Source organism: Pyxidicoccus sp. M6, assembly GCF_055568925.1.
On sequence record NZ_CM145714.1, the window covers coordinates 3,237,141 to 3,294,811 of the forward strand.

Genomic DNA, 57,671 nt, shown 5'->3' on the forward strand with positions numbered 1-57,671 from the left:
CCGGACGTGCTGACGGGCATCACCGGCCTGCTGCGCACGAAGGATGGCTCGCTCTGGCTCCATGGGCACGCGGGCGGTGTGCACATCACCGCCGACGCCCTCCAGCGCGCGCTCGCGGAGCCGGGCTACCAGATGCCGTTCGAGCTCTTCGACATGAACGACGGCATGCCCGGAGGCGCGCAGCAGGTCCGCCCCATGCCCTCGCTCGTGGAGAGCAGGGACGGCAGGCTCTGGTTCGCCTCCACCAACGGGCTGGGCGTCATCGACCCGAAGAACATCCACCGCAATCCACGGCCTCCGCCCGTGGAAATCCGCTCCCTCATCGCGGGAGAGCGCGTCCATGCCCCCACCACGTCCGTCCAGCTTCCCCCTCGCACCCGGGACCTGCGCATCACCTACAGCGCGCTGACCCTGGGGATGCCGGAGCGTGTCTCCTTCCGCTACCGGCTGCAGGGGCTCGATGACACGTGGCAGGACCCCGGCTCTCGCCGCGAGGCCATCTACACGAACCTGGGCCCCGGGACGTACCGGTTCCAGGTCATCGCCGCCAACGAGGACGGCGTCTGGAACATGGAGGGAGACACCCTCTCGTTCGAGATTGCTCCGACCTTCCAGCAGTCGCGCGGGTTCGTCATCCTCTGCGGAGTCGTCGCGCTGCTCACCCTGTGGTGCCTCTACGCCCTGCGGATGTGGCAGGTCACCCGGCGGCTGCGCATGCGCCTGGAGGAGCGCCACGGCGAGCGCGAGCGCATCGCCCGCGAGCTGCACGACACGCTGCTCCAGGACATCCACGCCCTGATGCTCCATGTCCACCTGGCCACGTCGCGAATGCCCGAGGGAGCGATTCGCGACGACCTCGAGCGGACGCTGGACCGCGCGGACGACACGCTCGCGGAAGGACGGGACCGCGTCGCCGCGCTGCGCGCCACCAGCGAGCTCAGGCTCGACCTCGCGCTCCAGACGCTGGGAGTGGAGCTGAGCGAGAATGGCGGACCGGCCTTCCGCTTCTCGATGCAGGGCGAGGTGCTGGAACTGAACCCGCTGGTCGCCGACGAGCTGTATCGCATCGGCCGCGAGGCCCTTTGCAACGCCTACGCCCACGCCCACGCCCGGGAGGTGGAGGTGAGCCTCGTTTTCGAGAACACGTCGCTGCGGCTCCACATCCGCGACGATGGCCGGGGCATCGACGCCGACACCCTGGGCAGGGGAGGGCGCGAGGGCCACTGGGGGCTGCGCGGCATGCGCGAGCGCGCGGAGAACATGGGCGGCCAGTTCGACATCCGGTGCGACCCGGGCCGCGGCACCGCCATCACCGTCACCGTGAGCGCCCACCGCGCCTACCTGCGAGGCGCCGGGGGTTGGCGAGGCCTCGTCCGCCGCGTCCTCCGCCACGGCTGACCCGGCACGGCGCTTCTTCCGTGAGACGGCGACCGCCAGGAGGCGCAGGGGAGTGGGCCCCCGCGCCTCGGGTCCATCAGAAGACAGCCCAGGCCAGGCCGAACCAGACGTCGGTGGTGCCGCTCCAGCGACGGACCTTGATGGTGTAGGTCTGGCCCGGGAGCCCGTCGAACTCGGCAATCTCGTAGCTGTTGTCGAACGAGCCGCTGTAGCTCGCCATGTTGCCAGCGGAGTCATTGACGAACAGGTCGAAGTCGTGCTCGAGCGTCGAGCTCACGGGCGGGGAGCCACTGACGGTGCTGTCCCAGGTCAGGGCCACCTTGACGTGTCGCCCGCCCGTGGGCGGCACCTGCACCTGGTACAAGAAGGTGGACATGCCATTGGCGTCGAACCTGCTGGAGGACAGGGTCCCCAAGTCCCATCCGCAGCGGGCAGGGGCGTTGTTGGCCGCCACGCGGCTCTGGGCAATCTCCGCGCTCAGCGCGGCGTTGACCGCGCCGGAGCCATCGGACGTGTCCGTATGGCCCGCGACGTCCTGCCACCAGGCGTTACCCGTGACGTTGCGCCTCGCGCCCGCCAGGAGGATGGCGCGGCATCCCTCGGGCCAGCTCTTCAAGACGGAGTCGATGCCCTGGATGAGGGCCGCGCAGCCAGCCACCGCGGGGGCGGAGAAGCTGGTGCCTGAGCTGGTCAGGCCCACCGCCGTCACCGCCATCCCGTTGGCGGCCAGCTCCGGCAGCTCCCGGTCACCGTGCGGCGAAGTGGGGTTGCGGAACACCGACGAGCCGGACATGGCGCTTGCCGCGTCGTTGTGGTTCCCCACCCCCAGCGTGTTGTACCCCTTGTGGTTGACGTACTCGGCGTCCGGCGGACTGATGCCGTCGGGGTCTCCGGCGAAGAAGTTGCCCGCGGCATGGACGATGGTCGGGTAGGGCCAGCGCAGCGCCAGCCAGTCCTTGTAGATGTCGTCGAATGAGAGCACGTCCGATTGGGCCTCGCTGGTGCGGTGGAAGCTCTGGCTGATGACCGTGCAGCCCTGGCTGGCCGCCCAGTCCAGCGCCGCCAGTGAGGTGCTGTTGGCCGAGTAGAGCTGGCAATCCGGCGCGTATCCATGCGGCCCACTGCTCTGGATGTTCTTGATGATTCCGTGGGTGAGCCGGGCGTGCGAGCTGCTGCCGGGCGCGTTGATGTACTGGCCGGCGATGCTGAGGTTCGTGGTGTCGTCCGGACCATCCTCGAAGACCGCCACCCTCACACCGGCGCCCCTCTGTCCCTGGGTATGCACGGTATCCGCCTCGGCGATGTTGATGGAGTTGGTGAGGTCCAGCACCACGCTCCGGTCGTGGAGGAAGACCGCGGCCACGTCGGGGTCCTGCTCGACGCGGCGGATCTCCTCGGGCGTGAGCGCGACGAACATCACCGGCGAGTAGGGGGCAACCTCGAGCGAACGGGAGAACCGGGCGTTCCCGTTCAGGCGCTTGAGGAGGGCCTGCTGTCGCGTGACCACCTGCGCGTGCCGCTTGCGCAGCTGCTCGGGCGGCGGCGCCGCGGTCTCGGCCACGGGTGACTTCTCCGCCAGCCTCTCCGGCTCCTCGCGAAGCCAGATGGCGACCTCGATGGGCTCACCGGCTTTCGCCGTGTCGAGCCGCCGGTGGAGCTGGGGGTGGAGCTTGCCGAAGCGCCGCTCCTGGCTCGCGGCCACCTTCTTGCGAAGGGCCTTCAGGTCGGTGGCTCGTCCGTTCTGGTCGAAGGCCAGCTCCACGGGGGCTCCCGTGGCGCGGTCCTCGGCCTTCATGACCTCCACGTACGGGCCCTCGGCGGACGAGAAAGAGGAGCGGGCCGTCAGGCCGACCTCTCCTTCGACCAGCTGGGTATAGGCCTGCACCCGAAGGTTCTCGGGAATGCTTGCCCTGGAGTCCATGACGAAGAAGGGAATGGTGAGGGACTCCGAGATGAGATGCCCCTCGCGGTCGGTGAGGGTGTCCACCACCAGGGTTTGTGGCCCGGGGCGCAGCGGCTCGGAGGTCTTCAGCACCGCTTTCCTCCCGCCATCCGCCAGGCTCACCAATGCGTGCTGCCCCTGGAGCTGGAGGGAGCTTTGAGCAGACTCGGGGTCGAGCTCTTCCTCTGTCTCAAGCTGGATTTCGAAGTCACGGGTCACGAACTCGTAGGGCGACACGTTGATCGAGGTAATCATTGCAGGCGCACTCCTTCTCTGTTCCAGCCGAGACGATGGGCACGGAGAAGCTCGTGACAAGAGAGACAGGCATGCGAGAGCTGCGGTTACGTGCATCTGGGAGCGTCACGAAACCCGGGCAAGCTCACCCCAGCCAGCGCAGGGGCCGAGTGTTTTGGCTGCGCCCTCTCGGAGCTGTGCGGAGGCTGGCGAGTCGACGGACGAAGGGCCGCACCTACCGCGACTGCGGGACGGGCCATGTGTGTCGCCGGGAACAGTACAAAATAGCCTCGAGCGGCACCGGCTGAACCTCATTATCCTTGCACCGCGTCGCAAGAGTCACTGCTCACTCGAACCTCCTGCAAGCGAGCGCAATCCCAGGAGCAATATCATGTCCGAGGACAAGCAGAAGGCTGCCTCCCAGCATTTCGAAGCAGTGCCGCAAGACCGAGTGGAAACGCTCCTGAATGAATTGAAGAAGCGAGTGATGGTGGTGAATGAGGATGCGTTGAATCATCTCGTGGATCGCGGCGTGCTCGCGCGGATGGCCCGGGACGGCTGCTGCAAGCCGGACGGTGGCACCTGCTGTCCGAACAAGACCGTTATCGAACGAGGTGTCGAATCGAAGGCGCGGCCCTGAGCGCCTGTCCCGCGGCGCCACTGTGGCATGGGTACGTGGGCATGATGACCAACGAACAATTGGGCGCGACGTTCCTCGACCCGCCGATGTTGCACTACTTTCGGTGCAAGTTCGCCAACCTGCGGGCTGATGAGTTGCAAGTGCGCATCGAAGAAACCCTGAAGTTCCTGTTCATCTCGCACGAGTGCACGGGCGCCATTCCGGTGAGCAGGGACATCGATGACATCTGGCACGCCTGGATCTTGCAGACACGGGAGTACTCGAGCCTGTGCGAGCGGCTTCCCGCACGCAGCTTCATCCATCATTGCTCCAACGACTATCTGACGTACTTCGACCCCTCGGTAGGCGAGCAGAACGAACTGCATCAAGACGTGAAGATGCTCGCCCTTTATGTGGCCAATTTCGGTCCATTCGAGGCCAGCCGCACGAAGTACTGGCTATTGGCCAGTCACCTCGTGGAGCGTCGCGGATGGTCAGTCGAGCAACTGAACGGTTGGCTGCTGTTGCCGGTCGCCGCGTAGGCGTGTCCATGCCCGAGATTGGCACCGACACGTCCACTGCGACATCGGCCGAGCTGGTGCCGGTGAAGTCCATCCTTGCCTTGGTGGCCCGGTGCATCTTCAGCCGGGCCGCGGGGATGCGGCCGAGCACCTCGATGGAGTTCTGCTTCGTCAGCGGCGTCTTCTTGTCGCCGAACGCGCCCATCAGCACGCCGGTGCATTCGCGCGGAAGTAGCTGACGCCCGCAAACTTCAGACTCGTGTTGGTGATTCTGGCGTCGCCAGCCATCCTGGTTCCTCCCCCTGAGCACTTCCATGAGAGGGGTGCCCGAAAGGCGTGGCCGCTCCGCGTCACGCCGCGGGTGCTGTCACTCAGGAGGGAGGCGCTGACGGATGTGCCGGTCAGGGCTCCTGGCGGGGACGTTCCAGCACGTCGTCTCGAGGCGGCGAGCCGCTTCAGCCGGCATTCCGCGGCTGCTTCGCGCGCTGCGCCGCAATCCATGCACGCGCCTGCTCGGCGGTTTCCACGTAGATGATTTCGAAGGCGGGCCGGGCCTCGAAGAGCGGCTTCGCCATCATCCCCTTCGTGTTGACCCGCTGGATGGAGCCCGCGCCGATGTAGACGACGCCCCGGGTCCACCGGGTGCGCGTGTTCTCGACCATGTACCTGCGCGCCTCGGCGGTGATTTCGGAGTCCTTCACGTCGATGGCTCCGAAGAACGGCGTGGAGGCGGCCACCTCGCGGTAGACCTCCACCGCCCACTTCATCTCCTCGAGCGTCACCACGCCGCGGAACCGCTGCCAGAGGATGTCCGGCGGCTCGAACCATGAGCGTTGTACGCCACACAGCCACTCTCGCGACTGCTGCATGTAATGCCCCCCTCCCGAGCGATACGTCGGACACAGCATAGCGCGCGAAGCCTGGCTCGTGGTGCACCGCGACCTCGAGGACGTGCCGCGCGTGCGCGCGCTCATGGACGCAGCGGTCGTCGCGTTCGTCCTGGCCTGGACCTGACGAAACAAAGGGGAATTCGGTCCGGCCCCCTCGGACAATGTGCCCCTTCTGGCCGTGCCGACGCATACCTTGTTGATCGTCTCGAGAAGCTGCCCCCTCTCATCGAGGTAGCTCGCTTTGGCGGCTTCGTGTGAGCACCCCACAAGCCATGCTGAACAACAAGGGAATGACAGCAAGGGCTGGCGAGGACTCAATCGAAACATCATTGATTAGTCTTCACAGCCATCACGGGAAGCACGCGCCGCTCGGGGTTTCTCGAGGATGCAGGGAGGTGCGGTCGAAGAACACCTGGTGGCCCAGGTTCTTCAGGCGCTGGTAGATCTGCTCGGCGAGACTCGACTGCTCCGCCGCGTACGACAAGAAGATGCGAGGCGTTGCCTTGGGAGAAGGTTCACTCACGGGGCCGTCCTGTCACCGAAGCGTTTCCTCAGCCCCGTGAGGATCAACTCGACGATGCGGTAGGAATCGGTCGTCTCGAACAGCTCGCGGTTCTGCTCATCGTCGAGGCCGTTGTCGAGCGCCTCCCCCGGCCCCTTCCGTCCCAGCGCCCGGAGCTGTGCCGCCGCTTCTTCTGGCGTCGTGACGTGCTCGTGGCGCCGCCGGTACTCCTCGGCGAGCTGCTCGTAGCCAGTGACGTTCGCCTTCACCCAGGCCGTATCCGCCTCGGGCCGCGAGCGCCCCTCCAGCAGGTCAATGGCGTAGCGTGTCGCGCCTCCAAACGCGCCGATGAGGTAGAGCGGCATGGGCTTCTCTCCGCAGCGGGCGATGAGGATTTCCTCCAAGACGCCCGGCAGCAGCCCACCATACCCCTCAATCCTTCCCGCCAGCGCGACGCGCGCGGAGATCTCCCGGGCCATCATCTCGCGCATCTCCGTCACTCCCTTCGCGCAGGCCCACGCCCGGGCATCATTGTCGCGGGGGAAGTATCCACGCGCGTCGGGCGCCAGTTCCCCGGTCGGAAGCCCGGGAGGAGGCGGGCCCTTCTCGAGGACGGCCACCTGGCCATAGAGCTTCATCTGCTCCGGTCCGTAGCCCAGGTACACCGGCCAGGCCACGAAGTTGGTGATTGGGTGGACGCGGGACGCCGCCAGCGGTTTCGCCAGCGGCGAGTAGCTACGCACCAGTCCAAAGAGCCGGGTGGCGTAGTTGATGGTGTCATTCCGCGCCGTTCCTCGATGGCCGACGTTCCCGCCGTAGGCCAGACGGAGCCCGGCGACGAGCAGCATCGTGGTGAGGTCGTCCGCGAGCGTCGCGAGGTGCTCACTGCTGGCGCCCCAGGCGCCAATGTCGGTCGCGCCCGACAGGGAGAGCCCGATCATCTCGAGGTGCGGCGGGTGGTTCCACCGCGCCACTTCGCTGAGCGGTGTCGTGAGCGAGACTCCTCCAGGCCTCAGCACCGGCTGGAGCTCCTCCAGCTCCTCCACCGGCAGCGGAGGATCCGGGTAGACGACGCGCCGCGTGCCGGGTTCCAGTTGGAGCAGGGTCAGTGTCTCCGGCTGCACTCCGATGATGACATCGCCTTCGCTCTTCCGCCGGCTCAGGACGGCCTCGGTGTAGCGGTGTCGCAGGGCCTCCAGCATCGCGCCCAGCACCACGACCTTGGCCCGGCCCTCCGACCAGCGGAGCGTGCGGGCATTGCCCAGGTAGGGGAAGAGCCTCGGCACCTCCGACTCGATGGCGTCGACAACCAGCAGCGGCACCCGCTCGCGCTTGGCGATGAGCGCCTCGCGCCGGCACCACTCCCGGTCAGACCAGGTGTCCGTGAGCACGCACACGACCACGTCGCACTTCTTGACGGCTTTACGGAGCGCCTCGTCGAAGCGCATTCCAGGTGCAATCCGCTTGGCGTCATACCAGGCATCGACTCGGCCCCGGGCGAGGTCCTGGAGCAGCTCATGGACAGGCCCCTGACTGGGAAGGCTCTCGTCCGGGAGGTCCGCCTTCGCATGGCTGATGAACAGCTGGATGGGAGCCTTCTGCTCGGGTGCCGCGGGAAGCTGTCCGCTGGCGAGGAGCTGGAGCGCGGCGACCGCCACGTGGAAGCACAGCTCGTCGGGCTTCCGCCCGGGCTCGTCGTCGTAGCGGTCCAGGCGCACGAACGAGCGGGTCGCGAGGTCCTCGAGCTCCGGACGGCCCTGGGGGAGGCCGAGGCCCCCTCCATCCACCGCCACCGGCAACAGCCCATGGGGGGAGGCCGGCGTGTTCAGTGCCACCAGCGAGGCGACCAGGTCCGCCCACTGGTCCGCCGCCGTCCGGTCCTCGGGTAGCGCCCGCCAGGCCATCCGGTCGTCGACGAGGGCGACCACGAGGGTGTGCTCGGCCAGGTCCTCCTGGATGGATGCCGGAGGGAGGTTCCCCTTCCTCACAGGTGAGAACGCGACGGGAATGCGCAGCCCGGGAGAGCCCCCCGAGGCCATGAAGCGCCGGTAGATCTCCATCGCGAGCGCCCTGCCAGTTCCAGACTCGGGGTGGAACAGCACGAGGATGCGAAGCGGCGGACGGTACATGAGCCCCCTGGAAAGGGCGGGATGATACCGCCCGGACGGCGTCTTCGCTCCAGGCGCCTCGCTTGGGGGTTCCCACAAATCGCGGCTCGCGCATTAGCCGCCCGAAGCGAAACCTTTCCGGAGGGAATTCCCATGAAGTTTCGGAGTCTCGGCGCGGTCTTCTTCCTTCTTCTGTCCGCCTGTTCCACGGGAACCGTGGACGATGTCGCGGGCCAGGAGGCGCTCCCAGTTGAGCACCAGTCCCTCGAGGCAGGCGAGGTCACGCTCTTCCCCGACACGGCCCGTCCCGCGATTGCGATGGACAGCGATACCGGCGCGGTGGAGCTCGGGATGAAGTTCCGCGTGTCCGTCCCGGGCACGGTCCGCGGCGTGCGCTTCTTCAAGGGCGGAGCCCAGAATGCCGGCCCGCACCGCGTGAGCCTGTGGAGCCGGGCGGGTGCGAAGCTCGCGGAGGCGACCTCCACCATCGAGACGACGTCGGGGTGGCAGACGGTGCGGCTGGCTTCACCCGTCACCGTCAGCGCCGGGACGACCTATGTCGTGTCGTACTACGCCTCGGCCGGACGGTACGCAGCCACGGTGGGCGGCTTCAACTCGGAGAAGGTGGCGGGCCCCATTCGCGGGCTCGCCTCGGGTGCGGACGGGGTGAATGGCGTCTACCGCTACGGCGGCGGCTTCCCGACGCAGGGCTACCAGAACACCGACTACGCGGTGGACGTGGTCTTCCTTCCGGAGGCCCCCGCGGGGGACACCCAGGCGCCGGGTGCGCCCTCGGGACTCGTCGCGTCCGCGGCGTCCACGAGCACCCTCCAACTGAGCTGGAGCGCCTCGACGGACAACGTCGGCGTCACGGCCTACGACGTCTTCCGCGATGGCGTGCAGGTGGCCTCCACGGCGGGCCTCACCCATACGGACACCGGCCTCTCGGCGGCCACGAGCTACAGCTACTTCGTGAAGGCGCGGGATGCCGCCGGCAACGTCAGCGCCGCCTCGAATACCGTCACGGCGACGACCGGGTCCAACCCGCCGCCGGCCGGTGGCTTTCCGAATGCGAGCAATACGGGCGTGCCGGCGGGAACGCAGCTGACGCCCTACACCGGCCCGTGCACCGTCACCGTGGCCAATACCGTCATCGATTCCAAGACGGTGAACTGCGACCTCCTCATCCGCGCGGCGGGCGTCGTCATTCGCAACTCGAAAATCAATGGGAGCGTCGCCACCGAGGAGAACTCCACCGGCTACTCCTTCACGCTCACCGACTCCCACGTCGACGCGGGGGACCGCCTCGTCACGGGGGTGGGAGCGGTGAACTTCACCGCCGTCCGCGTGCACGTGCAGGGCGGCAATCGCTCCATGCACTGCTGGCACGACTGTGAGATTCGCGATTCCTACGTCCACGGCCAGATGACGGACGAGACGGGCACCGCGCACGAGTCCGGCATCCGGATGGGCAGGAACGTCATCCTCCGGCACAACACCATCATCTGCGACGCGCCGGATGTGCCGCCCGACGCGGGCTGCTCGGCGGGGCTCACCGGCTATGGCGACTTCGCCCCGGTGGAGAACAACCTGGTGGAGAACAACTTCTTCCCGGGCACGACGGGAGGCTTCTGCGCCTATGGCGGGTCGTCGCAGGGCAAGCCGTACTCGGACGCGACGAACAACATCCGCTTCATCGGCAACGTCTTCGCGCGCGGCTCGAGCGGACGCTGTGGCTACTACGGAGCCATCACCAGCTTCGACACCTCGGAGCCGGGGAACGTCTGGTCCAACAACACCTGGGAGGATGGAACGCCCCTTCCTCCTTCGAACTAGCGAGGGCCCCAGGGCAACCCGGAGGTCTCAATCGTGCCGCTCGATGGAGACCTCCACGCCCGTGGCCTCCCAGACGTTGCCCTCGGCCGACAGCTGCGTCTGGGTGCTCACGAGCACGGCACAGTCGAAGACCGTCTGGTCGCCGAAGACGTTGTTGCGCACCACCATGCCCGGAAGGCTCGCTCCGCCCGCATGTCCGAGGTTGACGATGCAGCTGCCGCGGTCGAGCCGGTTGCGCTCGATTCGCACGTCGCGCACCGGCCCGACCTGCTGGCTGACAAAGATTGCCGCGCCGGCCTCTTCACCCGGACCGTGCACGTTGCTGTCGTAGATGCCGATGTCGCGCCCCTCGAAGACGCTGATGCCGTACTGGGCGCCCACCGGGTCCAGCGCGTGAATCCAGGAGCTCTCCACCCGCGCGCCGGACTTCAGGCTCATTCCGACCACCACCCCGTGTACGTCGAGCCGGCGCGCGGTGAACCCTCCGCCCATGACTCCCCACTGGAGCGTCGAGGACTCCTCGGCGAAGACCTCGATGTCCTCCAGCAGCACGCCCGTCGCTCCCGCCACGCTGATGATGCCGTCAATCTCGCGGGGCACCGGCGCGTGGACCACGCACCGGCGAACGGTGACGTCGTTGGCGCGGATGATGAGCCGGCCGCGGATGTCCCGGTCCTCGAGCACGGCGCCCGGCGTGTCCAGCACGACGTCCCCCTCGTGCCGGACGAGGGAAGCGCCCGCGGGAGCTCCGGTGTTGTGCGGACCGGGGAGGGCCGGGTTGGCCCGGCAGGAGGTGTTGGCGGGACAGGCCTTGCACGCGCCGTCCTCGCACCGGAAGCCATCCGCGCATTCGATGGGCTCGGTGCACGAGGACTGTGCGAGCCCGAGACCCTCGAGCGTGGAGAGCTGGCCGAAGCTTCGCGTCCCTTCGCTCCAGGCGCCGCCCATCGGGGCGGGGAGGCCGTCCCGCGTCACCCGGACGAGTGAAGCGGGGCCACGGTGGCCCGGCGCCGATTCGGCCCGCATCTCCACCTGGGCGGGGAGGGCGAGCGTCCGTCCCGAGGGCTCCAGGGCATAGGTCATTCCGACCGACCAGCCCTGCACGCCCAGCTCCCGGAGGGACACCGTCTCCTCGCCTTCCAATGCGCCCGGCGGAAGCGTTACCCGGACGCGGCCATCGCGGGAGGTGACGGTGCCCCCTTCGCGCCCGATGACGCGCACGTCGGGCCGCCCGCGTGCATCGAAGAGACTCTCTCCGCACGCCCCCACGAGCAGGGCAAGAGCCGCGACGGCGAGGGGCGCACGCATCAGAGCCGGAAGCTCAACCCGGTGAGGGCTTCGAGCCCGGGCCGAAGCACCGCCCGGTCATTCAATCTGAACGTGGCGGCCTGCACCTCGGCCTCGGAGAACCAGGAGACCCGGCCCGTGAGGGGAAGCGCATGGGAGAGCACCGCCCCGGCGCGCCCGCGAAACGCCGTCCCCGCGGCGGTGCTCGCCACCGACTGCCGGACTGCATCCGCGCCCAGCCGGCCCCCTGCCATGAGCCCCCGGACGGGAAGCCGCCAGAGCCAGGCGACGTCACCTCCGACGCTCCGGAGCCCGTAGGGCATCCCGGCATCCTGGCCCCGGCCGTCCTGGTATCTCCCGCGGAGCCGCAGCGTCTGGGATGCGCCCACCGCCACGTCGCCGCCCAGCAGCAGCGCGGGCGCGAGCCCCATGCCCCGAAGTGAAGGCGTGTTGAGGCCGACCGCGGCGAGGAGCTCCACCTCGCGGCCGAAGCCAGGTCCCGGGACTTCGCCGCCCTTGTCCCCGCTCTCGGCGAAAGGCCGCTGCGTCATCGTCACCGTCGTGGCCGTCCGCTCCTCCCCATGGGTCAGCGCGAAGGCACCGGTCCGCACGTCGTCCGCCGTCGTGCGAATCAGGCGGTAGCGCCCGGCGGGCAGCGCGAGCCGCCGGGGCTTCACCGGGTCCTCGCGAATCTCCAGCACCTCGCCGAGCCCCTCGTCGCGCACGACGAGCCAGCGCCTGTCAGGCTCCGCCCCGGGGGCGAAGACGAGCCGCGCGTCCGCGCGGCGCAGCTCGGTGAGCACGAGGTCGCCCTTGCCCTTCAGCTCCAGCGCGTACGTCGGCCGCTGGGCGACTCCGGACACCTCGGCCGTGTGCGAGACCGTCTTTGCATAGGCATAGCGGTAGGCCTCCTGAAGCGTGATGCGAGCGTCCCCATCGGCATCCGCCGCGCCGCGCAGCCCGGCCGTCAGGTGGTGCGTGAAGAAGCTGCCGCGAAGCTCCGCGCTCTCGAGCGCGTTCTCCCCCGGGCCGGAGGACGCGACGATGGCGGTGCCATCGGGGGATTCGTCGCTCGTGACGTTGAGCTCGAACCCGCGGGGCAGGGGTTTCGCTCCCTTCGTGGTGACGAGTCCTCCGGACCTGCACGCATCCACGAAGGCCAGCCGCACGTTCGCGCGCGAGGCCCCGAGCAGCTTCCGCAGCTCCGCGAAGGCGAGGCTCTCGGCCCCGAGCTCGAGCCCCTGCTCCGTGGCATGTCCGGACCAGTAGAAGAGCAGCAGCGTTCGCCGCGAGGAGCCCCGGGCGGCCGAGGCGATGCGCTGCTCGAGCGCGCGCACTTCGGAGAGAAGCTGTGCGCGGGTGGGCTGATGGAGCACCCGGACGTCCTCGCCCTGAAAGCCTCCGAGCTCCCTCAGCGTGTCCGCGAAGCGGGAAGCATCCGCCTCGGCGAAGCGGAGGCGCGAGTGGCCCGGCGCGCCCACGTTGCTGCCGATGGCGAGGGCAAAGCGCCGCTCGGGCAGTTGGGCCATGGCGGAAGCAGCGCAGAGGAGGGTGGCGAGCAGCGCCAGCCGGCTCACGGCGCGCCCCGTTCCAGGAGCACCGTGGAGGTTCGAGCGCCGGGAATGTGAAGCTCCGCGGGGGCTCGCACCGGACTCCCCCGCAGGGCCTGCTCCACGACGGCCCAGCTCAGCGGCTGGTCCGAAATCACCGCCCAGATGCGCTCGGGTCCTTCGGCCGAATCGAGCACCGCGCCTCCCGGGAGCAGCTGCGCCCCGCCGACCGCGAGCGGCGCGTCTCCTTCCGCGGGCATGAGGCGGGAGACCGCGCCCGTCGAGTCGACGGAGGCAATCCAGACGAACGCCGCCGGGCCGGGGGCCACGTGGAAGCGCAGCTCCTCTCCCGGCCGCACCCGCTCTCCCTGCGCCGCCGCCCGCGGCTCGCCCTGGCCTCCAACGTAGACGGTGAGCGCCTCGCCCTTGGTCGCATAGGGCGGGGCCACCGGCGGCGTCGGGCGGAGGAAGAACAGGGCCGCCGCGGCGAGGGCCGCCGCCACCGGCAGCAGCGGCGCCCACCGCCTCACTGGCGAGGGCCGGGTGTTCGCCAGCCACCGAGGGCTTTCGTGCGCAAACGCGCGTGCGGCCTGGGCGGCGGTCCGCTCCCATATCTGGCAGTGGGCGCACACGGCCATGTGCCTGGCGATGGCGGGGTTCGGTTTGAGCAGATGCTCCTCGAGCGCGAGGTCGCTCGGGCACTGCGCCGTGCGGGGGGCTGTTGTCATTCGAAAATCTCCCGGCGCACATTCGCAAGGAAGAGCTGGATGCGCTTGCCAATCGTCTTGCGCGAAAGGCCCAGCAGCTCGGCGGCCTCCTCCTGGGAATGGCCGTCGACGAGCACGAGCCACGCGACCATGCGCTCACTCTCCGTGGCGTAGGAGAGCGCCTTGAGGGCCATCTGCCGGTCGGCCACTTCCGCGAAGCTGTCCGTGGACGCCGGTACGTCGTGGTTCAGCTCCGCCCCGCTCGCCGTCTCCCAGGCATCGTCTCGCAGCTGGGCGAAGCACACCCGCGTGGCGACCACGTAGACCCAGCGAAGCTGCTCGGGCTCCGGGGGCAGCCGGGAGCGATGTCGGACCAGCTGCATGAAGACCTTCTGACAGGCGTCCGCGGCCTCGTCCGGATTGCGCAGGATCTTCAGACACCGGCGGTAGATGGCCGGTCCCAGCCTGTGGCAGACCTCGCTGAGGGCATCGCCGTCGTGCATCAGGGAAACCGGACAAGGGGGGCAGCTACCTCGGCGATGCCGAGCGTACACCTGGCCTTCGAGCAGAGGAAGGCCAGGTGTGCGGCCGCCCGGGACTTCTCCAGTGCGCGCTCAGAAAGGACAGCTGACGTCACAGCCCTTCATGCAGGCACCGACCCCGAAGGAGCCGCTCCCCCCGGAGATGGCAAGCCTGCCGGCCCGATAGGCGGGGCGCACGAGCAGCAGATCTCCGTACGCGTCACCGTTGGAGTTGAGCGCGACGGCGGTGTCATTGGCGCCCAGCAGGTTCATGCCCGCGATGCCGAGTCCGGAGTAGGCGGTGGTGAAGCTGCCATCCCCGTTGGAGCGGACCACGTACGCCGAGCCCTTCCCCGGGCGGTACAGGAACAGGTCGTCACGGCCGTCCCCGTTGTAGTCGAACACCAGGGCCCGGTCGCGGGTGTCCAGCAGGTCATAGCCGCCAATGCCCGTGCCGCCGTAGACGCCGGTGAAGCTGCCATCCCCATTGGAGCGGACCACGTACGCCGCGCCTTCCCCCGGCCGGTAGAGGAACAGGTCGTCACGGTCATCCCCGTTGTAGTCGTAGACGAGCACCTGGTCGTCGAGGTCCAGCAGGTCGTAGCCGCCAATCCCATTCGCCCCGTAGACAGCGGTGAAGCTGCCATCCCCATTGGAGCGGACCACGTACGCGATACCCTCTCCCGGCCGGTACAGGAAGAGGTCGTCGCGGTTGTCATTGTTGTAGTCGAACACCAGGGCCCGGTCGCGGAAGTCCAACAGGTCATAACCGCCGATACCCGAGCCGCCATAGACGCCGGTGAAGCTGCCGTCACCATTGGAGCGGACCACGTACGCGATACCCGTCCCCGGCCGGTACAGGAACAGGTCATCGCGGCCGTCCCCGTTGTAGTCGTGGACGAGCACCTGGTCGCGGGCGTCCAGCAGGTCGTAGCCGCCAATGCCCTTCGCGCTGTAGACGGTGGTGAAGCTGCCATCCCCGTTGGAGCGAAACACATACGCCGAACCCTTCCCCGGCCGGTACAGGAAGAGGTCATCGCGGCCGTCATTGTTGTAGTCGAGCACCAGGGCGCGGTCGCGAGCGTCCAGCAGGTCATGGCCGTTGAAGCCCGTGCCGCCCGGACACACCGACGACAGCGCGCCCGAGCTTCCGGCCAGCGAGACCCAGCCCTCACCACTGCCAGGCGCATAGGTGAAGGTGTCCGAGCGCCCATCCCCGTTGAAGTCACCGGCGACCACGCGGGAGGTGCGCGAGCCGTAATACAACTGGGCACCGTCGATGTCGCCCGCGCTGAGGTTGCCGTTGCCGTTCCAGTTCATGTTGCAATAATTCATCACCGAGTCGAGGTCCCACGCCCCCACCGCGATGTCTCCATCGGAGCCCTGCTCCTGGTCACACCAACTCGGGGTGTCCGGGCGGTTCTGCTCGTGGGCAAAGCCAAGCGCGTGCCCGAACTCGTGCACGGCGATGGCGCGAATGCAGAACTCGCGGCTGCTCTGGCAAGACGTACTCCAGTTGTTGAAGGTGAAGTTCAACACCATGCCGTTGCGGAGGCCGTTGAGTGTGGTGCCGAGCCCCTGGGTGTGCGGTCCCTCATCGTTGATGAAGATTCGCAAGCCGGAGAACGAGGCCGGGCAGGTACCCCATCCCTGGAAGTCCACCCCGGTCGTCCGCTCCCAGGAATCCGCCACCGCGTCGAGGGTCCACTGCCGGCCCTCGGCGTTGGCCGCGGTGGGGTTCTCCCAGCAGGTGGGAATGGATCTCCCCCACAGCTTCGAGGTCGCGACGTAGAGCGGCTGAGACGTGGTGCCGCCGGACATCACGGCGCCGGACTCATCCGGGACGGCCTCGTTCCGGAACACACGCTCCTCGCCGCAGCCCGCGGCCAGCATGAGAAACCCACAGCCAGCAGCCAGCACCCTCCGCTGCTTCCTGCTGGAGGCCATGATGAACAAGTCCCTGAGCCTGCTGTGCATCATCCTTCTCCTGGATTCGAGATGAGCTGCGCTTCGTGCAGGACTGCCGCGAAGCGCGCCCAGGCTCGGCCAGGGCAGGAGGGGGCAACAATTCCCTGAAGTCAGGGTGCTCGCCACGCATCTAGGACTGGGGGTGCGTCTCGCCAACACCGGCTGACCCTGGCTCCACGGTTGTCGGCCTCTGGCGACTTCCTTCCGCAGATGTGACGCCGCCGCGTGGAGGGAAGTGTGGTACGAGAGTTTCGTTTATTGAAACTGGAGGTTTCCTTTGACGTTGTTCCGAGTGTGTCTGACTTCGCTGCTGGTCGTGGTGGTCGCCTGCGGTGATTCGAATCCAGCGGTGACTCCTGATGGCCAGACGCTGACGGACGCGGGCAACGAGCCCTCGGACGCGGGCAACGGGACACCGGACGCGGGCGACGGGACGCCGGATGCGAGCACGGAGATCCCGGACTCGGGCACTCAGACGCCGGACTCGGGCAACGAGACTCCAGACGCGAGCACGGAGACTCCGGACTCGGGCACTCAGACGCCGGACTCGGGTAACGAGACCCCGGACGCGGGCACGCAGACGCCCGACGCGAGCACGGAGACGCCGGACTCGGGCACTCAGACGCCCGACGCGAGCACGGAGACTCCGGACTCGGGCACTCAGACGCCCGACGCGAGCACGGAGACGCCGGACTCAGGCACTCAGACGCCCGACGCGAGCACGGAGACGCCGGACTCAGGCACCCAGACGCCGGACTCGGGCACTCAGACGCCGGATGCAGGCACGGGTCCTGGCGCGAGCGTCATCGACAACTGGGGCTTCGAAGAATGGCCCGGTGCGCTTCCCGCGATGTGGTTCGGAAGCACGTCGAACATCACCGCCGACGCGGTGCAGAAGGTGACGTCGAATGCCTTCGAGGGCCTGAACGCGGTCCGGCTGACCAATTCCTCGACCACGCACAAGCGCTTCAGCACCCTGGCGAAGTCGATGCCCGCCGGCCGTTACTCCTGCACCTACCAGGTGCGGGGCACCGGTGACGTTCGAAACGCCTTCTTCGCCGCCGACTACTCCACCTACTCGGCCTACACCTCCGTCGACACCACGGAATGGAAGCAGTTGGCGTACAGCTTCAACCTCGCCAACGACGTCTTCGACACCTTCGAGCTCATCTTCAGCGTCCGGAATACCAGCGGCGAAAACCTGCTCATCGACGACGTGCGCTGCGTGAGGGCCGAGGAGCCGTGTGACCAGGTCAGCTGCGAGGCCTGGGAGCGTTGCGTGAATACCACCGCGACCTGCGAGCCGCTCTCCGGTCGCTGCAACGACGCCGCTGACTGCAGCGAGTGGCAGGCCTGCGATGAGACCCACACGTGCGTGGTCGCCGAGAATCGCTGCGTCCGTCACGCGGATTGCGCGGGGACCCCGGCGACGCCGTTCTGCGACTCCGCCACGCATCTCTGCATCGCGGGCGACCCCTGCGCTGGCGTCACCTGCAGCAACTCGGCGACGACCTGCAACCCCACGACCGGTGTCTGCGAGCTGGCCGAAGGCGCCTGCTTCACGACCTACGACTGCGTCGGAGACCTGCCCGCCTGCGATCCGACGACCCGGCGCTGCGTCGCCGCCAGCCACCCCTCGAACATCATCCGCAACGGTGGATTCGAGAACTGGAACATCTATTCCATCCCCTATCACGGGGACCATCTCATCCCTGACTACTGGTACGGCCTCGACAACGGCGTCAGCGACCCAGGCACTGAAATCAAGCCCACGCGCCTCGTGCTCTACACGAAGGCGGTGCACGGCGGCTCGACGGCGCTGCAGTTCGTCGTCCCCATCCAGATCGCCGAGCGCTTCTCGTCCGAGAAGTTCAACGTCCCGAGCGGCAACTACTCCTGCTCGTACCGCGTGCGCGGCCACGGCAGCATCCGCCATCGCAGCTACTCGAGCGGCGGCTGGAGCACGCAGACCGACTTCCTCACCGTCGACAGCGACGAGTGGCAGACGGTGTTCTTCCGCTTCACCGGGAACGTGCGCGACTGGCGCCTGTTCTTCTATCCGAGCCGCAGCGAGGCGGACCGCGACCACCTCCAGGTCGACGACGTCGTCTGCACGAAGGACTAGCAGGTCGGCGTGAGAGGCACCCGCTCCGGTGCCTCTCGCGCCTACCCGGGGCAGCGCGTCGCACGATGTCTCAGCGACTCGCTGCCAGTCCCGCGCCCTGCGAAGCGGTCACCCGCAGGGCGTCCTCGAGCTCCTCGAGCGCCTCACCGGCGAAGACCGCCAGCCGCTGCATGTGGGGCAGCGTCTTGCGGCAGCCGGTGAACCCGATGTTGAACTGCCCCGCGTAGCTCGTGCTGGTGATGTTCAGCGCCTGCCCGTGCAGCAGCACCGACACGGGGTAGAGCTGCTCCAGGCGCGCGCCGCAGAGGTACATCGGCCGGTCCGGCCCCGGCACGTTGGAGATGGTGAGGTTGAACACCGGCCGCATGTGGCCTCCCAGCCCCGAGAACACCTGCAGGACGTACGGCGTCATCAACATCGACGTGTAGTCCGCGATGCCGCTCCTGGGCAGCTCCTGGAGCCGCTCCTTGGCGAGCCGCGTGGACTCCGCGATGGCCTTGAGCCGCGCCACCGGCTCCTCGAGGTGGGTGTTGAGGTTGGCGAAGATGAAGCTGATGGCATTGGCCGTCGCCTCATCACCCTTGGGACGCACCGAGACGGGCACCCCGGCGGTCAGCGGCCGCTCGGGAAGCGCACCGAGCTCTCCCAGGTACCGGCGAAGCGCGGCGGCGCTGAGCCCCAGGAAGACGTCGTTCACGGTGACGCCGGCCGCCCTGGCCACGGCCTTCACGCGGGGCAGCGTGTAGTGCTGCGTCGCGAACCGGCGCTGCGCCGACACCGGGCGATTGATGATGGACCTCGGCGTCGCGAACGGCAGCACGACGTTCGGAGACCCTCGGACGGCGTCGCGCGCCATGCTGGCGAAGGACCTCGCCACCCCTGGCACCGCCGTGGCCCGCTCCTTCACGTCGGCCCACAGCTTCGTCATGGATGCGGCGTCCTGGTGCGTCGTGAGCGGACCGGAGCGGCGCGTCCCCACGGACCAGGGCGCCACGACCTCACGCGCGTCCGGGTCCGCGGACATCGCCTTGACCAGCAGGCGGATGCCGCCGACCCCGTCGACCAGCGAGTGGTGGACCTTGGTGTAGATGGCGAACCGGTTGCCCTCCAGCCCCTCGATGACATGCACCTCCCAGAGCGGCTGCGAGAGGTCCATGGCATGCGAGTGCAGGCGTGAAATCAACACCCCGAGCTCGCGCTCTCCTCCAGGCTTCGCGAGCGCGGAATGGCGGAAGTGGTAGTCGAGGTCGATGTCTTCCGTCTCCACCCAGGTGGGAAAGACAGACTTCAACCTCGGCGAGGCCAGCTTGAGGTTGTAGGGGGAGGTGAATTCGCGGCAGCTCCGCAGCCGCTCGATGAGGCCCTGAAGCCACCCATCCGGCGCTCCCTCGGGAAGCGAGTAGATGCAGAGGCTCGCCACGTGCATCGGAGTCTGCGGACCATCGACATACAGCCACACCGCGTCCATCGGGCTGAGAGTCTTCATCGTTGCCCTCCCCAGATGGCCCCGTCCGCCTGGGCGGGGCCCGACGATGAGTCTTTGGATTCGAGCATACCGAGCCCATGGGGCTCAGTCGCGGAACAGGGTTCCGCCGTCGAAGGTGAACCTGCCCTCCTCGAGCTGTTCCAGGTACCACTCGAAGAAGTCCTGCAGCGACTCCCGGATGGGCGGGAGGGGCCCGTCGTGGCTCTCCCACTTGAACACCTGCCCGCGAGTCCCCTCGGGGCCGGGCGCCAGGTCCACACAGTACAGGTTGCCTCCGCTGTCCCTGGCGAAGGGAACCCAGCCGGGGTGCCACCAGGTCCATTGCAGGGACTTGTCCGACTCGGGCAGCTCGTGAGGCGTGGCCATCTCGAAGGCGCCTTCCCTCCGGAGCTTCGCCAGCCCCTCCCATTGCGACAGGATGAGGTCCACGGTCATGCCGGAGTATTCGAAGACGCTCGCGTCCCCGGGCGGATGCTTTCCGCCACCTCCGAAGCGCAGCAGGAAGGCACGGAGGTCCCGAGGCAGCCCCGCCCCGAGGGCCTGCTCCAGGGCGGCGAGCTCCTCGGGTGTCGCGCGCTGGGCATTCCTCAGGGCCTCTGCATACGGCGTGCAGTGCTCCGCGAACACCGCCTCGATGCGCGTCCACACCGCCGTCATCCGCGCGGCCGCCGTCTCCTCCAGCGAGGGACTTCCAGCCGCGAGCAGGCGCTTCACCACCTCGTGCTGGCCATGCGCCTCCGCGGTATCGATGGCGTGATACCCGCTCGACCTCGGCGTCTTGACGTCGGCTCCGGCCGCGAGCAGCAGCTCGATGATGGCGAGGTCCGGAAAGCTGGCCGCGCGGTGGAGCGGGGGCCAGCCCGCCGCGTTGGGAGTGTTCGGATTCGCCCCCGCGCGGAGGAGCTTCTCCACCATGGCCGCGGAGGGGTCGCCCGGGAGCTCGTTCTTGTCCAGCGCCAGCGTCAGCACGGTGTTGCCCAGGTCGTCGTCGCACCGATGGTTGACGTCGGCACCGCCGGCAATCAGCCGCTCCGCCATTTCGATGTTCCCGGACAGGACGGCATACATCAGCGGCGACATCTCGAGCCCGTCGATTGCATCCACCGCCGCGCCCGCGTCGAGCAGCATCCGCACGAGCCCGAGCTCCTCCTCGGAGGCCGCCAGCACCAGCACAGGAGCGTCATCACTGCTGCGGGAGTCGGGGTCGGCACCGGCGGCCAGCAGCTTCGCCACCGTTTCGGCGTCTGCGTTTTCGACGGCCGCGACCAGGTCCGCGTTCAGCGTCGATGCATTGCTACCTGACATGCGAGGTGCTCCCGGGAGTTCGTGCCCCGGAGCATACGGGTGACGGACGTAACCCGACTACAAGAGAGACAGCCGCGCCGGCTCACTCCTCGGTGACAGGCACGGCCTGAACCTCGGAGAAGTCCACCTCCGAGACGCATGCATCCGCATACCGGCTGCCCGGGTAGACGGCGAGCACCTCGAGCTTCACGGACTCGAGAACGCTCTGCGTTTCGAGCCGGATGTCCTGCGGGGACGCGGTGTCCTCGAGGTCCACGTCCTGGCGGGTCCCATCGGAGAAGTGCAGGCGCACCCGCTTGAGGCGCGCGTTCCTGCGCCAGACTTCGGGGCTCTTGTTGTAGCCGGACACGAGCGAGAGCTCCCGGACCGTGACGGGCGTGTCGAATTCGAACCGCAGCCACTCCCCGCGGCCCATCCCCGCCGCGCCCTCGCACCAGGCGGTGGAGTCCTCTCCATCGCGCACGTTGTCCGGGCCATAGGTGGAATCGGTGGCCTTGCTGTTCTTCAAGCGGGATGACGCGGTGACACTGCTCACGAGGCAGTCATCACTCCTCGAGTAGTGGGAGCAGGGGAGCGACGCGCATGGGGGCTCGGTCCAGTGGCTCGACGGAGCGGCCCCGGGTCGATGTGCAACGAACGGATGTTGATACTACCCCCGTCAGAGGGACGGCTGTTCGCGCTGCAGCAGGTCCTGCACCTGGCGCTGGAGGGCCTGCAACCGGTGGAGCTTTTCCCTCAGCTCCCCGCGCATCTCGCGCTCGTCGGTGTGGAGGACCTCGTCGTGCAGCTCCTCGATGCTTTCGGCCAGGCAGGCGTGGAGGAGGTTGATCTGCTGTTGGGAGAGCTCCAGGACCATGCGACACCTCTCTGTCAGCGGAACAGCGGTGGCACTTCCCCCCTCACACCCGAGGGAGCGGGTGCGAGCGCGCGCGCGTCAGGCCCGTACGGGCCGCTGCTGCTGCTCCTGCTGCCTGGCGCGCAGGCGGTCGCGGAACACCCGAAAGGTTATCACGCGCACGCCTACCGCCCAGGGGGCCCCCTGCCCGACATGTCCTGGCGAAGTGTTCAATGTCATACAGCAGCGGTTCGAACCGTCGCCGGGGGAGCGTGCGTCCGTCCGTCGCGCACCTCCATCGGCCGGGTCTGTCCCGCGCTGGAGCCTTCTGCTGAAACTCCGACACACCGCGCCGCCCGTGGGCCGCGCGGTGCGTCTTGACGCTCGCGGTGCGGGACGCCCCGGCCTCGAGGCGCCCCTCCGCAATCACTGACTACCGGAGCGCGATGAGGGAGGCCACGAGCAGCGACACGACGCTCATGACCTTGATGAGGATGGCAACGCCGGGACCGGAGGTGTCCTTGAACGGGTCACCCACCATGTCGCCGACGACGGCGGCCTTGTGGACGTGCGAGCCCTTCGCGTGGCCCGGCAGCTTGCCCTTCTCGATGTACTTCTTGGCGTTGTCCCACGCGCCGCCGGCGTTGGCCATGTAGAGGGCCATCGTGGCGCCGACGACGAGCGCGCCGGCCAGCAGGCCCGCCAGCGCCTTGGGCCCCAGCAGGTAGCCCACCAGCGGAGGGGCGACGACGGCGATGAGGCCCGGGAAGACCATCTCGCGCAGGGCGCTCTTGGTGGAGATGTCGACGATCTTCTTCGGGTCCGGGTCGGCCTTGAGCTCCATCAGCCCCGGAATCTCGCGGAACTGGCGGCCAATCTCCTCGACGATGGCGCCCGCCGCGCGGCCCACGGCGAGCATCGTCGAGGCGCCCACCAGGAACGGGAGGATGGAGCCCAGCAGCAGGCCCACGATGACGTTCGGGTCGGTCAGCAGCAGGCTCATCTCCGGCAGACCGGCGGCGACGCGCGTGTGGTTGACCTCGAGGTTGAACGCCGAGAAGAGCGCGATGACGGTGAGCGTCGCCGAGCCGATGGCGAAGCCCTTGCCGATGGCCGCCGTGGTGTTGCCCACCGCGTCCAGCTCGTCGGTGATGGCGCGCACCTCGGGGCCGAGGCCCGACATCTCCGAGATGCCACCCGCGTTGTCCGAGATGGGGCCGTAGGCGTCCACCGTCATCACGACGGCCGTACCGCCCAGCATGCCCACCGCCGACAGCGCGATGCCGTACAGGCCGAGCGCCCGGTCCGCGATGTAGGCCACCAGGGCGATGGTGGCCATCGAGATGCCCACGCTCTCCATGCCGACGGCGAGGCCGCGGATGAGGTTGGTGCCCGCGCCCGTGACGGAGGCCTCCGCGATGCGCTGCACCGGCCTGGCCGAGGTGTAGTAGTCCGTGACGAGGCCGATGATGGCACCGCCGAACGCGCCCGCGGCCAGCGCCACGGTGATGGACTGGGAGAGGCCGAACACCTGCATCATCACGTACGACAGCCCCACCAGGATGACGGGGGGCATGATGAGGGCGCTGCGCAGGACCTGCGCGGGGTTCATGTGCTTGAGGGCGCGCGCGATGAAGATGCTCAGCACGCTGACCACCAGGCCCACCGCGGACAGCACGAGCGGGAGCACCACGCCCGCCACCTTCGCGGTCCCCGACGCGGAGGGGTCCACCACGAGGCGGGAGAGCTCCGTCGCATTGGCGGTCAGCGCCATCGCCATCGCGGCGACGAGCGCGGCCACCATGGACTCGTAGATGTCGGCGCCCATGCCGGCCACGTCGCCCACGTTGTCGCCCACGTTGTCGGCGATGACGCCGGGGTTGCGCGGGTCGTCCTCGGGGATGTTCTCGATGACCTTGCCGGCGATGTCGGAGCCGACGTCCGCGGCCTTGGTGTAGATGCCGCCGCCCACGCGCGCGAAGAGCGCGATGGAGCTCGCGCCCACGGCGAACGAGTGGAGGATGGGGGAGAGCTGCTCATGCCCCCGGAACAGGTAGTAGACGCCGCCCATGCCGATGAGGCCCAGGCCGGCGACGGCGAGGCCCATCACGGCGCCGCCATCCAGGGCGACCAGGAGCGCGTTCGGCTTCGAGCCGGTGCGCGCGGCCTGCGCGGTGCGCACGTTCGCGAAGGTCGCGGCCTTCATGCCGATGTAGCCCGCGAGCAGCGACAGGAACGCGCCCACCACGAAGCTCGCGCTCGCAATCCAGCCCAGCGCCAGTCCGATGATGACCGCGACGCCCGCGCAGTAGCCCGCGAGCACCTTGTACTCGCGCACGAGGAACGCCATCGCGCCTTCGCGGATGTAGCCCGCGATGCGGTTCATCGTCGCGTCACCGTCCGGGAGCGACTTGACGCGGAAGTAGAAGAACGCAGCGAAGAGCAACCCCACGGCGCCGACGACGCCCGGTGCGATTGCCCAGAAACTCGACTCGAGACTCGACAACTCCATCCATTCCTCCAGAGCAGTCCGGGGGCCTGACCTCCCACTCCGGGTCGCTCGCGTGCCGCACGAAATGCGCGCAGGGCCTATACGGGATTTCCGCACGGCCTGGGAGCCACTCGGAGGGTGTGGGCAGAATCTGCCCGCCTTCCGGGCCTCCATCGCCGCAGAGAATCCATTTCTTCCGTGGATTTCTCGCCTTCGTGTGCTCGCCTGAGAGGAGCGGGCAGGCACGGCAAGCCGCCAGTCGAGCCGCAGAGGCGTGGAAATCCAGAATAAGGCGCACCCTCGTCGGTGGTTCTCCAACCGTTCCACGCAGGAAGAGCGTTGGGGCAGCAATCATCGTGGAGCGCCGAGCGGAGTGCCCACCGGCCTTGGTGAAGTGGCTCAGCCCGGACCGGGCTGCGAGTCCCACCAGCGTGGCGTCCCAGTCCCGCCACCACCTTCAATCGCCGCGCGCAATCGCCCCAGGGTGTCAGACGCGTCGTGCGTCAAAATCGCCACATTGAGTCATGAGCAACTCAGTTGCATCTGCACCACATAATCAATAAAAGCCCGTCAGACTCCATGCTGACGGCGAGACAACTCACGAAGGCGTATGGCCAGCGCAAGGCGCTCGACGGGCTCGACCTGGAGGTCGGGAGCGGCGAGGTGCTGTGCCTGCTGGGGCCCAACGGCGCGGGCAAGACGACCACGCTCCACCTGTTCCTCGGACTGCTGAAGCCCTCGTCAGGGACTGCACGGGTGAAGGGCGTGGACGTGGCGACGGACCCCATCGCCGCGCGAAGGCACATCGCCTACGTGCCCGAGCAGGTGCAGCTCTACCCGCACCTCAGTGGCCTGGAGAACCTGGGCTACTTCCTGGGACTGGCGCAGTCGAGCCCTCCTCCTCCCGAGCGGCTCCATGCGCTGCTGCGCGAGGCGGGCCTGCCCGCCGAGGCCGCCACCCGTCCCGTCGGCGGCTACTCCAAGGGCATGCGGCAGAAGGTCGTTCTCGCGCTGGCGCTGGCCCGCGAGGCGGAGGCGCTGCTGCTGGACGAGCCGACCTCGGGCCTGGACCCCGTCTCCATCCGCGAGCTGGGCCACCTCATCGAGCGCCTGAGCACCCGGGGCGCCGCGGTGCTGATGGTGACGCATGACCTGGCCATCGTGCGCGCCGTGGCCCATCGCGTGGGCGTCATGAAGGCGGGCCGGCTGGTGGAGCTCGCCCCGGCGGCCGCCCTCACCGAGGAAGGACTGGAGCGCCTGTACTGGAAGCACTTCGAGGACACCGGCCCGGCCCCCACCCAAACCGCACGCGCAACCCCATGAAGACCCCCTTGTCCCTGACGGCGGCGCTGCTGCTGTGCTGGCCCGGACCGTCTACCGCACAGACGACGCCAGACGCCCCCGCCGCCTCCACCGACGCTCCCGCTCCCACGGAGACTCCAGCCGACGACCTGGGAGAGACCATCTCCGTGGAAGGCCGCGGCAGGGGCGCGCTCATCAGCTCCGAGGTGCTCACTTCGGTGAACGTCATCGGCCGCAAGCAGCTCGCGGAGGAGAACGTCAACGAGCCGCTGGAGGTGCTGCGCCGCACTCCGGCCGTCTACATGGACGGCTTCAACCAGGGCATCGTCAGCTCCGACGTCGGCGTGCGCGGCTTCAGCACCCAAGGTGACGTGGCGCCCGTCAAGCTGCTCATCGACGGCATCCCCAGCAACCTCCACGTCGGCGTGCCCGACCTGAAGGCTGTCTCTCCGCTCGAAATCGAGCGCATGGAGGTGGTGAAGGGGACCAACGACCCGCGCTACGGCCTCTACAACGTGGCCGGCAACGTCAACGTCGTCACCCGACGCGGTGGCAACGAGCGGCAGCTCCGGCTGCTCGCCGGCAGCTTCGGCACCCTGGAGCCCCAGGCCGTGGTGGGCATCGAGAAGGGGGCCCTCGCCCAGAACTACTCGGCCGCCTACCGGCGCTCCACGGGCTACCGGGGCAACTCCGAGCAGGGCCGCTTCGCCGGCTCGGGAAGGTGGTTCCTCACGCTCGACAAGGGCGCGCGCGTGGGCGTCATCGTCCGCGGCGCGTACATGGACGCGGACGCGCCCGGCTACCTCACCACCGACGAGCTGCGCGCCTCGCCCCGCTCGGTGGTGGACTACGCCCGCGCGGACGGGGGCACGCAGCGCAACCTGCACGCCAGCGTCCACCTGGACCGGGACTTCGGCCCGGACCTGACGTGGTCCCTCAAGGCCTATGGCCAGGGCTTCCTGCGCAAGCGCTGGGTGCGCCTCAGCGCCGAGTCCGTTCAGCAGGAGCGCGTCGAGGACGAGAAGCAGTATGGCGCCCTCTCCGTGCTCACCCTGCGCACGGACGCGCTCGGCCTGGAGGGCTTCGCGCTGGAGTGGGGCCTGGACTACCAGCTCCAGGACAACCGCCACCTGCGCTACACGGCGGAGGAGCGGCGGCGCTCCGGCGACCCGGTGCGCAACCAGGACTTCGACTTCCAGACGCTCGGCACGTACCTCCAGGCCCGCGCCTGGCTCGTGGACCGGCTGCGCGTGGTGGCGGCGCTGCGCGTGGACCGGCTCCTCGGTGGCTTCACCGACCGGCGCACCGGGGACACGTACGGCATCAGCGACAGGGACCTCATCCTCCAGCCCAAGCTGAGCCTCGCGTACACGCTCTTCGAGGGCCACACCGTGTACGGCAACTACGGCCGCACCTTCCAGACGGGTGTGGGCTCCGGCGCGTACCAGACGCAGGGCGAGCCGCTGTCCGTCTCGCTCAATGACGGTTGGGAGGCCGGCTATACGCTCAGCCCCCGCGACTGGCTCACCGCGCGCGTGGCCGTGTGGCAGCAGTACGCCAGCAACGAGGTGCGGCTGAGGTTCGACGACTCGGGAGACTCCGAGAACGTGGGCCGCACCCGTCGCGAGGGCTTCGACGTGGAGCTGACGCTCCAGCCGCTCACGCAGGTGACGCTGTGGGGCTCCTTCAGCCGCCACGTGGCGTGGCAGACGGAGCCCGGCGCCGCCTTCGCCGCGCGCCGGGGCCGGCAGCTGGACCACGTGCCGGACTTCAGCGCGAAGACGGGCGTGGACGTCGCGCCGCTCACCGCGCTGCGCCTGTCCCTCTGGCTCTACGCGCAGGGCGACTACCACCTCACGAAGGAGAACAACCAGGGCCAGTACGGGGCGTACACCCTGCTCAACCTGGACGCCGCCTACGAGGTGAAACGGTGGGCCCGCGTTGGCGTGCAGCTGCGGAACCTGCTGGGCGCCACCTACGACACCTCCGTCTGGTACCGCGACTTCAGCGGACCCGCCGTCCTGCACACGCCCGGCGACGGGCGGGCCGGCTACGTCACCACCACGATGACCTTCTGACCCTCGCCATGGCCATGAATGCGCTCTGGATGATTGCGCGGCACGAGGTGCTGCGGGCCCTGCGCCACCGGACGGCGCGGGTGGGCATGGTGGCGCTGGGCGCGCTGGTGCTCGTGGGCTGCCTGCTGGGCGCGTACCGGCAGGCACAGCAGACGCGCGAGCGGGAGGCCCACCAGCAGCTCGTGCGCGCGCAGTGGGAAGGGCAGCCCGCGCGCCACCCGCACCGCGTGGCGCACTACGGCACCTTCGCGTTCCGCCCCGCCGGGCCGCTGGCCTTCTTCGACCCGGGCGTGGGCGACTTCGTCGGCACGTCGGTGTACCTGGAGGCGCACCGGCGCAACGGCCTCACCTTCAGCGAGGCGGCGCAGTCCGGGGAGCTGCTGCGCCTGGGCACCGCCAGCACCGCCTTCGTCCTCCAGTTGCTCCTGCCGCTGCTCGTCTTCTGCCTCGGCGCGGGCTCCGTGGCGGGTGAGCGGGAGAGCGGCACCTGGCGCCTGCTGTTGGCGCAGGGCGTGAGCCCCCGCGCGCTGCTGGCCGGCAAGGTGCTCGGGGTGTGGCTCCTGGTGGCGCTCCTCCTGCTGCCCTCGCTGCTGCTGGTGGCGGTGGGTGCCCTGCTGACGGGAATCCTGTCAGCGGGCGCGGACGCCCTGGCCCGCGCGCTGCTGCTCATGGCGGGCTACGCCGTATATGGGCTCATCTGCGCCATGCTCGCCGTGTGGGTGTCCTCCTGGCACCAGCAGACGCGCGGCGCGCTGATGACGCTGCTGGTGCTGTGGATGGGCCTGTGGCTGGTGGTGCCGCGCGCCGCCACGCAGCTGGCCGCCCGGCTCCACCCGGCACCCTCCGGCGCGCGCTTCGACGCGCAGCTGGAGGAGTCCCTGCGCTCCGCCGCGGACGGCCACAGCCCGAGCAGCCCCGCCTTCGCCGAGATGAAGCAGCAGTACCTGCGCCAATACGGCGTGGAGCGCGTGGAGGACCTGCCCATCAACTTCGGCGGCGTGGCCATGCACGAGAGCGAGGCCGCCACCCGCGCCGTCTTCGAGGAGCACTACCGCCGCCTCTTCGACTCCTGGCGCGAGCAGGACCGCGAGGCCCTCGTCCTGTCCCTCTTCAACCCCATGCTCGCGCTGCGCAACGCCTCCATGGCCCTCGCCGGCACCGACTCCCACCACGTCATCGACTTCGAGCAGCAGGCGGAGGACCACCGCTACGCCTTCATCCAGCGCCTCAACGCGCTGCACACGCATGAAATCCGCGCGGTGAATGACCGCGCGCAGCGGCTGGACGCCAGCAGGTGGAGAGACTTCCCGCCCTTCGTGTACCAGCGGCCCGCGCTCGCCCAGGTGGTGGCTCCGGTGGCGCTGGCCGGCACCGCGCTGGTGGGCTGGGCGGTGGCGCTGCTGGCCGCGCTGAGCCTGCGCCCCGGAGGGCTGTCATGAGCGCCCGGGGAATGCTGCTGCGCTACGAGGCGCGGAGGCTGTGGACGTCTCGCGCATCCGTGGCGGCCCTCGCTGGCGTGCTGCTCCTGGGGCTGGGCGCCATCGCCCTGGGCGTGGAGCGCACGGGGCAGGGCGCGCGCGGGGTGACGCTGCGCGAGCAGCGACTGGCGGAGCAACAGGCCCACCTGCGCGCGAGCCATGCGCCGGACGCCGAGCTGGGCCTCATCCTCTATTCCCTGGTGCTGCCCACCGTACGCGAGCCGTCCCCGTGGGCCGCGGTGTCCACGGGCCTCTGGGACGTCTACCCCGGCAGTCACTCCCTGCGGCTGTTGGGGCTGGTGCCGCAGCTGCACGCGCTGGAGCCGGACAACCCGGTGCGCCAGCTCACCGGGAGCTTCGACCTGGCCTTCGTGCTGGCCTTCCTGCTGCCGCTGCTCGTCATCGGCCTGGGGCACGACGCGCTCTCCGGGGACGAGGATTTGGGCACGGCCTTCCTGGTGCGCGCGCAGCCCGCGCCGGTGTCGCGCCTCGTCCTGTTGCGGCTGGGCCTGCGCGCCGCCGCCGTCGCCGTGCTGTCGCTGGTGCTGTTGGGCGCGGCGGTGGCGTGGACGGGCAGCCCGCTGGACGCGCGAGTGGTGTACGCGGCGTTCATCAGCCTGGGCTCGGTGGCGCTGTGGTTCCTCGTGGTGCTGCTGGTGGCGTCGCTGCGGCGCTCCTCCGCCTTCACCGCCCTGACGCTGGTGGGCGTGTGGCTGGGCAGCGCGGTGCTCGTACCAGCGCTGCTCAACCTCGGCCTGTCGCTGGGCTTCCCGGTGCCGGGAGGCATCGAGCTCACCCTCACCCAACGCCAGGAGATGAACGCGGGCTGGGACAAGCCCAAGCGCGCCACGATGGAGCCCTTCTTCGCGCGGCGTCCCGAGTGGGCCTCGACGAGCGTGCCCGAGGAGCGCTTCTCGTGGCCCTGGTACTACGCCATGCACGAGGTGGGCGACGCCTCCGTGGAGGCCCCGCTGCGCGCCTACCGCGAGCAACTCCAGCTCCGCGACACGTGGGCCGAGCGCCTGGCGCTGGTGCTGCCGCCCGTGAATGTGCAGCTGCTCTTCAACCGGCTGGCGGCCACGGACCTGGGCGCGCAGCTCGCGTACCGCGACAGCGTCATCGCCTACCACGAGCAGCTCAAGCGCCACTTCTATCCGCCCGTCTTCCAGGGCGCGCGGCTGGCCTCGCTCGACTTCGACGCCATCCCCCGCCACCACTTCCTCCCCCCGGAGCCCCGCCTGTTCCCGGGCCTCTGGGGGCTGGGCCTCGCCGTGCTCGCCCTGGCAGCGCTGGTGCCAGGCGCCTGCCGCCGCATGGACCGGGCCGTCTCGTGAGCTTCCCACCCCACACCCGCATGGGAGTACCGCTTGGAACCCTCACCCACCCGGGCCCATGAAGCCCTGACCACCCCCAGCTCCACGCTCGCGCCCACTTCCGGACGTGAGCAGCTGCTGCGCGATGGATACACCGTGCTGCCCGGTGTGCTGAGCACGGACGAGGTGCGGCGCTTCCGCGCGCTGGCGCAGCGCATCCTCGAGACCCAACAAGGCAGCGCGGAGTACCGCGAGAAGCACCGGGCCATCGGCAGCCTCGTGGACATCCTCCGCGAGCCCGGCTTCGTGGACCTCGTCTGTCACCCCGGCATGCGCTCGGGGCTCGCGTCGCTGGGCTACCCGGAGCTGCGCTACCAGCACGGCATCGTCTTCAACAAGCTGCCCCGCACGCCGCGCACCTTCTGGCACCAGGACGGAACGATGTGGGACCACCCGGCAGCCTACGAGGCCGAGCCGCTGGACCTCATCCTCATCTACTACCTCGTGGACACCACCCCCGCGAATGGCTGCCTGCGCGTCATCCCCGGCAGCCACCGGCGGCGCCACGCGCTGCACTCGCACCTGAAGGGCACGTACACGCCGGACCTGCGGGCGATGAAGGACCCCACGGCCCCCGCCTTCCAGCTCTACCCGGACGAGCAGCCGGTGCAGGTGCGCGCCGGCAGCCTCGTCGTCACCGACGCGCGACTGCTGCACGCCGCCCACGCCAACGACAGCGACGAGGACCGCACCGCGCTCAGCCTCTGGTACCTGCCCTCGTACGAGGCCCTGCCGGAGCCCCTGCGCGCCCGCTACACGCTGCGCGCGGGCGTGGATGACCGGCTTCCCTACCTGCCGCCGGGCTGGCCCGAGGAGGCCGCCGCGCGGCTGCGCTCCCTCCTTCCCCCCGCGTATGCCGGAACCGAGACGCCGCTGCCCATGAACAACCTGCCCGACGCGCGCCTGCGCTGAGCGAGAGACTCATGCTGCCCACACCCCACGATGACATGGCAGTCCAGGTGCACCGCGTCTATCAGCGACTGGCCACGGCCTCGTCGCTGGAGCCCTGCGACGAGGTGAACACGCTGTTCAGCGAGCTGGTGCGAATCTCCCTGTCGCCGCTGCACAAGGCCGAGGCCGCGCGGATGCTGGCGGACCCCGTCCTCGACGCCATCCGGGAGAACCTGTGGCGCGTCTGCGCGCGCGGCGAGTTCGAGCTGGAGCGCCAGTGGTCCACCCGCATCGTCGAGGCCGGGGACGCCTGGACCGAGCTGAAGCGATTCCCCTACTACGGCAACTACGAGAAGCTGGCACGACTGGAGGCGGCGGCCCTGCACGGCGCCGCGGCGCGCCCGCTGGAGCGCGTCCTCTTCGTGGGCAGCGGCCCGCTGCCGCTCACCTCCATCCTCCTGGCGCGGCAGCACGGCCTGCGCGTGGACAACGTGGAGATGGACGAGCGCGCCTTCCACGCCTCGCGCCACCTGGCGGAGCGGCTGGGCATGGCGCACCAGCTCGGCTTCCGCCACGCGGATGTCATGTCGTGCTCGGAGCTGGGGGACTACGACTGCGTCTTCCTGGCGGCGCTGGTGGGGATGAACCCGCGCGAGAAGGCCGCGCTGCTCCGGCACCTGGGCGCGTGCATGCGGCCCGGCGCGCTGCTGCTGGCGCGCAGCTCAGCGCGGCTGCGCGTGCTGCTCTACCCCGAGGTGGACATCGGCCGGCTGGCGCCCTTCGTGCCGCGCATGGAAATCCACCCCCACGACGAAGTCGTCAACTCGGTCCTCATCGCCGAGGTGCCCGCCGCGTCCACCCAGGCCGCGGCCTGAGCCTCCCCAAGAGACACATCATGGCGAACCTCCTGGTCATCGAAAGCTGGGTGCGCTCTGTCGGGCTCATCCTTCCGAAGAAGCTGCGCGCGCTGGGGCACCGGTACACCTTCGTCAGCCGCAAGCCGGAGCACTACACGGGCTGGGCCCGGGGCGCGGGCCTGCTGGGCTCGGGCGCGGAGCCGGAGCCCCACCCCCTCATCGCGCTGGCGGACGACGTCGTCACCGCGGAGACGAACGACGTCGAGCAGCTCCTCGCGGTGCTGAAGCCCCTGCACGAGCAGCGCCGCTTCGACGGCGTGCTCACCTGCTGTGACTACTACCTGGAGACGACGGCCCTCGTGGCCGAGGCGCTGAGCCTGCCGGGGCCGCCGCCGTCGGCCATGCGGGTGGCACGCTCCAAGCATCTGATGCGCGAGGCGTGCCGCCGCGCGGGCCTGCCGGGGCCTCGCTTCCTGGCCACGCCGGACCTGGAGGCCGCGCTCACCTTCGCGAAGGAGGTCGGCTACCCGGTGGTGCTCAAGGCGGTGGACCTGTGCGCCAGCGAGGACGTGCGCGCGGCACACGACGCCGACGAGCTGCGCGCGGCCTTCGCCCACATCCTCGGCCCGCCGGTGAACATCCGCGGCCAGTCGCGGCCCGGCGTGGTGCTCGTCGAGGAGTTCCTCCGCGGCGAGGAGTTCAGCGTGGAGACGTGCACCTGGCGCGGCGACACCACCGTCATCGGCGTGACGGACAAGAGCCTGGTGGGTTATCCGCACTTCATCGAGTCCGGGATGATGCACCCGGCGGACCTGCGTCCGGAGACGGCCCGCGCGCTCTCGGATTGCGTGCGCCAGGCGCTCACCGCGGTGGGCTACACGCACGGGCTGACGCACACGGAGGTCAAGCTCACGGAGGCGGGGCCGCGCATCGTCGAAATCAACGCGCGCATGGGTGGCAGCTACGTCTTCGAGCTGGTGGAGCTCGTCACGGGCGTGGACTTCTTCACGACCGTCATCGATCTGGCGCTGGACCGGCGCCCCGCGGTGCAGCCGCGCGCCACGGGCATCACCAGCGCGGCGGTGCACTTCCTGCTGCCGCCGCGTGGCGGCCGCGTCGTATCCATCCAGGGCGCGGAGGCGCTTCGCCAGGACGCGGACATCCACCGGCTGGTGGTGGACGACGTGGTGGGCAGGACGCTCCGCCAGCCCCAGGACAACAACGACTTCATGGGCCACGTCATCGCCGTCGACCGGAGCGGGCCCGGCGCGCGGCGCAAGGCCGAGTGGGCCGTGTCGCGGCTGGACATCCAGGTGGAGTGAGCCATGGCCGAGGCGACGAGTCCTCCGGTCCGCCCCGTGGGGGCGCTGGCGCAGCTGCGCGCGGCGAGCCCTCCGGTGCGGATGCTGCTGGCGTGCGACCTGGGCTTCAACCTGGGCTTCTACATGCTGGTGCCCTTCCTCGCGGGGCACCTCACCTCGCTGGCCGTCTCCGGCTGGCTGGTGGGGCTCATCCTCGGGCTGCGCAACCTGAGCCAGCAGGGCCTCTACCTCGTGGGGGGAACGCTCGCGGACCGGGGCGAGTACCGCTCGCTCATCGTCCTCGGCTGCCTGGTGCGCTGCGGGGCGTTCGCGCTGTTCGGGCTGTCGACGTCGGTGCCGGCGCTCGCGGTGGCGTCGGTACTGACGGGCGGCGCGGCGGCGCTCTTCACGCCCGCGATGAAGGCGTACCTGTCCGGCCTCCAGCGCGAGGAGCGGCCGGCGGCCTTCGCGCTGTCGGCGATGCTGTCCCAGGCGGGGGCGCTGCTGGGGCCGCTGCTGGGCATGGGGGTGTTGGGCTCGGACTTCCGCCGGCTGGCCTTCACGGCGGCGGGGCTCTTCTTCCTGTGGGCGGTGCTGCTGCGGCGATATCTGCCGGAGAAGCGCGGCACCGAGGCGGGGGCTTCAGCCCCGGTGTGGCGGGGCTGGCGCGAGGTGCTCGCGCACCGGGACTTCGTCCTCTTCGCGGCGGCCATGGCGGGGTACGCCGTGCTCTTCAACCAGCTCTACCTCGCGCTGCCGCTGGCGCTGGACTCGGCGCGGCAGGGGGCTCGGGGCGTGGGGTGGGTGTTCATCCTGTCGGGCGGGTTGATGGTGCTCTTCCAGGTGCGCGTCACGGCGTTCTGCCGGGGCCGGTGGACGCCCGCGTCCGCGATTGTCCGGGGCCTCGCGCTGATGGGCGCGGCCTTCCTGCCCATGGCGGTGCTGACGGCGCTGGGCCCGGGGGCGCCACGGGGAGTGACGGTGGCGGCGCTGCTCACCACCGCGATTCTCACGCTGGGGATGATGGTGGCCTTTCCTTTTTCCATGGACATGGTGTCGCGGCTGGCGGGGGAGCAGCGGCTGGGCACGTACTACGGCGTCTACTACCTGGCGGCGGGCCTGGGCGCGGCGCTCGGCAACCTGGTGACGGGCCATCTGCTGGAGCGCGGTGGCGCGGCGGCGTGGCTGCTGCTCGTCGGGGTGGGGCTCGCGTCGTCGGCGATGGTCGCGGCGCTCGGCGCCCGGGGGCGGCTGGTGGCGCGGGGAGTACAGGGAACATGAGGCGCATGTCACCACGCGTCGCGCCGCGGCTCCTGCTGCTGGCCTGTGCGCTGGGCTCGGCCGTCGCCAGCGCCCAGGGCCCCATGGAGCTGGGCCGGCTGTCCGGTCCCATCGTCATGGACGGCCGCCTGGACGAGCGGGCGTGGGAGTCCGTTCCGTCCCTGCCCATCGCCGTCTACGAGCCCGTCTACGGCAAGGCCCCCGCGGAGCAGACGGAGATTCGCATCGCCTACGACGACGGTGCGCTGTATGTGGCCGCGCGCCTGTCGGACTCGCTGCCGGACGACGTGCGCGGCAACTCGCTGTATCGCGACCAGTACAACGGCGATGACACCGTGGGCCTCATCGTGGACGCCTTCAACGACGAGGACACCGCGCTCTGGTTCTACACCACGCCCACCGGCATCCGCGTGGACGGCACCGTGGTGGCGGACATGGCCAGCGGCGAAGCGGACTGGAGCTGGAACGGCCACTGGGAGGCGGCGTCCCAGCGCACGGCGGACGGGTGGACGTCGGAGATGCGCATTCCCTTCTCCACGCTCGGCTTCCAGGACGAGGGCGGGCAGGTGGTGATGGGGCTCTCGGTGTATCGCTGGCTCGCGCGGCACAATGAGCGGCACATCTGGCCGGACGTGCCACCGCGCTGGCCGCGCGCCTACGCCAAGCCCTCGAGGCTCCAGGACGTGGTGCTGCGGGGCGTGGACGGCCGCCGCGCCGTCTACGTGACTCCCTACGCGCTGGGCGGCTACACGCAGCGCCAGCGTCCGGGAGACACGCGCACCCTGGGCCTCCAGCAGCGCGGCCTCCGGGCCGACGTCGGCGTGGACGCGAAGTTCGGCGTGTCCAGCAACACCACGCTCGACATCACCGTGAACACGGACTTCGCCCAGGCCGAGGCGGACGACGAGCAGATCAACCTCACGCGCTTCCCCCTCTTCTTCCCGGAGAAGCGCCCGTTCTTCCTCGAGCGCGCGAGCGTCTTCGCCTTCGGGCTGTCGGGCGACGGGCGCCTGTTCAACAGCCGCAGCATCGGGCTGGTGGAGGGGCAGCCGGTGCCGCTGCTGGGCGGCGCGCGGCTGGTGGGCCGCACGGGCGCGTGGGACTTCGGCCTGCTGGACATGCAGGCGATGTCCACCGGAGCACGTCCTACGGAGAACCTGGGCGTCGTGCGTGTGCGCCGCCAGCTCGGAGACCCGCGCTCCAGCGTGGGACTGATGCTCACCACCCGCGTCGACGGCGAGGGCCGCTCCTCACTGGCCTACGGCGCGGACTCCGTGCTGCGAGTGGTGGGAGACGAGTACCTCGGCGTGAAGTGGGCGCAGAGCACGCGCTGGGGCCCGGCGCCGGTGATGGACGTGGCCCCCGAGGTGACGCCGCCGTCGGGGCGGGGAGGCCGGCTGCTGGTGGACTGGCAGCGCCGCCGCGCCGCGGGGCTGAGCTACCGGCTGGGGCTCAACTGGGTGGCGGACGGCTACGTGGCGCCGCTGGGCTTCGAGCCGCGCCGGGACGTGCGCTGGGCGGACGGAGCGCTGCAATACGAGTGGCTGCTGTCCGAGGCCTCACCGCTTCGCCGCATCCGCCTGGGCACCACGGGCGAGGTGTGGCAGCGCAACTCGGACCGGGTGGTGGAGACCGCGCTGGCCGAGCCCTTCCTGCGCATGGAGACGCAGGGGGGCTCGGAGCTGGCGCTGTCGGGCTCCCTGCGCACGGAGGACGTGGCGAGTGAGTTCCTCCTGGGCGGAGACGCGGCGATTCCCGCCGGGCGCTACACCTTCCAGCGCGTCCGGGCGGAGTACGGAATGGCGAGCCGCCACCGGCTGCGCACGGATGTCGCCGTCGAGGTGGGCGGGCTGTACGACGGGCGGAGCGTGGGCGTGACGCTGGGGCCCACGTGGAACGCCTCGCGCCACCTCAACGTCGGGGCCGAGTACCAGCTCGACGCCTTCCGCGCGCCTGAGCGGGAACAGACGCTGGACTCACACATCTTCCGGCTGCGGCTACAGCTCGCGCTGGATCCGCACCTGTCGCTGAGCACGCTGGCGCAGTACAGCAGCGTGGTGAAGCGGGCCAGCTTCAACGCGCGCGTGCGCTACCACGTCCGCGAGGGCCAGGACTTCTGGCTCGTCTACGACGAGCGGCTCACCCGCGGCCTGTCCGACCCCGCCGAGCGCGTGGCGCCGCAGAACAACAACCGCGCGCTGCTCCTCAAATACACGCACACGCTGGTGTGGTGAGTGAGCGGGGCGGAGCTGCCCGCCCTCCCACGCGCAATCGTGGGAGAAGCGGGGGAGGGCTGCTGACGGGGGCGGCCGTGGCGCTATTCACCATCACCCTGGGCGAGGCCGCGGATGAACATGATGCCGCCCCAGATGATGGCGCCGTACCAGATGAAGCCTGTCTTGACGATGAAGGTGAAGATGACGCCGGCCGCGCAGATGGCCAGGCCCGTGAGTGCTCGCGAGTTCATGGAGAGTCCCCCTCAACCCGGCAGCCAGGTGGCTACCGGTCCATGGCGTGTGGGGCGCCACGGACGCGGTGAATCCTTGCACGCCATCATGAACCGCGTCCACCCGGCCCGGGACCTCGTGTTCCAGCGACAGGGATTGGATGACCCACGCCGCGTACGGCAAGTCTTTCACCGCCGTCCCGGGTTGTTCCCTATCATCCGTCATCCACTCGAAGGGGACACCTGGAGGTACGCCGGATGGGACAGGAAGCGGACGTCATCATCGTGGGCGGTGGGTTGGCGGGGCTCGTCGCCGCGACGGAGCTCGCGGACGCGGGCAAGCGCGTCACGGTGTTGGACCAGGAAGGAGAGCAGAGCCTGGGTGGACAGGCCTTCTGGTCCTTCGGCGGGCTGTTCCTGGTGGACTCGCCCGAGCAGCGGCGCATGGGCGTCAAGGACTCGCATGCGCTCGCGCTGGAGGACTGGCTGGGCACGGCGGGCTTCGACCGCGAGGAGGACCATTGGCCGCGGAAGTGGGCGGAGGCCTTCGTCGGGTTCGCCGCGGGCGAGATGCGGCCCTGGCTCTACCAGTTGGGGATGCGCTGGTTCCCCGTGGTGGGCTGGGCCGAGCGGGGTGGCTACGGGGCGGTGGGCCACGGCAACTCGGTGCCTCGCTTCCACGTGACATGGGGCACGGGGCCGGGAGTGCTCGCGCCCTTCGTGCGGCGGGCGCAGGCGGCGCGGGAGAAGGGGACGCTCACGTTCCTGTTCCGGCACCGGGTGGATGAGCTGCTCGTCCAGGCGGGCGCGGTGGTGGGAGTGCGGGGGATGCGGCTGGTGCCCACGGACGTGCCGCGCGGCGTGAGCAGCCCGCGGGAGACGGCGGGGGAGTTCGAGCTGCGGGCCTCGGCGGTCGTCGTCACGTCGGGAGGCATTGGCGGCAATCATGAGCTGGTGCGCAAGAGCTGGCCCTCGCGATTGGGCCCGGCGCCGAAGTTCATGGTCCAGGGCGTTCCCGCGCACGTGGACGGGCGGATGATTCCCATCACCGAAGCGGCGGGCGCACGGGTCATCAACCGGGACCGGATGTGGCATTACACGGAGGGGCTGCGGAACTGGAATCCCATCTGGCCCCAGCACGGCATCCGCATCCTGCCCGGGCCCAGCTCGCTGTGGCTGGATGCGACGGGCAAGCGGCTGCCACCTCCACTGTTCCCGGGCTTCGACACACTGGGGACGCTCGAGCACATCTTGAAGACGGGGCACGAGCACTCGTGGTTCGTGCTGAATCAGCGAATCATCAAGAAGGAGTTCGCGCTCTCGGGCTCCGAGCAGAACCCGGACCTGACGAACAAGGACTGGCGAGGGGTGCTCAACCGCGCGGTGGGCCAGAAGGCGATGGGGCCGGTGGAGGCCTTCAAGTCACACGGCGTGGATTTCGTCGTGGCGGAGAACCTGCGGGCGCTGGTGGCTGGGATGAACACGAAGACGGAGACGCCACTGCTGAACTACTCGACGGTGGAGCGGGAGGTGCTGGCTCGAGACAGGCAGTTGGACAATCCCTTTGGCAAGGACCTCCAGATTGCGGCCATCCGCCAGGCGCGCTCGTACCGGGGGGACCAGCTGGTGCGCACGGCGAAGCCCCACCGCATTCTCGACCCGGAAGCGGGGCCGCTCATCGGCGTGAAGCTGAACATCCTGACGCGCAAGACGTTGGGCGGGTTCGAGACGGACTTGTCGGGCCGGGTGTTCGGGACGAATGGGCAGGTCATTCCCGGCCTCTACGCGGCCGGCGAGGTGGCGGGGTTCGGCGGCGGCGGAGTGCATGGCTACCGGGCGCTGGAGGGCACCTTCCTGGGAGGGTGCATCTTCTCCGGCCGCGCGGCGGGCAGGGCGCTGGCGGGGACGGTGTAGCCACAGGCGCTACGACTCCGCCCGCCTTGTGACGGTTCAGGTCACAAGGCCCGACCGGCCTCACGTCATTCCAAGACATTCCACGTTGGCACGGCGCCTGCCTGTCGGCGCGCGTCCAACGAAAGGGAGTCTCCCGTGAAAATGTTTGCCGGAATGCTTGTCGTGCTGGGGATGATGCTGACTGCCTGTGGGCCCATGTCCAATGAGGACCCTGTTCTCGAAGAGCAGGCCACGCTTTCCGAGGGCTCGGTCAATCCAGACGGAAGCAGCAGTGTGACCCGCGATGATACGACGCAGCCCCGTGACGCCACCGCCGTCATCCAGCTCCCCACGTGCGGCTGTGGCCAGGATGGCTGCTGCTCCGAGGTGTGTTATCGGGACCCGGACTGCGGTGTCTGCGTCGTGGGCAGGTCGTGCACCTCGGACAGCCAGTGTGGCGGCTACCTGACCGGCCGGTGCAACGCCGTTACCAAGAAGTGCTCCTGCCTCATCCTCCCGTAGTGCCCGAGGGGAAGGGGAGATTTCTCGCCCCTTCCCCTTCGATGTCAGCGCGGTCAGAACTCGAAGAGGTTCGACGCGAACGTTCCGCGCGGGAATGCGCCGGCCCGGCCTTGGAATGTCGTGGCTCCATCCTCGAAACTCGCCCGATGGCGAGCTCACATCGAAGCCTGGAAGTGACGGTGGTGCTGGCGCTCATGTGCGCCACGGCCGGGGCCGCTGGCTCCAGCACACCCCTCGTGCTGACGGTGTCCACACCGGCCGAGCGCTACGCTATCGGCGCGCCGGTTCCGCTCACCGCCAGGGTGACCAACGCGACCGGCACTCCCTGCGGGCTGGCGTCGCACCCGGATGCCGCGCTGCGTGTCGCCAGTGTGTCTGTCGACGGCAAGCCCCTTACGCCACGGTTCAGCCATGCGCTCTACGAGCATGGGCTGCCCTCGGCGGTCCGCGCGTCGCTCCGCGCCACCCAGCCCGGCGGCAGCGTCGAGGTGACCCGCCTGGTGAGCACCATGGAGGCGGGCACCCAACGCCTCCTCCTCATCGACGTCGAGCCCCTGGCCGATGGCGACGCGCTCGTCTCGATGTGGCCCATCGAAGGTCCAGGCACCTATCAGGTCTCGATGCGGTACGAGGTGCCGGCGGTGGACGCGAAGCCCGCCGTCTGCGCCGGCTCCAGCAACGTCGCGTCTGTCTCCTTCACCATCGGCGCCGCCCCGTCCGCCACGGAAGCGCCGGCCGGTGGCGGAATGCCATGGCTGGCCATCCCGGGCGTGGCGGTCCTGCTCGTCGGCGCGGTGCTCACGGGCTGGCTCCTGTCCCGGCGGCGCCGCTCCGGCCGGGCCTACGAGGCGCGACTGGTGGGCAGCCTCGCCGTCATCGTGCTCCTCGCGGTGGGGCTCATCACCGGGGTGCCTACGCCGGCACGCGCGGACCTGCGCATCCCGGTCGAGCCGGAGGGCTTCGCCGGCCAGGTGCAGGCTTGTCTGCGCGTCATCCGCGACGCCAACCACACGCCGGAGACCCGGCGCATCATCGACATGGTCGACTCAGATGACTCGCCGCCCATCACGCTGGTGTACACCGACGGCGGGTCGAACACCTTCGCCACTCCAGACAGCCCGGCTGGCCCCGGCTCGTCCTCCATCACCTGGAACCCGCACTCGCGCGCGTCATACGAGCCCGGCGTCCCACGCGACCCCTGCACGTCGCTGTTCCATGAATTGGCGCATGCGGCGCACATCGCGGACGGCTCGGCTGTGCCGGCTTCCACCCTGTGCGGCGACACCTGCATTCCTCGTGAGGAGGTCATCATCACCCAACTCGAGAATGCCTACCGGGCAGCCAATGGCCTTCCTCCGCGCACCGAGTACCACGGCCACCCGCTTCCGGCAGACCTCTCCGAATGTGATGAGCCGTCCGAGCCGAGGCCCGGCCCCGAGCGCATCTGCGGGGACGCCCGGGCCGAGCACTACTCGGAGAATGGCTGCGCCGAGTCCACCGGGGACCCGCACCTGACCACGTTCGACGGCGTCCGGTTCAGCCCGCAGGCAGTGGGGGAGCTGGTCCTCGTGGAGCCGGCGGGCGGCCGGACTGACTTCAGGGTCCAGGTGCGGCAGAGCCCGCTCGGCCCTTCCCGCCGCGTCTCGGTGAATACCGCTGTCGCCGTCAGGGTGGGGGCGGACCGGGTGACCCTCTCGCTCACGTCCGGCGGCGTCACCGTGCGCCACGACGGCGCGGTGGTGGCGGCGAAGCGCGGAGTCTTCACGCTGCCTGGCGGCGGCACCCTCGAGCGGAGCCCGTCGTCGCGGCGCTGGGCACCCGATGGCGTCTCGGTGAAATGGCCGGACGGGTCGGCGGTGCGGGTCGACCCCATCGGCGCGGCGGGCCTCAAGATTCAGGTCCGGCTCGGCGCGGAACGGCGGGGCGCCGTGCGCGGTCTGCTCGGGAACTTCGATGGCGTCGCGGACGGAGACCTCGTCACGCGGGACGGGGTGCGCATCACCGACCCGAAGGACCGCACGCAGCTCTACACGCAGCTGGTGGAGAGCTGGCGCGTGTCGGATGCGGAGTCCCTGTTCGACCGTGCGCCGGGAGAGAGCACGGCGACGTTCACCGACCTCTCCTTCCCCGACGCCGTGCTCACCGTCGCGGACCTCGACGCGGGCGCACGGGAGCGCGCCACCGCGGCCTGCGGCATCGCCGGTGTGGTGGACTCCGTGCTCCTGGAGGACTGCGTGCTCGACGTGGCGGCCAGCGGGCTCGCGGTCTTCGCCTCCGCCGCCGGGGATTCCCAGCAGGACCTCATCGCGAGGCGCGCACCGGAGCGTGACGGCGGGAGCTCCGGCCCCGTCCTGACCTTCGCCGATGGCACCACGACGGTGCCGCTCGACGGCGACCGGGCCACGGTCGAACTCACGGCCCCGGGCGCCGTCGGTCAGGTGACTTTCGAAGCCGCCGCCGGGCAGGTCGTCTACGTCGTCCTCGATGACGGCACGTTGCCTGATGGCTGCGGCACCGTGCGGCTGCTTGGCCCGGATGGCGCGTCGCTGCGAACGGGCTGCCTGTCCCGAGGCGCGGGCGCGCTGGAGCGCACGGTGCTCGAGAAGGCCGGCCGGTACTCGGTGGTCATCGACCCGCGCGGGGGCGCCACCGGAAGGTTGTCGCTCCGCGTGGTCACCGCGGTGGACGACGAGCAGGTGGGCACGCTCGGGGGCCCGCCGGTGAGCGTCACGGTGCGCGAGCCCGGAGCCGAAGGCCGCGTGGTGTTCGACGCGACAGCCGGGCAGAAGGTGTTCGTGCAGGTGGACCCGGTCGCCGGAGCAGCGCCCATTCCCAACCAATGCGGGGTGCTGGTGCTGCGGGGGCCCGGCGGCGCGACGCTCCGGTCCGGATGTCTGGATGATGGCGCGGGGGATATCGACGCGCTCGAACTCGCCGACGCGGGCCGGTACACGGTTCAACTGAATCCGTCGGCGGAGGGGACGGGGACGGCGCGGGTGCGCCTCATCGCGGCGGCGGACCAGCGCGGGAGCCTGAGCCTCGGCGGCCCGGCCGTGATGGCTCGCATCGAGCAGCCCGGTGCCGTGGCGCGGCTGGCGTTCTCCGGGAGCGTGGGACAGCGCATCTCCGTGCTGCTCACGAAGGCCACGCTGCCGGACATGTGCGGAGAGGTCCGGGTGCTCGACCCGAAGGGCCGGGAGGCCGCCAGTGGATGTCTGCGCGGCGGTGAGGGCAAGGTCGCCGTCACCGTGCGCACAGCCGGGACATACGAGGTGCGGGTGGACCCGCGGGCGCGCGAGACAGGGACGGTGGAGGTGCTGGCTCGGGAGGAATGAGAGTCCCCCGCTTCCTTGCCCGGAGTTCAAAGCCGGAGCGGTGAAGCGGGAGTTGGAAAAGGTCAATCCGTCGCGGAGCTGTTGCAGTGACGCAAGCGCGTACATCAGCTCGAGATGGCGGTGGTGACCCGCGAATTCCTGCCTCCCGGTCCCAACAGCTACCGCGCCAGCTCGTACACGTGGGACTTGAGGTTGAACTCGTACCTGCGGTCCTCCTCGGACGAGCTCGCCTCTCCATTCGAGCCCGTCCCGCGCACACGCACGAGCAGGTCGGGCAGGTCATCGTGCTCGTCCTCCGGAGGAACTCTCACGAGCGCCGCTTCAGGGCACTCCGGCGCCGTCCCACCGTCCTCGCTCGGCTTGTCACAGCGGCCGTCGGGCCCCGCCGGCACGAGGCCCTCGATGAAACCCACCCTGGCCATGACCATGACCGGCTTCTTCTCCGACCAGGGGAGCTCGTCGGACAGGAGCACCACGCTTTGCGACGGCGTGTCCGCCGAGCCACCTGTGAACAGCCCCACGAGGAAGCCCTTCACGGACGTGTTGAGGACCACTGCCTTCGAATTCCCCACGACGCCGTTGGAGCCCAGCTCGGTGATGACCCGCTGATGCTTCTCCATCCGCCAGCCTTCCGCAGAGCGTGAGAACACCGCGCCACCGAGGAGCGCCGTGGACGACGGACTCACGGGCTCGGAGCGGGTCTCCGTCAGGAGCAGCACCTTCTCCTCCCTTCCCTCCGTGTAGGTCACGGAGTGCAGCGGGCGCACGAGGAGGTGCCCGGGCGCGAAGTGCTTCAGCGCTTCCAGCTGCGTCTTCTCCTCGGGCGTCGGTACCCAGGGGGAACCTCCCTCCCTCGGGTCGAACGAACCGTAGAGGAGCCGCATGGCCCGTGAGTCCTTGAACTCCCCCTGGAAGACGCGGGGAGGGAGGGGCGCATGGAGCTGCAGCTCGCCCAGACCCTCCGAGCTCTGCTGGAGGAGCAGGTCCGCGCCCGGGCTGATGGCGAGCACGCTCCCTCCGGAGAAGCCCTCGTCCCAGAGCCGCTCCCTGGCGGTGTTCAGCACGCGAGTCACTCCGTTCCTGTCCCTCAGGACCGCGAGATGACCGGACCCCGTGAAGACCGCCTCCCGGAAGGTGGGGCCGCTGATGGTGGTGCGCAGGGTCAGCTCGGCCTTCTCCGCATCGAAGCGCACCACCGAGAAGTTCGGCGTGTCCCCGTCATACGCCAGCAGGACGGTGCTGCCATCCGGAGAGAGGGCCGAGGCCGTGATGACCTGGCCGATGCTCCGCTGCGCGAGCCGCTTGCCGGTCTTCACGTCCCAGACGGAGAGGGTGTTGCCGCTCTCGGTGAAGAGCAGGGGAAGGTCGGGATGCAGACCCACCAGCCTGTCCACTCCCTTGAACATGCGCGGCTCCGTCAGCTCCTGTGTGGCGAGCACCTGTCCGGCATCCGCCCCGTCCCCTTGTACCGAGGCCGTGCCACGGAGCACCCGGACCTGCACATCGGAGTAGCCGAGCTGTAGGGCCATCATCGAGCCATCGCGATTCAGCTCGATGCGCTCCACGGACCGGACGTCATGGATGGAGTCGAGCTGTGCTCCCGTCCACGCATCCAGCACCAGGAGCGACTTCATCCCACGAGGCATCATGGCGATGACCCTCCCATCCTGGGAGAAGGCCACCATGGCCCGGTACCAGTCCTCCAGGGAGGTGCGCTGGCGGAAGGTCTTCTCGGAGAGGACCCGCCCGTCCTCCCGTGAGACGCGCCGGACATCCCAGTCCGTCACCACCGTGAGCGTCTCTCCATCCTCGTCGAAGCGGGCCGCCCTCCAGGCCGGGTCGAAGGACACGAAGCGCTCGCCCTCGATGGGGCCGTCATACGGCTCGAGCCTGGGCGGCGCGCCAGCGGGCTCGGGCAGTGGCGGCCACTTCCCTTCGGCTTCCATGGCCTCCAGCTCCCACTTGAACGCGGAGTCGTAACCTTCGAGCACGCGGAGCAGGAACCTGCCAATCGTATCGGCCGTGCCGTCCTCGTAGCGCCGCAGCCAGAAGCCCACGTCGAGGTAGTCGAAGTCCTTCTGCGCCATCCCCGCCTTCTCATGGAGCGCCAGCTTCAGCGCCACGGCCCGGTAGAAGTGGCGGCGGTCCGTCGCGGGCTCCCCGTAGTCGTAGACGGAGTTGAAGTTCCGGAAGGAAACCTCCTCCTCCTCGCTCACACTTTCGCTCTCGGCCTCGCCCTCGCCCTCGTTCTCGGACGCCTCGTCGACCTCCTCGCGAATCCATGGGTAGCGCTCCGTGCCCTGCGCGAGCGCGCGGTCATATGCGCGGATGGCTTCCCGGTGACGGGCAACCGCCCGGTACAGCCGCGCCTGGGCTCGGACGAAGGGGCGGAAGAGCGGGTACACCTCTCGCGCCGCCTGGCCCAGGAGCGGCACATCGGGCGGGACGTAGGCCGCCGCGAGGAGCAGGCCGAGCGACTCGTTATCGTAGGCATGCGCCTCCTCGTCATAGACGGCGGAGCCGACGGCCTCACGCACCTCTTCGAGTGGCCCATACCGCGTGATGGACCACAGCGAGGAGCTCTCCCGGCCGCGCGTGAGCATCCGCAGTTCCGGCGTGCGCAGGGCGAGCACGCGCAGCGGCTCGGGGTCGGGGTAGGGGCCCGCGGGCGCAGCCTCGGCGGCGCGCGCGAAGAGGAAGCGCGCGATGCGGGGCATCAGCGCCTCGTGCAGCTTCGCGATCTCCCGGCGCCGCTCCAGCGCCCAGTGCGCTTGATTCATCCGCTCCCGCGCCTGGGGGGCTCGCGGGTTGCCGTACTCGTGGCCCTCCGGGTACTTCGTGAGGAATGCCACCAGCGCGGGCCCGTCATCCTCGGGGTCCGGGGTGGCCAGGGCGCCCTGCTCGAGCGCGGCCCAGTCCGCATCCAATTGCTCGAGGTACTTCTTCCGCTCGCGCCCACAACCCGTGGCACAAAGGCAGAGCAGCAATGCCATGGCGAGCGCGTTGCGAAAAGCCGACACGGGGGCGGTCCCCCTGTTTCTTCTCAAGTCGTCCTTGATGTCTCCGAGGACCTTGCGAGTGATGCCGGCCACCAGATGGAACTGCCTCAGAATCCCCATGTCCTTCGAACTCCCCCTCTACCGGCCCGGCGCTGGTCCGGGTTGCAGCCAACGTCCTGGATACCATGCTGGGGACGCGCGGGGGCAGGAGGCCCTCCGTGGAGAAGGCGACGCACAGTCCTTCGGGGATTCACTGCCAGGGATGTTTCCATCACATCTGGGCTGTCCACGGGTGTGGGAGCCTCTCAATCGCTGACGCGGAGGAAGTACCTCGCCGCCAACGCAAGCAGCCCGTGAGCACCCGCAGCGCCGCTGGAGCGGCCCGGCCCACCGGGAAGAAACGAGGCAGCGTTCGTTGGAGGGATGTCGGTCCCAACCACCTCCGTCCAAGGAAGCGCCATGCTCCGGAAGTCCTCCGCCCTGTGGGGTGTCACCCTTCTTCCCCTGTTGCTGTCCGGCTGCGGCCCGCAGGAGACCCCCACCTCCGAGGCCACCGGGGCCGCGCCCTCCGCGGACCGGACCGCGCGCTCTGCGTCCCCGCTCACCGATGAGGAGCTGGAGCTGCGCCGCGAGCGCATCCGCGAGTACTTCCAGAAGCGCCTGGCCCGGCTGGACATCGTGGCCACCACGAAGACGGACTCGGGGCAGCTCATCGACTGGGTGCCCGCCCCGCGCGACGTGCCCGAGATGCCGCCGCGCCCCGACGAGAAGATGCCAGAGGGGACGAGGCCGCTGCCCGAGACGTCGGGGCCCGAGGACAAGGACGCGCCCGTGCAGACGGAGCTCCAGCTCCAGCCGTGGGCCCAGGGCCCTGATGGCACCGTGCCCGTCGTCCGCTTCGACGTGGAGAACTATCTGCGCCTGGAGACCGAGCCCCCCGAGAACCCGGAGGACGTCTTCAAGCGCATCCCCCAACCCTCTCCGGCCTCGAATGACCGCTACTACGGCAACTGGAACAGGAGTGGCGGCCCCTTCTTCGGCAGCGCGGCCATCATCAACATCTGGGACACCTCCGGCCCCGTGGACAACGAGACCTCCATCGCGCAGGTCGCCGTCATGCGGGGCAGTCCCCTCCAGGCCATCGAGGTGGGGAAGATCGAGCTCGAGTCCCTCAATGGCGACAAGCATCCCCACCTCTTCACCTACTTCCGGACCGACGGTGCCGAGGACGGTGACTGGGAGGGGGGCTACAACCAGTTGAGCGATGGCTGGCAGCAGGTCAGCAAGAAAATCGTGCCCGGCGCCAAGCTCATCGGCATGAGCTCCCAGGGGGGCACCCAGCGCATCATGGACGTCGAGGTGCGCCTCCACCAGGGCAACTGGTGGGTGTGGGTCCTGGGCGAGTGGATTGGCTACTACCCGCGCTGCAAGGACAACGACCCGTCCCCCACCTGCAAGGAAGAGGGCTTCCTCTTCTCGACGGCGGGCATCCGGAACAACGCGGACAGGCTCACCTGGTTCGGCGAGGTCTACGACTCCTCCGCGCCCGAGGCCACGGCGACGCAGATGGGAAGCGGCCACTTCGCATCCGAGGGCTGGAGCCACGCCGCCTACTTCCGCAACCTCACCTACTTCTGGGGCCCGACCACCTACTGGTGGTGGGACGCCAGCACCAAGCCGGTCGCCACCGATGCCAAATGCTACTCCGTGAGCGAGCCCACCTTCAGCAGCACCTCGAGCACGAAGAATCGCTTCTTCTTCGGCGGACCGGGCAAGGCGTCCTCGGGCTGCCGCTGAGGAGAAGCGCGCGCCCGGGGCTCAGGCGCCTGCCGGTGACACCTGCTCCCGCGTCACGTCCAGTGCGGGTTCGAGCGGCAGCTCGACGGTGAAGAGGGCCCCGGCTCCGGGCTGACTCTCGACGTGTATCTCTCCCCCGAGCGCGTGGACGATGGCGCGTGAGAGGTAGAGGCCCAGTCCCAATCCGCCGTATTGCCGGGCGGAGACCGCCCGCTCGAAGCGTCCGAAGATGCGCTCGAGGTCCTTGGCGGCGATTCCGATGCCGTGGTCCCGGATGCTCCAGCGTGCCCTGCCTCCGGATGAGGCGACGTGGAGCTCCACCGGCTTGCCCACGCCGTACTTCAGCGCGTTGGTGAGGAGGTTGGTGAAGACCTGCTCCAGATACGCCCGGTCCCAGTGGCCGATGGTGGGCCCCTCGGTGGAGACGAGGAGCTGGCACCGGGCGAGGCTTGCCTGCTCGGAGAAGCGCTCGACCAGGTCCCAGGTCAGCTCCCCCATGTCCACCTCTTCCAGCCGCGGGTCGAGCCGGCCGGAGCCGAGGCGGGTGACGTCGAGCAGGTCATCGACGAGCCGGGACAGGCGCGCCACCTGTCCGAGCGCCTTGTCCACCTTCGGGAGCAGGTGGGTGCAGGTTGCTCCATCGTGAGGCGAGGCCAGCGCGCGCCGGAGCGTCTGCAGGTGCAGGCGCAGGGGCGTGAGCGGGGTATGCAGCTCGTGGGAGGCCACGCTGAGGAAGTCTTCGCGCAGGCGCACCGCGTCCTGCGACTGGCGGTAGAGCCGGGCGTTGTCCATGGCGACCGAGGCGCGTCGGGCGAGCTCCCCGGCGAGCGCCAGCTCGAGCGGTCCGTAGTGGAAGCCTGGCGTGCTCGAGACCAGCAACAGGGCCGCCAGCGCCTGTCCCCGCACGGTGATGGGGAGGGCGATGGCGGTCCTGGTTCCGAGTCGTTGCAACAACCTCGAGTACTCCCCATCGGAGTTGACGGGGTGGAGCAGCGCCTGGGTGGCTTCGTCCTCGAGGAGTGGCTTGCCGGTGCGCAGCACTCGCGCGGTGGGCCGGAGCGGATTCCGAGGACGCCCGGCCAGCTCGCGGAGCAGTTCCCGCCGGGCCGGGTCCTGGTGCACCTCGGCCGCGGAGTGGAGCACGCCCTCGTCGTCCACCGTGTCGATGATGCACCACTGGCCGAGCTGGGGAATGGCCAGCCGCGCCACGCGCTCCAGGGTGCGCTTCTCGTCGAGCAGCTCCGCCAGTTGCGTGCCGACGTCGATGAGGAGCGCCTGGGCCTCCTCGGCGCGCTGGCGCGCGGTGATGTCCACGAACGTCGCGACGGCGCCGATTCGCCGGCCCCTCTGGTGCATGGGGTAGGACCAGCACTCCACCGCCAGGCGTGTGCCGTCCCTGCGCCAGAGACAATCCCGCTCGATGTGGTTCTCGGTGCCGGCTCTCAGCGCTTCGAGGATGGGGCACTCGCTCGGGGGATAGGCCGTGCCATCCGCGCGGGCGTAGTGCCACGTCGCGTGCGCATCGACCCCCAACAGCTCCCTCGCGTCCGAATAGCCGAGCATCCGCGCGGCGGAGCGATTGACGAAGGTGCTGCGTCCGTCGAGGTCCATCCCGAAGATGCCCTCGGCGACGGAGTCGAGCAACAGCCGGACCTGGGCCTCGCTCTCCTCGAGCTGGGTGTGGGTCGCGCGGAGGCGCTCGCCCATCTCGTCGAAGGCGCGCCCCACCACGGCGAGCTCGTCGCTTCCGGAGAGCCCGCTGCGCGCTTCCCAGTCGCGCGCGGCGAAGCGACGGGCGGTGGCGACCAACTGGTCCACCCGGCGGGTGAGGACGAAGTGGAAGAAGAGCCAGAGCAACACCGCGAGCCCCGCGAGCGCACCACTGCGCCGCAGCACGCTCATCCACACGAGGTTGCGTGTCTGCGCCTTGAGGGCGGTGAGGTCCCGCTCGACGGCGAGCAACCAGACCGTCGGAGGGGCGAGGTGCTCGGGGCTCGCGGGGCCCATCACCGGGAACCAGGCCACGATGCTCTGCCCTCCCGGCGTCACCCGGACGCTCGGGACGAGGTCCTCGCGGGCCCGGTGCGCCCGCTGTTCCTCTTCCCGGTTGAACAGCCCGGGGGAGAGCTCCCGGGCCTGCTTGCCTATCTCCACGCGCCGTGTCGAGGCGAGCACCGTGCCGGTGTCATCGATGAGCAACGCCCGCTTCACATGCGTATCCGCGCCGAGACCGGCGACCTCCTCCCGGACCCGCTCGTGCTCGCGCAGCCGCAGGAGGAGCTCCAACTGGTCCTGCTTCTCGCCCAGCAGCCGCGTGAGTCCCTGGGTGGAGCTCTCCTCCACGCGGAGGGAGGCCAGGCGCGAGTTCTGCTGGAAGTCCAACAGGCCCAGCGTGACGGCGAAGAGCAGCAGCACCAGCGGGATGGTGAGGCGCAGCGGGAGTAGAGGGGGCAGCCTGTGTGGGTTCGCAGCCCGCTCCCCGGTGCCGCCGCGCTGGGGACGCTCCATCACTGGCGCTCCTGGAGCGCCTCGAGAGGGCGCGCGTCCAGCATCTGCTCGGTCCGCACGGGTTCGCGCAGCAGCCCCTCCTCCAGCATGAAGCGTTGGAGCTGCCGCCCCGACTCGATGAGGGGGGAGGAGGGCCCCCGTAACAGGGAGAGGTTCTCCTCCACGGAGAGCAGCCGCAGCCCGTTCAACATGGAGGCGAGCTCGGAGGGGCTCGTGTCGAGGCGGGGGCTCATCCGCGCCACCGCGTCGTCCGGGCGCTCCTTCATATAGCGCAGGGCGCGCCGCCACCCCTGGAGCAGCTGCTCCACCTGCTCGGGCTTCTTCTCGAGGACGTCCTCGCGCACCACCAGCATGTCCACGATTTCTCCAGGGAGCTGGCGGCTGTCGAAGAGCTCGTGGGCGCCCGCGGCGCGCAGCTTGGCCACGAAGGGCTGATAGGTGACCACGGCATCCACCTGTCCCGACTCATAGGCGCGCAGTTGCTGATCGACAGGTATCCGGAGGATTTGGATGTCCGAGGGCCGGAGCCCCGCCAGCTCCAGGGCCCGGCCGAGCACGTAGATGCTCACCACCAGGTCTTCCACCGCCACGCGCCTGCCCCGGAGGTCCTCGAGTCGCTTCACCCCCGGACGCGCGACGATGGCATCCGCGCCTTCCGAATAGTCGGTGATGAGCACCACCCGGGGCTCGAAGCCTTGTTGCTGGAGTTGGAGAGCGATGTCGAACGTGACGAACGCCGCGTCGAGCATCCCATTGCGGAACTCGCGGTTCGTCCCGCCCTGGGTGGTGGAGTACTCCACCAGGCGAATCGAGCCATCGTCGATGTAACCGAGGTCCCGCGCGAGGAAGATGGGCTCGCTTCCCGGCCAGAGGAGCGTGGCAACGCTCAAGGGCTCCTTCTCTTCGCGGAGGCAGGCCGGCACGGCGAGCAGCAGGAGCAGACTGAATACCCGGGCGAGGTTTTGCACGGACTCCCCTCCTGAGAGCCTCGTCAAATGCTGGGGACGCCGTGGGGTGACAGCAAGCCGGCCGGACGAAACCGAGCGCTCGGAGCCTTACCCCGGTTGACCGGGCCTCAATCCCTCTCATGCGCCAGCCGGGGGCCTGTCATTGGCTCGGAGCGGGCGAGGGTGAAGGGCGAGACCGGAAACGCACGGCTCCCCGGGGGAGCTCGACCGTGAAGGTGGCACCTTGCGCCGGATGGCTTTCGACGCGGATGGAGCCGCCGTGGGCCTCGACGATTCTCCGGCAGATGTACAGCCCCAGCCCGAGACCGCCGTAGTGGCGCACCGAAACCGCTCGCTCGAAGCGCTCGAAGATTCGAGCCTGCCGGGACGCGTCGATGCCGATGCCCCGGTCCGTCACGGCGATGCGCGCCGTCCCATCGACCTGGGTGATGTCGATTTCGATGGGCTTCCCACCGCCGAACTTCAGGGCATTCGAGAGCAGGTTCGTCAGCACCTGGTCGATGCGCGAGCGGTCCCATCGGCCCATGACCGAGGGCGCGCCTCGAATCGTCACGGTGGAAGGGAGCTGCGTGGGCTCCGAGGCGAACCGCTGGACCACCTCATGCGCGAGGGAGGTGAGGTCCACCTCGGAGAGCTCCAGGGCGAAACTCCCGGACTCGATTCGCGACACGTCCAGCAGCTCGCCAATGAGCCGGTTGAGCCGCTGTCCCTGCCGCCAGGCATTGTCCACCGTCCTGTCCAGCAGCTCGGGCTTGAGAGGCCGCCCCTTCCGCGTCGCACGGACCACGCTCTGCAATGAGAGCGAGAGCGACGTCATGGGCGTGTTGAGCTCGTGGGAGGCGACCGAGAGGAACTCCTCGCGCAGGCGCAGGGCCTCGAGGGTGTGGCGGTGCAGGCGCGTGTTGTCGATGGCGATTGCCGCGCGCTGGGCCAGCTCCCGCGCGAGCTCCAGGTCCTCACGCCCATACTGGCGACCGGGCTTCGCCGAGGCGAGCGTGAGCACCCCGAGGTTCTGTCCTCGCGCCACGAGCGGAACGACCATCGCCGTGCGTGCGCCCAGCGTCTGGATGAGCGCGCGCAGGGGCTCACCCAGCCCCGAAGTGCTCAGCGACGCAGCCGAGACCTCCCGGAGGAGGGATGGCGCCACCGTGTGCAGGATGCCCAGGGAGGGTGGGGCGGAGTCCCAGCCAGGGGGACTTCGCTGCTGGACGTCGGAATGTGCCGCCGCCACCCGCTGGAACTCTCCGCTCGCCTCGAGCACGTCGAGCAGACACCAGTCCGCGAATGAGCGCACGCAGAGCCGGCTGAACCGCGCGAGGATTTCTCCGGAGTCGAGCGACTCGGACAGGAGCCGTCCTGCCTCGGCGAGGAACGCCGCGCGGCGTTCGGCGTCCTCCGCTGCCGTGCGTGCCGTCTGCTCCTTGGCCAGCAGCAGCGCATTCTCCAACGAGATGGCCGCCTGGGTGGCGAGCAGCTCCAGGGTTGCCAGCCGCTCCGGGGTGAAGGCGTCGGAGACGAGGTTGTTCTCCAGGTACAGGATGGCGACGATTTCCGCCTGCCGGAGGACGGGAAGGCACAACACCGACCTCGGCCTCTCGCGGGCAAGATACGGGTCCGACGCATACCGCGCCCGCACGGCGTCATCCAGGATGACGCGCTCCCGTGTCCGCCGCACGTACTGGATGAGCGATATCGGGACGCGCGAGGAAGAGGACGCCGGCACCGACGGCAGCAGCTCCGTCGTCACGCCCTGCTCGTCGAAGGAGGCCTCCGCTTCGAGGGTCAGCTCGCCGCCCCTGGGAATGAGGAGCGCGCCCTTCCGCGCGCCGCACTGCTCGAGCACGACCTGGAGCAGCGTTCGCACGAGCTTGTCGAGGACGAGCTCCCCGGAGATGGTCTGTGACGCCTTGACCACCGAGAGGAGGTCGAGCTGCTCGGCCGGGGCGGCGAACGTGGCACCGGCGGCGAGCGTCTTCGACTCGCGGACCTGGGGATGGTGCTGGTCGAGCTGCCGCACCTTTCCATCGGCGCCCCACCGCGAGTAGCAGGCCCGGGCCTCGCGGAGGTACGCATCGCCGACGAGCGGCAGGCCGCGCCCCCGGTAGAACTTCGACGCGAGCTCGTACGCGAGGGCCGCGTTCTGCACGAAGCCGTTGTCATGCGCGGAGCGGATGGCCTCGTCGTAGAGCCGCTCGGCGTTGAGCTCCCGTCCTTCGATGCGCGCGACCTCGGCGGATACCAGGGCCAACCGGTTCTGGTAGTTCTCGGGGCAGTGCCGCGCCCAGAGCGCGAGCTTCCGCACTTCCTCCGCGAGGCGCCGTGCGAGCTCGCGCTGCCGCTCTCCGGAGACCCGCGAATGGAGCGCGGCCAGGGTGAGCGCCAGGTAGAAGTGGTGGGTGGCCTCGATGGTCGTGGCCATCACGGCCCCGAGCATCGGCGCCACCCGCTCGGCGCACGCCAGCGCTTCGTCGTATTGCCCGAAGACGAAGGCGGAGACCTGCTTCGCGATATGGAGGGCGGCGAGCCCGGTGCCGAAGTTCGCCCGGGCCAGCATCGCCTGGCATTCGGCTTCGCTGAACTGCTCATCGTCGAAGCTCGCCAGCTCCCGCGTCCGTCCCTTCAGGTTTGCCACCAACTGCTGCTGCACGGCGATGGTCACCCGCATGACGTCGTTGTGGGATTCGCGCGCGAACGCCGTGTATCTGCGCGATTCCTGGAGGACGTCGTCCAGCGTGTCGCCCCGCTCGACCGCCAGCCAGATGGACCAGAAGCCATGGTACGCGGCGAACACGAACTCCCCGACGTCCAGAAAGGCGGGCAGCACCTTCTCCAGGATGGGCGTGACGGTGGACATCGGCTTGCGCCAGCAGTGGATGAAGTGCGCATGCAGGTAGAGGAGGATTCCCCGCTGCCGGATGTCGCCGAACTTCTCGTTCAACCGGATGGACATCTCGGAGAACTCGAAGGCGGAGGGAATGTCACCGAAGACCGAGACGAGCAGCGTGCCGTAGGCGCTGTACGTGAAGCAGGAGTCCTCGGTGTTTCCGTGCCGCAGGGAGAGGTTCAACGCCCGCATGACAATCAGGGGGAAGACCCTGGGCCGGCCGATATACGCGCAGGGCATGGCCGTGACGAGCAGCCGGAGGATGGCGCGCACGTTGGCATCGGTCGCGACCGGAGCGTCCACGAGGTCGGCGATGCGGCGTCCCCGCAGGTTGAGCGCGACCTCCCGCTGCTCCGCTTCCAGCGCCTCCCCGAGCGCGGAGTCATCGTCCGGGAAGCTCATTCCGAAGGACCGGAGTCCCTCGAGCATCAACGTCACCCCGTCCCCCGGTCTGCCGATGACCTGATACATGCGCATCCGGAGGGTCCAGACCTTGACGCGGTCGAGTTGGGTGCGCGCCTTCTCGAGCATCAGGGTGAACAGCCTGTCGGCCCGCTCGAAGTGGCCGACCAGGACCTCACTCTCCGCGAGCTCCAGATGGAGCGCGAGCGTCTCTTCGTAGCGCGTGCTCCATGCCTCCGGCGGCAACAGCCGCGTCGCCTGGGTGAGGTAGCCAACGGCCGACGCGTAGGCGGTGCACGCCTTCGCCCTCCGGCCGGCCTGGAAGTCCAGTTGGCAGAGCAATGCCCGCTCACGCTCGTCGACGATGAGCGCGGCCCCGCGGTTGAGCTGGGTGACCAGGTCGAACAGCCGCTCGTCAGCCGGGGTCTCCCCGAAGCGGGACCTCAGGAACCGGCCAATCCGCAGATGGACGGCGGCCCGCGACTCCTCAGGGATGAGCGCATAGGCCGCCTCCTGCACGCGGTCGTGGACGAACGTGTAACGGCGCCCGACGCAGACGAGGAGGCCCGCGCGGACGGCTTCCCACAGGGTCTCCCGGGTCTCCTCCTCGTCGCGGCCGAGCAGCGTGGCCGGCAGCTCGAGCTCCACGCTGCTGCCCGCGCCGGCGGCGAGCTTCAAGGCCTCCTGGGTGGCGGTGGGGAGCCGCTGGAGCTTGCCCGCCAGGAGCTCGGCGACATTGTCCGTGAAGCCCTTGGCGCGAATCTTCTCGATGTCCCAATGCCACGCCCTGGCGGACGCATCGAACGCGATGAGGTGCTCGTCATGGAGCGCGGTGAGGAACTGGATGGCGAAGAACGGATTGCCCGCCGTCTTCTCCTCCACGAGCCTCGCGAGCGGCCCCGCTTCTTCGGGAGTGCAGTGCAGCGCATCGCCAATGAAGGTGGCGAGGTGCACCTCCTGGAGCGGACGGAGCACGATGCTCGAGACCCGCGCGCCTGCCTTCCGCAGGCCCTCCAGCATCAGCTTCAAGGGATGGCTGGCGGACACCTCATTGTCTCGATAGGCCCCGACGACGAAGAGGTACCGCGTCTCGGGATGGGACAGCAGGTCCTGGAGCAGCGCGAGGCTTCCGGAGTCGGCCCATTGGAGGTCGTCGAGGAAGAGGGTGAGGGGGTGGGACTCCTGTGCGAAGGCGCCAATGAAGCGCCGGAACACGGTGCAGAAGCGGTTGTGCGCCTCGGTTGGTGGCAGCTCGGGAACCGGCGGCTGCCGACCCAGGATGTGCTCCACCGGTGGAAGCACATCGACAATGAGCCGGGCATGCGTTCCGAGTGCGGCCTGAAGCCGCTGCTTCCATTCGGCGATGCGCTCCTCGCTCCCGGCGAGGACGTCCAGCACGAGCTCCCGCACGGCCTGGACCACCATCGAATACGGAATGTCGCGCTGATAGGGGTCGACCTTCCCAGCCGCGAAGAGTCCCCGGGCGACCACGATGGGTTTGTGGAGCTCGTGGACCAGTGACGACTTTCCAATGCCCGCGTACCCGGAGACCTGCATCAGCTCCGGCGTCCCCGTGGCGACGACCCGCTCGAAGGCGGCCAGCAGAGCGGCCTGCTCCTCGTCGCGCCCATACAGCTTCCGCGGGAGCTGGAAGCGGTCGGACCCGTCGCGTTCGCCTGGAGGAAACGGCGCGATGCGCCCGTTCGCGCGCCACTGCGCGAGGCAGGTCTCGAGGTCGCGCCGCAGCCCGGTGGCGCTCTGGAAGCGCTCCTCGGTCTGCTTCGCGAGCAGCTTCATCACGATGGCCGAGAGGGCCTCGGGCACCGAGGCGAGCACGTCCGCCGGGGACTGAGGCGTTCGGGCGACGTGGCAGTGCACCCATTCGAGCGGGTCCGTCGCCTCGAAAGGCAGCCTCCCGGTCAGCATCTCGTAGAACGTGACACCCAGCGAGTACAGGTCGCTGCGCTCATCGAGGACCCGGTTCATGCGCCCGGTCTGCTCGGGAGACATGTAGGGGAGCGAGCCTTCGATCCACCTCGCGCTTCCCATGGGCCCCTGCTCACACGGCAGGCGCGAGGCGATGCCGAAGTCGACGAGCTTCACCTCTCCCGTGCCGGGGTGGACCAGGATGTTCCGCGGCTTCACATCCTTGTGGATGACATCGCGCTGGTGGAGCTCCGCGAGCGCCTCGGTGATGCGCAGCGCGAGCGGAAGGAACCGCCCCGTCTCCATGGGGGTGCCGAGCAGGGTGTCGAGCGACACGCCGCCGAAATCCTCCATGACCAGTGCTGGCAGGCCGCGAAACGTGTCGAGCGCGAGGAGCGACACCGCGGACGGGAGGTGGAGCGTGCTGACGAGCTGGTACTCGTGTCTCAGGCGCTCGAGGTCCTGCGGGCGGTGTCCAGGCGCGAGCACTTTGAGCACAACGGGACGCCGATCGCCGTCCCGGAGCCCTCGGTAGAGGACCGTTCGGCTGCTCTCGTGGAGCGTCTCGGTGACCGTGTACATGGGCGCGTCATGAGCTAGACACGCGCGGGGTGCCCGTCATGCCCGTTACCCTGGCCGGCCGTGCCGAGGACGGCCTCCGGCTCCATCGTCACGCTCCTGTCGTGAGGGTGCCGGCTTGGGGTAGGGACCGCGAGCCATGGGGACAGGCCCTCGGGCCGCCCTCCCGCCCGTCGAATCCGGGCGAGCGGGCGGCTATCCTCCTCGCGCCCTCCATTCCGCGAGGTTCACACATGTCCCGGTCCCTGCGAGGGCCTCCTTTCCGGCTGCTCCAGTCGCTGCGCTTCCTGAAAGACACCGCGGGGTTCGTCCGCGAGTGCGTCGCGCGGTATGGCGACCCCTTCGTGGCCCAGTTGCCCTCGGGCACTGTCGCCGTCACGGGAGACCCGGAGGGCCTGCGCGAAATCTTCTCCGCCGACCCGGACACCTTCGAGCCGCTGGCGCGGGTGCCGCTCGAGCCCGTCGTGGGCCTGAACTCGATGCTGCTGCTGAGCGGGGAGCGCCACAAGCGGGAGCGGAAGCTGCT

39 protein-coding genes (2 of these 39 cut by a window edge) are annotated in these 57,671 nt (G+C 69.4%); 20 read left to right on the forward strand and 19 right to left on the reverse strand.

All coding sequences use genetic code 11. The features are described 5' to 3' along the window. On the forward strand, positions 1–1,398 hold the final stretch of the coding sequence (locus tag ACVTJA_RS13620; RefSeq protein WP_465836787.1) for a sensor histidine kinase. Its footprint begins 1,665 nt before the window's first position; only the last 1,398 of its 3,063 coding nucleotides appear in the window; its start codon lies beyond the left edge, outside the window; the stop codon is at positions 1,396–1,398. Positions 1,399–1,474: 76 nt separating this feature from the next. Here the strand turns inward: ACVTJA_RS13620 and ACVTJA_RS13625 are convergent, their stop codons facing one another. Next, a complete protein-coding gene (locus ACVTJA_RS13625; RefSeq protein ID WP_465836788.1) occupies positions 1,475–3,595 on the reverse strand; it encodes a S8 family peptidase in 2,121 nt (706 codons plus the stop codon). Between the two features lie 370 nt (positions 3,596–3,965). Here ACVTJA_RS13625 and ACVTJA_RS13630 point away from each other — a divergent pair, with 370 nt between their 5' ends. Genes ACVTJA_RS13630 through ACVTJA_RS13640 form a run of 3 tightly spaced genes read left to right on the forward strand, consistent with a single transcriptional unit; the run spans position 3,966 to position 4,953 of the window. Beyond that, positions 3,966–4,214 (forward strand): hypothetical protein, encoded by a 249-nt coding sequence (locus tag ACVTJA_RS13630; RefSeq protein WP_465836789.1) that lies wholly within the window; start codon positions 3,966–3,968, stop codon positions 4,212–4,214. 41 nt (positions 4,215–4,255) lie between these two features. Beyond that, a complete protein-coding gene (locus ACVTJA_RS13635; protein WP_465836790.1) occupies positions 4,256–4,735 on the forward strand; it encodes a glycine-rich domain-containing protein in 480 nt (159 codons plus the stop codon). An 8-nt stretch (positions 4,736–4,743) separates the two neighbouring features. Beyond that, positions 4,744–4,953: a hypothetical protein gene (locus ACVTJA_RS13640; protein ID WP_465836791.1), complete on the forward strand. Its 210-nt coding sequence runs from the start codon at positions 4,744–4,746 to the stop codon at positions 4,951–4,953. A 216-nt stretch (positions 4,954–5,169) separates the two neighbouring features. Here the strand turns inward: ACVTJA_RS13640 and ACVTJA_RS13645 are convergent, their stop codons facing one another. The 3 genes from ACVTJA_RS13645 to ACVTJA_RS13655 form a co-directional block, all read right to left on the reverse strand. Continuing rightward, complete coding sequence (locus tag ACVTJA_RS13645) at positions 5,170–5,583, reverse strand: hypothetical protein (RefSeq protein ID WP_465836792.1); 414 nt, start codon at positions 5,581–5,583, stop codon at positions 5,170–5,172. Positions 5,584–5,953: 370 nt separating this feature from the next. Then, positions 5,954–6,127: a toll/interleukin-1 receptor domain-containing protein gene (locus ACVTJA_RS13650; RefSeq protein ID WP_465836793.1), complete on the reverse strand. Its 174-nt coding sequence runs from the start codon at positions 6,125–6,127 to the stop codon at positions 5,954–5,956. Then, a complete protein-coding gene (locus tag ACVTJA_RS13655) occupies positions 6,124–8,235 on the reverse strand; it encodes a TIR domain-containing protein (protein ID WP_465836794.1) in 2,112 nt (703 codons plus the stop codon). The genes ACVTJA_RS13650 and ACVTJA_RS13655 overlap by 4 nt, the downstream gene beginning before the upstream one ends. A 132-nt stretch (positions 8,236–8,367) precedes the next feature. Here ACVTJA_RS13655 and ACVTJA_RS13660 point away from each other — a divergent pair, with 132 nt between their 5' ends. After that, on the forward strand, positions 8,368–10,050 hold the full coding sequence (locus ACVTJA_RS13660) for a DUF4082 domain-containing protein (protein WP_465836795.1): 1,683 nt from the start codon (positions 8,368–8,370) through the stop codon (positions 10,048–10,050). 27 nt (positions 10,051–10,077) lie between these two features. On the opposite strand, the gene ACVTJA_RS13665 is transcribed toward ACVTJA_RS13660, so the two are convergent. The 5 genes from ACVTJA_RS13665 to ACVTJA_RS13685 all read right to left on the reverse strand — a co-directional run bounded on the left by ACVTJA_RS13665 (position 10,078) and on the right by ACVTJA_RS13685 (position 16,062). Beyond that, on the reverse strand, positions 10,078–11,358 hold the full coding sequence (locus ACVTJA_RS13665) for a right-handed parallel beta-helix repeat-containing protein (RefSeq protein WP_465836796.1): 1,281 nt from the start codon (positions 11,356–11,358) through the stop codon (positions 10,078–10,080). Continuing rightward, a complete protein-coding gene (locus ACVTJA_RS13670) occupies positions 11,358–12,914 on the reverse strand; it encodes a caspase family protein (protein WP_465836797.1) in 1,557 nt (518 codons plus the stop codon). The genes ACVTJA_RS13665 and ACVTJA_RS13670 overlap by 1 nt, the downstream gene beginning before the upstream one ends. Further along, positions 12,911–13,615 carry a hypothetical protein gene (locus ACVTJA_RS13675; protein WP_465836798.1) on the reverse strand — a complete coding sequence of 235 codons (705 nt, stop codon included), beginning with the start codon at positions 13,613–13,615 and terminating at the stop codon, positions 12,911–12,913. Before ACVTJA_RS13675 ends, ACVTJA_RS13670 begins: the two co-directional genes overlap by 4 nt. After that, the gene (locus tag ACVTJA_RS13680; protein WP_465836799.1) at positions 13,612–14,097 is read right to left on the reverse strand and encodes an RNA polymerase sigma factor; all 486 of its coding nucleotides are present in this window, start codon (positions 14,095–14,097) and stop codon (positions 13,612–13,614) included. Before ACVTJA_RS13680 ends, ACVTJA_RS13675 begins: the two co-directional genes overlap by 4 nt. A 111-nt stretch (positions 14,098–14,208) precedes the next feature. Beyond that, complete coding sequence (locus ACVTJA_RS13685; protein ID WP_465836800.1) at positions 14,209–16,062, reverse strand: M12 family metallopeptidase; 1,854 nt, start codon at positions 16,060–16,062, stop codon at positions 14,209–14,211. Positions 16,063–16,360: 298 nt separating this feature from the next. Here ACVTJA_RS13685 and ACVTJA_RS13690 point away from each other — a divergent pair, with 298 nt between their 5' ends. Beyond that, complete coding sequence (locus ACVTJA_RS13690) at positions 16,361–18,208, forward strand: carbohydrate binding domain-containing protein (RefSeq protein ID WP_465836801.1); 1,848 nt, start codon at positions 16,361–16,363, stop codon at positions 18,206–18,208. A gap of 70 nt (positions 18,209–18,278) precedes the next feature. On the opposite strand, the gene ACVTJA_RS13695 is transcribed toward ACVTJA_RS13690, so the two are convergent. The 5 genes from ACVTJA_RS13695 to ACVTJA_RS13715 all read right to left on the reverse strand — a co-directional run bounded on the left by ACVTJA_RS13695 (position 18,279) and on the right by ACVTJA_RS13715 (position 24,346). After that, positions 18,279–19,694 carry a WS/DGAT/MGAT family O-acyltransferase gene (locus tag ACVTJA_RS13695; RefSeq protein WP_465836802.1) on the reverse strand — a complete coding sequence of 472 codons (1,416 nt, stop codon included), beginning with the start codon at positions 19,692–19,694 and terminating at the stop codon, positions 18,279–18,281. 84 nt (positions 19,695–19,778) lie between these two features. Then, the gene (locus ACVTJA_RS13700; RefSeq protein ID WP_465836803.1) at positions 19,779–20,999 is read right to left on the reverse strand and encodes an ankyrin repeat domain-containing protein; all 1,221 of its coding nucleotides are present in this window, start codon (positions 20,997–20,999) and stop codon (positions 19,779–19,781) included. An 82-nt stretch (positions 21,000–21,081) separates the two neighbouring features. Beyond that, positions 21,082–21,534 carry an NADase-type glycan-binding domain-containing protein gene (locus ACVTJA_RS13705; RefSeq protein ID WP_465836804.1) on the reverse strand — a complete coding sequence of 151 codons (453 nt, stop codon included), beginning with the start codon at positions 21,532–21,534 and terminating at the stop codon, positions 21,082–21,084. Between the two features lie 123 nt (positions 21,535–21,657). Beyond that, a complete protein-coding gene (locus tag ACVTJA_RS13710) occupies positions 21,658–21,855 on the reverse strand; it encodes a hypothetical protein (RefSeq protein WP_465836805.1) in 198 nt (65 codons plus the stop codon). 412 nt (positions 21,856–22,267) lie between these two features. Next, positions 22,268–24,346 (reverse strand): sodium-translocating pyrophosphatase, encoded by a 2,079-nt coding sequence (locus ACVTJA_RS13715; RefSeq protein ID WP_465836806.1) that lies wholly within the window; start codon positions 24,344–24,346, stop codon positions 22,268–22,270. A 558-nt stretch (positions 24,347–24,904) separates the two neighbouring features. On the opposite strand from ACVTJA_RS13715, the gene ACVTJA_RS13720 reads away from it, so the two are divergent. The 9 genes from ACVTJA_RS13720 to ACVTJA_RS13760 are packed head-to-tail and all read left to right on the forward strand — an operon-like array spanning position 24,905 to position 37,120. Further along, the gene (locus ACVTJA_RS13720; RefSeq protein ID WP_465836807.1) at positions 24,905–25,648 is read left to right on the forward strand and encodes an ABC transporter ATP-binding protein; all 744 of its coding nucleotides are present in this window, start codon (positions 24,905–24,907) and stop codon (positions 25,646–25,648) included. Continuing rightward, positions 25,645–27,705 carry a TonB-dependent receptor gene (locus tag ACVTJA_RS13725; RefSeq protein ID WP_465836808.1) on the forward strand — a complete coding sequence of 687 codons (2,061 nt, stop codon included), beginning with the start codon at positions 25,645–25,647 and terminating at the stop codon, positions 27,703–27,705. Before ACVTJA_RS13720 ends, ACVTJA_RS13725 begins: the two co-directional genes overlap by 4 nt. Before the next feature lie 8 nt (positions 27,706–27,713). Further along, entirely contained in the window at positions 27,714–29,144 is a 1,431-nt protein-coding gene (locus ACVTJA_RS13730; protein ID WP_465836809.1) for a DUF3526 domain-containing protein, read from the forward strand. Then, complete coding sequence (locus ACVTJA_RS13735; RefSeq protein ID WP_465836810.1) at positions 29,141–30,517, forward strand: DUF3526 domain-containing protein; 1,377 nt, start codon at positions 29,141–29,143, stop codon at positions 30,515–30,517. Before ACVTJA_RS13730 ends, ACVTJA_RS13735 begins: the two co-directional genes overlap by 4 nt. A gap of 33 nt (positions 30,518–30,550) precedes the next feature. Further along, positions 30,551–31,468, forward strand: coding sequence for a phytanoyl-CoA dioxygenase family protein (locus ACVTJA_RS13740; protein ID WP_465836811.1), 918 nt, complete (start codon positions 30,551–30,553; stop codon positions 31,466–31,468). A gap of 35 nt (positions 31,469–31,503) precedes the next feature. Continuing rightward, positions 31,504–32,322 (forward strand): nicotianamine synthase family protein, encoded by an 819-nt coding sequence (locus tag ACVTJA_RS13745; protein ID WP_465836812.1) that lies wholly within the window; start codon positions 31,504–31,506, stop codon positions 32,320–32,322. Positions 32,323–32,342: 20 nt separating this feature from the next. Beyond that, positions 32,343–33,626 carry an ATP-grasp domain-containing protein gene (locus ACVTJA_RS13750; RefSeq protein WP_465836813.1) on the forward strand — a complete coding sequence of 428 codons (1,284 nt, stop codon included), beginning with the start codon at positions 32,343–32,345 and terminating at the stop codon, positions 33,624–33,626. A gap of 3 nt (positions 33,627–33,629) precedes the next feature. After that, the gene (locus ACVTJA_RS13755) at positions 33,630–34,886 is read left to right on the forward strand and encodes an MFS transporter (protein ID WP_465836814.1); all 1,257 of its coding nucleotides are present in this window, start codon (positions 33,630–33,632) and stop codon (positions 34,884–34,886) included. 5 nt (positions 34,887–34,891) lie between these two features. Continuing rightward, positions 34,892–37,120, forward strand: a complete 2,229-nt coding sequence (locus ACVTJA_RS13760) for a carbohydrate binding family 9 domain-containing protein (protein WP_465836815.1) — start codon at positions 34,892–34,894, stop codon at positions 37,118–37,120. 83 nt (positions 37,121–37,203) lie between these two features. Here the strand turns inward: ACVTJA_RS13760 and ACVTJA_RS13765 are convergent, their stop codons facing one another. After that, positions 37,204–37,353, reverse strand: coding sequence for a hypothetical protein (locus ACVTJA_RS13765; protein ID WP_465836816.1), 150 nt, complete (start codon positions 37,351–37,353; stop codon positions 37,204–37,206). 237 nt (positions 37,354–37,590) lie between these two features. On the opposite strand from ACVTJA_RS13765, the gene ACVTJA_RS13770 reads away from it, so the two are divergent. The 3 genes from ACVTJA_RS13770 to ACVTJA_RS13780 all read left to right on the forward strand — a co-directional run bounded on the left by ACVTJA_RS13770 (position 37,591) and on the right by ACVTJA_RS13780 (position 43,082). Then, entirely contained in the window at positions 37,591–39,246 is a 1,656-nt protein-coding gene (locus tag ACVTJA_RS13770) for an FAD-binding dehydrogenase (protein WP_465836817.1), read from the forward strand. A gap of 273 nt (positions 39,247–39,519) precedes the next feature. Beyond that, complete coding sequence (locus tag ACVTJA_RS13775) at positions 39,520–39,747, forward strand: hypothetical protein (RefSeq protein WP_465836818.1); 228 nt, start codon at positions 39,520–39,522, stop codon at positions 39,745–39,747. A 146-nt stretch (positions 39,748–39,893) separates the two neighbouring features. After that, the gene (locus ACVTJA_RS13780; protein ID WP_465836819.1) at positions 39,894–43,082 is read left to right on the forward strand and encodes a VWD domain-containing protein; all 3,189 of its coding nucleotides are present in this window, start codon (positions 39,894–39,896) and stop codon (positions 43,080–43,082) included. A 158-nt stretch (positions 43,083–43,240) separates the two neighbouring features. Here the strand turns inward: ACVTJA_RS13780 and ACVTJA_RS13785 are convergent, their stop codons facing one another. Then, complete coding sequence (locus ACVTJA_RS13785; RefSeq protein ID WP_465836820.1) at positions 43,241–46,201, reverse strand: WD40 repeat domain-containing protein; 2,961 nt, start codon at positions 46,199–46,201, stop codon at positions 43,241–43,243. A 339-nt stretch (positions 46,202–46,540) separates the two neighbouring features. Here ACVTJA_RS13785 and ACVTJA_RS13790 point away from each other — a divergent pair, with 339 nt between their 5' ends. After that, positions 46,541–47,878 (forward strand): neprosin family prolyl endopeptidase, encoded by a 1,338-nt coding sequence (locus ACVTJA_RS13790; RefSeq protein ID WP_465836821.1) that lies wholly within the window; start codon positions 46,541–46,543, stop codon positions 47,876–47,878. Between the two features lie 21 nt (positions 47,879–47,899). Here ACVTJA_RS13790 and ACVTJA_RS13795 read toward each other — a convergent pair whose 3' ends face one another. From ACVTJA_RS13795 to ACVTJA_RS13805, 3 genes are all read right to left on the reverse strand, one after another. Next, positions 47,900–50,386 carry an ATP-binding protein gene (locus tag ACVTJA_RS13795; RefSeq protein ID WP_465836822.1) on the reverse strand — a complete coding sequence of 829 codons (2,487 nt, stop codon included), beginning with the start codon at positions 50,384–50,386 and terminating at the stop codon, positions 47,900–47,902. Further along, positions 50,386–51,354 carry an ABC transporter substrate-binding protein gene (locus ACVTJA_RS13800; protein ID WP_465836823.1) on the reverse strand — a complete coding sequence of 323 codons (969 nt, stop codon included), beginning with the start codon at positions 51,352–51,354 and terminating at the stop codon, positions 50,386–50,388. Before ACVTJA_RS13800 ends, ACVTJA_RS13795 begins: the two co-directional genes overlap by 1 nt. Before the next feature lie 139 nt (positions 51,355–51,493). Then, positions 51,494–57,148, reverse strand: coding sequence for an AAA family ATPase (locus tag ACVTJA_RS13805; RefSeq protein WP_465836824.1), 5,655 nt, complete (start codon positions 57,146–57,148; stop codon positions 51,494–51,496). A 230-nt stretch (positions 57,149–57,378) separates the two neighbouring features. Here ACVTJA_RS13805 and ACVTJA_RS13810 point away from each other — a divergent pair, with 230 nt between their 5' ends. After that, a protein-coding gene (locus ACVTJA_RS13810) for a cytochrome P450 (protein WP_465836825.1) crosses the window boundary here: on the forward strand, positions 57,379–57,671 show its 5' portion. 1,045 nt of this gene lie beyond the right edge of the window; only the first 293 of its 1,338 coding nucleotides appear in the window; its start codon is at positions 57,379–57,381; its stop codon lies off the right edge, out of view.

Bases quoted from the DNA above. Each gene is read 5' to 3' on its own strand.
- ACVTJA_RS13635 (WP_465836790.1), top strand. From the start codon at position 4,256: ATGATGACCAACGAACAATTGGGCGCGACGTTCCTCGACCCGCCGATG.
- ACVTJA_RS13695 (WP_465836802.1), bottom strand. From the start codon at position 19,694: ATGAAGACTCTCAGCCCGATGGACGCGGTGTGGCTGTATGTCGATGGT.
- ACVTJA_RS13765 (WP_465836816.1), bottom strand. From the start codon at position 37,353: ATGAACTCGCGAGCACTCACGGGCCTGGCCATCTGCGCGGCCGGCGTC.
- ACVTJA_RS13715 (WP_465836806.1), bottom strand. From the start codon at position 24,346: ATGGAGTTGTCGAGTCTCGAGTCGAGTTTCTGGGCAATCGCACCGGGC.
- ACVTJA_RS13785 (WP_465836820.1), bottom strand. From the start codon at position 46,201: ATGGGGATTCTGAGGCAGTTCCATCTGGTGGCCGGCATCACTCGCAAG.
- ACVTJA_RS13700 (WP_465836803.1), bottom strand. From the start codon at position 20,999: ATGTCAGGTAGCAATGCATCGACGCTGAACGCGGACCTGGTCGCGGCC.
- ACVTJA_RS13760 (WP_465836815.1), top strand. From the start codon at position 34,892: ATGTCACCACGCGTCGCGCCGCGGCTCCTGCTGCTGGCCTGTGCGCTG.
- ACVTJA_RS13755 (WP_465836814.1), top strand. From the start codon at position 33,630: ATGGCCGAGGCGACGAGTCCTCCGGTCCGCCCCGTGGGGGCGCTGGCG.
- ACVTJA_RS13735 (WP_465836810.1), top strand. From the start codon at position 29,141: ATGAGCGCCCGGGGAATGCTGCTGCGCTACGAGGCGCGGAGGCTGTGG.
- ACVTJA_RS13745 (WP_465836812.1), top strand. From the start codon at position 31,504: ATGGCAGTCCAGGTGCACCGCGTCTATCAGCGACTGGCCACGGCCTCG.
- ACVTJA_RS13720 (WP_465836807.1), top strand. From the start codon at position 24,905: ATGCTGACGGCGAGACAACTCACGAAGGCGTATGGCCAGCGCAAGGCG.
- ACVTJA_RS13770 (WP_465836817.1), top strand. From the start codon at position 37,591: ATGGGACAGGAAGCGGACGTCATCATCGTGGGCGGTGGGTTGGCGGGG.
- ACVTJA_RS13675 (WP_465836798.1), bottom strand. From the start codon at position 13,615: ATGACAACAGCCCCCCGCACGGCGCAGTGCCCGAGCGACCTCGCGCTC.
- ACVTJA_RS13805 (WP_465836824.1), bottom strand. From the start codon at position 57,148: ATGTACACGGTCACCGAGACGCTCCACGAGAGCAGCCGAACGGTCCTC.
- ACVTJA_RS13710 (WP_465836805.1), bottom strand. From the start codon at position 21,855: ATGGTCCTGGAGCTCTCCCAACAGCAGATCAACCTCCTCCACGCCTGC.
- ACVTJA_RS13790 (WP_465836821.1), top strand. From the start codon at position 46,541: ATGCTCCGGAAGTCCTCCGCCCTGTGGGGTGTCACCCTTCTTCCCCTG.
- ACVTJA_RS13795 (WP_465836822.1), bottom strand. From the start codon at position 50,386: ATGGAGCGTCCCCAGCGCGGCGGCACCGGGGAGCGGGCTGCGAACCCA.
- ACVTJA_RS13780 (WP_465836819.1), top strand. From the start codon at position 39,894: ATGGCGAGCTCACATCGAAGCCTGGAAGTGACGGTGGTGCTGGCGCTC.
- ACVTJA_RS13730 (WP_465836809.1), top strand. From the start codon at position 27,714: ATGGCCATGAATGCGCTCTGGATGATTGCGCGGCACGAGGTGCTGCGG.
- ACVTJA_RS13660 (WP_465836795.1), top strand. From the start codon at position 8,368: ATGAAGTTTCGGAGTCTCGGCGCGGTCTTCTTCCTTCTTCTGTCCGCC.
- ACVTJA_RS13630 (WP_465836789.1), top strand. From the start codon at position 3,966: ATGTCCGAGGACAAGCAGAAGGCTGCCTCCCAGCATTTCGAAGCAGTG.
- ACVTJA_RS13725 (WP_465836808.1), top strand. From the start codon at position 25,645: ATGAAGACCCCCTTGTCCCTGACGGCGGCGCTGCTGCTGTGCTGGCCC.
- ACVTJA_RS13665 (WP_465836796.1), bottom strand. From the start codon at position 11,358: ATGCGTGCGCCCCTCGCCGTCGCGGCTCTTGCCCTGCTCGTGGGGGCG.
- ACVTJA_RS13645 (WP_465836792.1), bottom strand. From the start codon at position 5,583: ATGCAGCAGTCGCGAGAGTGGCTGTGTGGCGTACAACGCTCATGGTTC.
- ACVTJA_RS13655 (WP_465836794.1), bottom strand. From the start codon at position 8,235: ATGTACCGTCCGCCGCTTCGCATCCTCGTGCTGTTCCACCCCGAGTCT.
- ACVTJA_RS13680 (WP_465836799.1), bottom strand. From the start codon at position 14,097: ATGCACGACGGCGATGCCCTCAGCGAGGTCTGCCACAGGCTGGGACCG.
- ACVTJA_RS13685 (WP_465836800.1), bottom strand. From the start codon at position 16,062: ATGGCCTCCAGCAGGAAGCAGCGGAGGGTGCTGGCTGCTGGCTGTGGG.
- ACVTJA_RS13640 (WP_465836791.1), top strand. From the start codon at position 4,744: ATGCCCGAGATTGGCACCGACACGTCCACTGCGACATCGGCCGAGCTG.
- ACVTJA_RS13625 (WP_465836788.1), bottom strand. From the start codon at position 3,595: ATGATTACCTCGATCAACGTGTCGCCCTACGAGTTCGTGACCCGTGAC.
- ACVTJA_RS13750 (WP_465836813.1), top strand. From the start codon at position 32,343: ATGGCGAACCTCCTGGTCATCGAAAGCTGGGTGCGCTCTGTCGGGCTC.